Annotated in this window: 55 protein-coding genes, 2 tRNA genes, 2 rRNA genes, 1 pseudogene and 2 riboswitches (1 of these 62 running past the window's edge); of the genes and pseudogenes, 49 read left to right on the forward strand and 11 right to left on the reverse strand. The window is 36.1% G+C overall.

Features of this window, described 5'->3' with window-relative positions; all coding sequences use genetic code 11:
• The first annotated feature begins 128 nt into the window (after positions 1-128).
• Together rrf (C794_RS03540) and C794_RS03545 are read left to right on the forward strand one after the other, a co-directional pair.
• Positions 129-244 (forward strand): 5S ribosomal RNA (rrf, locus tag C794_RS03540).
• A 580-nt stretch (positions 245-824) separates the two neighbouring features.
• The gene (locus tag C794_RS03545) at positions 825-1,193 is read left to right on the forward strand and encodes a thiol-disulfide oxidoreductase DCC family protein (RefSeq protein WP_017795758.1); all 369 of its coding nucleotides are present in this window, start codon (positions 825-827) and stop codon (positions 1,191-1,193) included.
• A gap of 428 nt (positions 1,194-1,621) precedes the next feature.
• Here the strand turns inward: C794_RS03545 and tenA are convergent, their stop codons facing one another.
• From tenA to thiM, 3 genes are read right to left on the reverse strand one after another with little or no spacing between them, the layout of a single operon-like run.
• Positions 1,622-2,311, reverse strand: coding sequence for a thiaminase II (gene tenA / locus C794_RS03550; protein ID WP_017795759.1), 690 nt, complete (start codon positions 2,309-2,311; stop codon positions 1,622-1,624).
• 23 nt (positions 2,312-2,334) lie between these two features.
• Positions 2,335-2,694 carry a Lin0512 family protein gene (locus tag C794_RS03555; protein ID WP_017795760.1) on the reverse strand — a complete coding sequence of 120 codons (360 nt, stop codon included), beginning with the start codon at positions 2,692-2,694 and terminating at the stop codon, positions 2,335-2,337.
• Between the two features lie 33 nt (positions 2,695-2,727).
• Positions 2,728-3,507, reverse strand: a complete 780-nt coding sequence (gene thiM, locus C794_RS03560) for a hydroxyethylthiazole kinase (RefSeq protein WP_017795761.1) — start codon at positions 3,505-3,507, stop codon at positions 2,728-2,730.
• Between the two features lie 90 nt (positions 3,508-3,597).
• A riboswitch (TPP riboswitch) is annotated at positions 3,598-3,700 on the reverse strand.
• A 333-nt stretch (positions 3,701-4,033) separates the two neighbouring features.
• On the opposite strand from thiM, the gene rrf (C794_RS03565) reads away from it, so the two are divergent.
• The 9 genes from rrf (C794_RS03565) (at position 4,034) to C794_RS03605 (ending at position 9,592) form a co-directional block, all read left to right on the forward strand.
• Positions 4,034-4,149, forward strand: a 5S ribosomal RNA gene (gene rrf / locus C794_RS03565).
• An 87-nt stretch (positions 4,150-4,236) separates the two neighbouring features.
• A tRNA-Met gene (locus tag C794_RS03570) sits at positions 4,237-4,313 on the forward strand.
• Between the two features lie 71 nt (positions 4,314-4,384).
• Positions 4,385-4,461 (forward strand) — tRNA-Asp (locus C794_RS03575).
• 153 nt (positions 4,462-4,614) lie between these two features.
• Positions 4,615-5,577 carry a thiamine-phosphate kinase gene (gene thiL, locus C794_RS03580; RefSeq protein ID WP_017795762.1) on the forward strand — a complete coding sequence of 321 codons (963 nt, stop codon included), beginning with the start codon at positions 4,615-4,617 and terminating at the stop codon, positions 5,575-5,577.
• A gap of 9 nt (positions 5,578-5,586) precedes the next feature.
• Entirely contained in the window at positions 5,587-6,036 is a 450-nt protein-coding gene (tsaE, locus tag C794_RS03585) for a tRNA (adenosine(37)-N6)-threonylcarbamoyltransferase complex ATPase subunit type 1 TsaE (RefSeq protein ID WP_017795763.1), read from the forward strand.
• Between the two features lie 10 nt (positions 6,037-6,046).
• Positions 6,047-6,754, forward strand: a complete 708-nt coding sequence (gene tsaB / locus C794_RS03590; protein ID WP_017795764.1) for a tRNA (adenosine(37)-N6)-threonylcarbamoyltransferase complex dimerization subunit type 1 TsaB — start codon at positions 6,047-6,049, stop codon at positions 6,752-6,754.
• Entirely contained in the window at positions 6,747-7,196 is a 450-nt protein-coding gene (rimI, locus tag C794_RS03595) for a ribosomal protein S18-alanine N-acetyltransferase (protein ID WP_017795765.1), read from the forward strand. Before tsaB ends, rimI begins: the two co-directional genes overlap by 8 nt.
• Positions 7,193-8,203, forward strand: coding sequence for a tRNA (adenosine(37)-N6)-threonylcarbamoyltransferase complex transferase subunit TsaD (tsaD, locus tag C794_RS03600; RefSeq protein ID WP_017795766.1), 1,011 nt, complete (start codon positions 7,193-7,195; stop codon positions 8,201-8,203). Before rimI ends, tsaD begins: the two co-directional genes overlap by 4 nt.
• A gap of 219 nt (positions 8,204-8,422) precedes the next feature.
• Positions 8,423-9,592: an FtsW/RodA/SpoVE family cell cycle protein gene (locus tag C794_RS03605; RefSeq protein WP_017795767.1), complete on the forward strand. Its 1,170-nt coding sequence runs from the start codon at positions 8,423-8,425 to the stop codon at positions 9,590-9,592.
• 58 nt (positions 9,593-9,650) lie between these two features.
• On the opposite strand, the gene C794_RS03610 is transcribed toward C794_RS03605, so the two are convergent.
• A complete protein-coding gene (locus C794_RS03610) occupies positions 9,651-10,526 on the reverse strand; it encodes a transporter associated domain-containing protein (protein ID WP_017795768.1) in 876 nt (291 codons plus the stop codon).
• A 135-nt stretch (positions 10,527-10,661) separates the two neighbouring features.
• Positions 10,662-12,593, reverse strand: a complete 1,932-nt coding sequence (locus tag C794_RS03615; RefSeq protein WP_017795769.1) for an ABC-F family ATP-binding cassette domain-containing protein — start codon at positions 12,591-12,593, stop codon at positions 10,662-10,664.
• 146 nt (positions 12,594-12,739) lie between these two features.
• Here C794_RS03615 and C794_RS03620 point away from each other — a divergent pair, with 146 nt between their 5' ends.
• Complete coding sequence (locus C794_RS03620) at positions 12,740-13,369, forward strand: redox-sensing transcriptional repressor Rex (RefSeq protein WP_017795770.1); 630 nt, start codon at positions 12,740-12,742, stop codon at positions 13,367-13,369.
• A gap of 79 nt (positions 13,370-13,448) precedes the next feature.
• On the opposite strand, the gene C794_RS21150 is transcribed toward C794_RS03620, so the two are convergent.
• Together C794_RS21150 and C794_RS03630 are read right to left on the reverse strand one after the other, a co-directional pair.
• Complete coding sequence (locus C794_RS21150; protein ID WP_017795771.1) at positions 13,449-13,643, reverse strand: YdiK family protein; 195 nt, start codon at positions 13,641-13,643, stop codon at positions 13,449-13,451.
• Positions 13,644-13,646: 3 nt separating this feature from the next.
• Positions 13,647-14,345, reverse strand: coding sequence for a CPBP family intramembrane glutamic endopeptidase (locus C794_RS03630; protein WP_017795772.1), 699 nt, complete (start codon positions 14,343-14,345; stop codon positions 13,647-13,649).
• Positions 14,346-14,622: 277 nt separating this feature from the next.
• Between C794_RS03630 and groES the strand changes: the two genes are divergently transcribed.
• The 5 genes from groES to C794_RS03655 all read left to right on the forward strand — a co-directional run bounded on the left by groES (position 14,623) and on the right by C794_RS03655 (position 20,959).
• The gene (groES, locus tag C794_RS03635; protein WP_011065061.1) at positions 14,623-14,904 is read left to right on the forward strand and encodes a co-chaperone GroES; all 282 of its coding nucleotides are present in this window, start codon (positions 14,623-14,625) and stop codon (positions 14,902-14,904) included.
• 63 nt (positions 14,905-14,967) lie between these two features.
• Positions 14,968-16,608: a chaperonin GroEL gene (gene groL / locus C794_RS03640; RefSeq protein ID WP_017795773.1), complete on the forward strand. Its 1,641-nt coding sequence runs from the start codon at positions 14,968-14,970 to the stop codon at positions 16,606-16,608.
• A gap of 451 nt (positions 16,609-17,059) precedes the next feature.
• The gene (locus C794_RS03645; protein WP_017795774.1) at positions 17,060-17,713 is read left to right on the forward strand and encodes an Ltp family lipoprotein; all 654 of its coding nucleotides are present in this window, start codon (positions 17,060-17,062) and stop codon (positions 17,711-17,713) included.
• Positions 17,714-18,027: 314 nt separating this feature from the next.
• A complete protein-coding gene (locus C794_RS03650) occupies positions 18,028-19,578 on the forward strand; it encodes a BCCT family transporter (RefSeq protein ID WP_017795775.1) in 1,551 nt (516 codons plus the stop codon).
• A gap of 319 nt (positions 19,579-19,897) precedes the next feature.
• Positions 19,898-20,959, forward strand: coding sequence for a tartrate dehydrogenase (locus C794_RS03655; protein ID WP_017795776.1), 1,062 nt, complete (start codon positions 19,898-19,900; stop codon positions 20,957-20,959).
• Between the two features lie 157 nt (positions 20,960-21,116).
• Here C794_RS03655 and C794_RS20950 read toward each other — a convergent pair whose 3' ends face one another.
• Positions 21,117-21,467: a cell wall hydrolase gene (locus C794_RS20950; RefSeq protein WP_017795777.1), complete on the reverse strand. Its 351-nt coding sequence runs from the start codon at positions 21,465-21,467 to the stop codon at positions 21,117-21,119.
• Entirely contained in the window at positions 21,430-21,666 is a 237-nt protein-coding gene (locus tag C794_RS20955) for a hypothetical protein (RefSeq protein ID WP_017795778.1), read from the reverse strand. Before C794_RS20955 ends, C794_RS20950 begins: the two co-directional genes overlap by 38 nt.
• A gap of 620 nt (positions 21,667-22,286) precedes the next feature.
• Between C794_RS20955 and C794_RS03665 the strand changes: the two genes are divergently transcribed.
• Positions 22,287-23,684: a sodium:solute symporter family protein gene (locus tag C794_RS03665; RefSeq protein WP_017795779.1), complete on the forward strand. Its 1,398-nt coding sequence runs from the start codon at positions 22,287-22,289 to the stop codon at positions 23,682-23,684.
• Positions 23,685-23,977: 293 nt separating this feature from the next.
• Here C794_RS03665 and C794_RS21335 read toward each other — a convergent pair whose 3' ends face one another.
• Positions 23,978-24,199, reverse strand: coding sequence for a UPF0715 family protein (locus C794_RS21335; protein WP_420872751.1), 222 nt, complete (start codon positions 24,197-24,199; stop codon positions 23,978-23,980).
• A gap of 480 nt (positions 24,200-24,679) precedes the next feature.
• On the opposite strand from C794_RS21335, the gene C794_RS03670 reads away from it, so the two are divergent.
• The 27 genes and pseudogenes from C794_RS03670 (at position 24,680) to C794_RS03800 (ending at position 53,532) form a co-directional block, all read left to right on the forward strand.
• Positions 24,680-25,270 carry a CalY family protein gene (locus C794_RS03670; RefSeq protein WP_017795780.1) on the forward strand — a complete coding sequence of 197 codons (591 nt, stop codon included), beginning with the start codon at positions 24,680-24,682 and terminating at the stop codon, positions 25,268-25,270.
• Positions 25,271-25,295: 25 nt separating this feature from the next.
• Positions 25,296-26,876 carry a M4 family metallopeptidase gene (locus tag C794_RS03675; RefSeq protein WP_026133709.1) on the forward strand — a complete coding sequence of 527 codons (1,581 nt, stop codon included), beginning with the start codon at positions 25,296-25,298 and terminating at the stop codon, positions 26,874-26,876.
• A gap of 57 nt (positions 26,877-26,933) precedes the next feature.
• Positions 26,934-28,418: a serine hydrolase domain-containing protein gene (locus tag C794_RS03680; protein WP_026133710.1), complete on the forward strand. Its 1,485-nt coding sequence runs from the start codon at positions 26,934-26,936 to the stop codon at positions 28,416-28,418.
• Positions 28,419-28,466: 48 nt separating this feature from the next.
• On the forward strand, positions 28,467-30,002 hold the full coding sequence (locus C794_RS03685) for a M14 family zinc carboxypeptidase (RefSeq protein WP_017795783.1): 1,536 nt from the start codon (positions 28,467-28,469) through the stop codon (positions 30,000-30,002).
• Between the two features lie 185 nt (positions 30,003-30,187).
• Positions 30,188-30,872: pseudogene (gene araD, locus C794_RS19655) on the forward strand (L-ribulose-5-phosphate 4-epimerase).
• Between the two features lie 23 nt (positions 30,873-30,895).
• On the forward strand, positions 30,896-32,575 hold the full coding sequence (locus C794_RS03695; protein ID WP_017795785.1) for a ribulokinase: 1,680 nt from the start codon (positions 30,896-30,898) through the stop codon (positions 32,573-32,575).
• 17 nt (positions 32,576-32,592) lie between these two features.
• A complete protein-coding gene (gene araA, locus C794_RS03700) occupies positions 32,593-34,074 on the forward strand; it encodes an L-arabinose isomerase (RefSeq protein WP_017795786.1) in 1,482 nt (493 codons plus the stop codon).
• 237 nt (positions 34,075-34,311) lie between these two features.
• Positions 34,312-35,895, forward strand: coding sequence for a long-chain-fatty-acid--CoA ligase (locus C794_RS03705; protein ID WP_017795787.1), 1,584 nt, complete (start codon positions 34,312-34,314; stop codon positions 35,893-35,895).
• Positions 35,896-36,236: 341 nt separating this feature from the next.
• Positions 36,237-37,415, forward strand: a complete 1,179-nt coding sequence (locus C794_RS03710) for an acyl-CoA dehydrogenase family protein (protein WP_017795788.1) — start codon at positions 36,237-36,239, stop codon at positions 37,413-37,415.
• A gap of 12 nt (positions 37,416-37,427) precedes the next feature.
• On the forward strand, positions 37,428-38,192 hold the full coding sequence (gene fabG / locus C794_RS03715; protein ID WP_017795789.1) for a 3-oxoacyl-ACP reductase FabG: 765 nt from the start codon (positions 37,428-37,430) through the stop codon (positions 38,190-38,192).
• A 27-nt stretch (positions 38,193-38,219) separates the two neighbouring features.
• Positions 38,220-38,669 (forward strand): MaoC family dehydratase N-terminal domain-containing protein, encoded by a 450-nt coding sequence (locus tag C794_RS03720; protein ID WP_017795790.1) that lies wholly within the window; start codon positions 38,220-38,222, stop codon positions 38,667-38,669.
• Complete coding sequence (locus C794_RS03725; protein WP_017795791.1) at positions 38,666-39,076, forward strand: MaoC family dehydratase; 411 nt, start codon at positions 38,666-38,668, stop codon at positions 39,074-39,076. The genes C794_RS03720 and C794_RS03725 overlap by 4 nt, the downstream gene beginning before the upstream one ends.
• 20 nt (positions 39,077-39,096) lie before the next feature.
• Positions 39,097-40,302 (forward strand): acyl-CoA dehydrogenase, encoded by a 1,206-nt coding sequence (locus C794_RS03730; protein ID WP_017795792.1) that lies wholly within the window; start codon positions 39,097-39,099, stop codon positions 40,300-40,302.
• Between the two features lie 15 nt (positions 40,303-40,317).
• The gene (locus C794_RS03735) at positions 40,318-41,091 is read left to right on the forward strand and encodes an SDR family oxidoreductase (protein WP_017795793.1); all 774 of its coding nucleotides are present in this window, start codon (positions 40,318-40,320) and stop codon (positions 41,089-41,091) included.
• Between the two features lie 34 nt (positions 41,092-41,125).
• On the forward strand, positions 41,126-42,295 hold the full coding sequence (locus C794_RS03740; RefSeq protein WP_017795794.1) for a thiolase family protein: 1,170 nt from the start codon (positions 41,126-41,128) through the stop codon (positions 42,293-42,295).
• Positions 42,296-42,382: 87 nt separating this feature from the next.
• A complete protein-coding gene (locus tag C794_RS03745; protein WP_017795795.1) occupies positions 42,383-42,949 on the forward strand; it encodes a TetR/AcrR family transcriptional regulator in 567 nt (188 codons plus the stop codon).
• A 34-nt stretch (positions 42,950-42,983) separates the two neighbouring features.
• The gene (locus tag C794_RS03750; RefSeq protein ID WP_017795796.1) at positions 42,984-43,388 is read left to right on the forward strand and encodes an acyl-CoA thioesterase; all 405 of its coding nucleotides are present in this window, start codon (positions 42,984-42,986) and stop codon (positions 43,386-43,388) included.
• A 25-nt stretch (positions 43,389-43,413) separates the two neighbouring features.
• Complete coding sequence (locus tag C794_RS03755) at positions 43,414-44,475, forward strand: phosphotransferase family protein (protein WP_017795797.1); 1,062 nt, start codon at positions 43,414-43,416, stop codon at positions 44,473-44,475.
• Positions 44,476-44,497: 22 nt separating this feature from the next.
• Positions 44,498-45,244 (forward strand): 2-phosphosulfolactate phosphatase, encoded by a 747-nt coding sequence (locus tag C794_RS03760; protein WP_017795798.1) that lies wholly within the window; start codon positions 44,498-44,500, stop codon positions 45,242-45,244.
• A gap of 5 nt (positions 45,245-45,249) precedes the next feature.
• A complete protein-coding gene (locus C794_RS03765; protein WP_017795799.1) occupies positions 45,250-46,059 on the forward strand; it encodes an enoyl-CoA hydratase/isomerase family protein in 810 nt (269 codons plus the stop codon).
• Between the two features lie 291 nt (positions 46,060-46,350).
• A complete protein-coding gene (locus tag C794_RS03770) occupies positions 46,351-47,214 on the forward strand; it encodes a branched-chain amino acid ABC transporter permease (protein WP_017795800.1) in 864 nt (287 codons plus the stop codon).
• Complete coding sequence (locus tag C794_RS03775; protein ID WP_017795801.1) at positions 47,215-48,201, forward strand: branched-chain amino acid ABC transporter permease; 987 nt, start codon at positions 47,215-47,217, stop codon at positions 48,199-48,201.
• A gap of 15 nt (positions 48,202-48,216) precedes the next feature.
• Positions 48,217-48,981 carry an ABC transporter ATP-binding protein gene (locus tag C794_RS03780; protein WP_017795802.1) on the forward strand — a complete coding sequence of 255 codons (765 nt, stop codon included), beginning with the start codon at positions 48,217-48,219 and terminating at the stop codon, positions 48,979-48,981.
• Entirely contained in the window at positions 48,974-49,681 is a 708-nt protein-coding gene (locus C794_RS03785; protein WP_017795803.1) for an ABC transporter ATP-binding protein, read from the forward strand. The genes C794_RS03780 and C794_RS03785 overlap by 8 nt, the downstream gene beginning before the upstream one ends.
• A gap of 33 nt (positions 49,682-49,714) precedes the next feature.
• On the forward strand, positions 49,715-50,917 hold the full coding sequence (locus C794_RS03790; RefSeq protein ID WP_017795804.1) for an ABC transporter substrate-binding protein: 1,203 nt from the start codon (positions 49,715-49,717) through the stop codon (positions 50,915-50,917).
• Between the two features lie 256 nt (positions 50,918-51,173).
• Complete coding sequence (locus C794_RS03795) at positions 51,174-52,322, forward strand: acyl-CoA dehydrogenase family protein (RefSeq protein WP_017795805.1); 1,149 nt, start codon at positions 51,174-51,176, stop codon at positions 52,320-52,322.
• Positions 52,323-52,347: 25 nt separating this feature from the next.
• On the forward strand, positions 52,348-53,532 hold the full coding sequence (locus C794_RS03800) for a thiolase family protein (protein ID WP_017795806.1): 1,185 nt from the start codon (positions 52,348-52,350) through the stop codon (positions 53,530-53,532).
• A 1-nt stretch (position 53,533) separates the two neighbouring features.
• Here C794_RS03800 and C794_RS03805 read toward each other — a convergent pair whose 3' ends face one another.
• On the reverse strand, positions 53,534-53,962 hold the full coding sequence (locus C794_RS03805; RefSeq protein ID WP_017795807.1) for a DUF1801 domain-containing protein: 429 nt from the start codon (positions 53,960-53,962) through the stop codon (positions 53,534-53,536).
• Between the two features lie 220 nt (positions 53,963-54,182).
• Positions 54,183-54,287, forward strand: a riboswitch (SAM riboswitch).
• 79 nt (positions 54,288-54,366) lie between these two features.
• Between C794_RS03805 and C794_RS03810 the strand changes: the two genes are divergently transcribed.
• The 4 genes from C794_RS03810 to C794_RS03825 form a co-directional block, all read left to right on the forward strand.
• Positions 54,367-55,416, forward strand: coding sequence for a homocysteine S-methyltransferase family protein (locus C794_RS03810; protein ID WP_017795808.1), 1,050 nt, complete (start codon positions 54,367-54,369; stop codon positions 55,414-55,416).
• A gap of 121 nt (positions 55,417-55,537) precedes the next feature.
• Entirely contained in the window at positions 55,538-56,521 is a 984-nt protein-coding gene (locus C794_RS03815; protein ID WP_017795809.1) for an aliphatic sulfonate ABC transporter substrate-binding protein, read from the forward strand.
• Positions 56,522-56,536: 15 nt separating this feature from the next.
• Entirely contained in the window at positions 56,537-57,367 is an 831-nt protein-coding gene (locus C794_RS03820; protein ID WP_017795810.1) for an ABC transporter permease, read from the forward strand.
• 19 nt (positions 57,368-57,386) lie between these two features.
• Positions 57,387-57,671, forward strand: the beginning of a protein-coding gene (locus C794_RS03825; RefSeq protein WP_017795811.1) for an ABC transporter ATP-binding protein. It continues 480 nt past the right edge of the window; the window shows 285 of its 765 coding nt (coding positions 1-285); the start codon lies at positions 57,387-57,389; the stop codon falls past the right edge of the window.

Raw genomic sequence — 57,671 nt, forward strand, 5'->3', positions numbered from 1 at the left:
AGAATGAATGATGTCACGTTACTCTTATTAGTTTTCAGGGTACAATCCTAAAAAAGTGTTGCATTTTGTCTAAGATATGCATATAATATAACCTGTCCTTATTTTTTGGACTACATATTGCACGAAAGTCTGGTAGCGATAGCGAAGAGGCCACACCTGTTCCCATGCCGAACACAGAAGTTAAGCTCTTCAGCGCCGATGGTAGTTGGGGCTTTGCCCCTGCAAGAGTAGGACGCCGCCAGGCAACGAACGAAAAGACGGATTAGATTTAAGTATCTAATCCGTCTTTTTTGTTAGGATTGAAAATAAGGCTCTAAAATAATTGTTGGTTGTTGGGGTAAGGGAAAAATTTAATCAATAAAAAACACGCAATCTCCTATTTTTGTTATCATTGTTTAAGCCACTAAACAAACCAAAACCCTTTGAAATTTCTTCTAGCATTCGTTGAAATTTGGTCTTGTACCTAAAACAGAGCCATACAGGATAATATGTTTTATGTACATGGTTCTAAAGTCGAGTTCTGTCTTTTGACCACCAGCAAAATCAGATGTACAAAACTTCCCGCCTTTTTTCAATACTTAAAGGGAAGTGAAGAACAATACATCGCCCACTACATCTAAAATAGAATCAATAGAACCAACATTGACTTCCATTATTTACTCAGTAAGATGATCTGATTTATAAAACAGTACATGGTTTACTCAGAAGAAGTAAAAGGAAATGTATTTATATTGAAGTTATTAAGGGAATATATACAAATCAACAAATGATGGAAAACAATTTAAACTAGAAAAGACATCTGAAACAGAAGGGAGAAAAATCGTTTGAATAAACATATTGTATTTTTCGATGCTGAATGCCCTTTATGTAGGACAGTGAAGGCAGTACTGAAAAGTCTGGACTGGAATAACACCATTTTCTGGTACCCTGTTCAGGAATTAAGTGATTCAATAAAAGAGAGAGCCAATAACTATAAAAATATGTATGACGAAATCTATATGTATACCAAAGATAAACGAATTCTGACAGGATTTAATACCGTCCGCAAGATTCTTTCTTTACTACCAGCCACTATCCCTTTAGCTTTATTGCTTTATTTACCGTTCGCACAAAAAATTGGTGATCCTGCATACCGTTTTATTTCAACTCGCCGTTATAAATGGTTTGGAAGAGTGCCTTATAATAAGCTGTGACTGGCAAAAAAGAAAGGTAGTGACAGAACATGTAAAAAAAGATCCTGGTTATTTTATATATCTTTCTCGCTTCCACAGCCTTCTCTTTATCATCCGCTCTACAAGTTTCTTCACCTATTTTTTTCGGTCTGAAAAACGTGCTTTATGAAGCATACGGCATGGGCTCTTTGTTAGTCAACTAAACTGGCTCTAAAATAATTGTTGGGGTAAGGGGAAAATGTAATCAATAAAAAACAAGCTACCTCCTTATTGCTTTATTTACATCACTAAATAAAGCAATAAGAGGATGCATTTAGATCATAAACGTAAGATACCAGCCTTCCAATGAATTGTTTGTCTGGTAACTTACATTTTACACGAAGCTGTTATGGGTTGATTATATTAACCACAAGTTATAAGTAGTTCACTTATTATTAAAAATCCTCTATTTAAAAGGATGCTAGATTTGTTGCTTTTTTCGAAAGCCATGTTTCAAACGTATAGGACATTTCCCAGAATGCAAGCTCATATTCTTTCGCGATAATAAATTGTGTTTTGATTTTTTCCTTCTCTGTTTCTCCTGCTTGTTCAGCTAATGTATCGAGCAGGTCAATCATTTCCTGTGTGGATTCCTGGAACCAATCACTCCCATAGGTGTTCAACCAGTTTTGATAAATTTTCTCTTTTGGTTTCGCATCCCTGTAGGTCAAACCAATATCCGCATATAACCAGTAGCATGGCAGCATTGCGGCTACAATTTGAGCTAAACTTCCGGACAACGACGCACGGTACAAATGTGATGTATACGCGTAGGCAGTTGGTGCTGGTTTAAAATTCTCGATTTCCGCATCTGTAATCTGTAAAATTTCTGCATGCTCCTTATGCACCGTTAACTCTGCTTCAGCTGTCTTCTTTGCTTTTTCAGCCAGTTTAGCAGCAACATGAAAGTCATCTGAATGGGCAGCCGCAAAAGCATGCACCTTGCCGTAATGCTTCAAATAATAGATATCCTGCAGAATATAATTTTTGAATGTTTCTAGTGGCAAATCACCACTTACAATACCCTGTACAAATGGATGATTTAAACTTAACTCCCAACTCTCTTTCGTTGCCTCTCGCAATGACTCTGAAAAACGCATAGAGAATCCTCCTTAATTTTTGTTTAATAGCCTACTTCTACAACAGCATTAACAATATACATTAAATCGTTTTTATCCTGCTGATCTTCCAGAAAAATCCCACTAGTTGTTGCCATGCCTCCAGGCAAGACCTCAACAGTGACTGTGCCATAAGGAATTAATTGTTTTATTCTGTAGTGATCCAATTTTTCCTGATCCAATGGGATGCCCAGTTTTACATGTACCTTCATCTTATCTAAATCACCATCTGGTAGAATTTTCTTCATTCCTGGCATAGAATTGGTATGGATTGCATGCATTACTGCTCGTTCTGATGCAATATTCACATCTTGTCCATGTACATCTACTCCTGTCCCTGTCTCGATAAATAGAAGATTTTCCATTTGCTTTCCCTCTTTCCATAATGAAATATATCCTTATAGTTCTTGAACTTGTTTGTATTTTTCTACTTTTTCATCCGATAGAAAATACAACTCGTCGAGTAAGGCTGGAATAAATGTTCCAGGCCCCGCTGCTTTTGCCATTGCTAATTCAGCTGCAATGCCATAACTTGTTACAGCATATATACCTGCTTTATAAAAATCATCAACTACGCTCACAAAAGGTCCAACAAAAGATGAAAGTAAACATCCACTAGCCGTAATGTTTTGTAGCATTGCATGCCCGTTTTTACATAACGCAGTTCGCTCACCATCGGTCACAACGTCAACTTTTCCAGTTGAAATGACAACCGTATCATATTTTTTAGCGACTGTTTTTGCTATTTCTGGATCGTTTTCTTGAATAATGGAATCTGGCCCTTTTGCTTTTTCTAGCTTACTAGCCAACACAGCTATTTCCCCTGCATTAGCACGTATTACGGCTAGCTTTACCGTTGTAAGTATGTCATCAATGATTTCCGTCCGAAAATCTGTGCCTCCAACTGCAATGGGATCAAGAATAACTGGAACCCCATTTTCGTTTGCTGCTATTCCAGCCTTTAACATTGCTTCTCCACGTTCTTCCGTTAATGTCCCAAGATTCAGCACTACTGCGTCGGCAATTTCTCCATAGTTTTTTGCCTCTCTTGGAGTATGGGACATCGCAGGTGACGCTCCGATTGCGATTAAACCATTAGCAGCAAAATTAATCGCAACTTCATTGGTAATATTAAAAATAAACGGCTTATCTTCTTTAATTTTTGTAATAGTATCCATCAAAAAATCTCCTCTCTAAAAATTAGAATGAAGAACAAAAAAACCACCCCGAAAATGGAGTGGTTGTGTATACAGCTAAAGAATAGGTATAACTTGCCAACTCCACTTTCCTACGCTGGTATTAACCAGTTCAGGTTCAAAGGGATTAAGAAATGAATCTTATCTCAGCCAAATGGCACCCCTAGTGGATTTTTATTTATTCTACCTATATCTTATTTCATTTTTTCTTAAAAGTAAAATTATTCATATGAGTCAATTTCCGTAATTACTAAGTTTAATACAACGAATATTTTAGTGACAGTTTTATAGCAATGACTTGGCTTTGGAAGTAGTCGACTATTATAATTAAAAGTAATCTAGAAGAAGTAATTTGTTTTGCGATACTAGAGCTTCACTTCAACGTTTACAAGCTGTTTTTTCATAAAAACAAACGATGAAATAAAAAAATATAAAAAAATTATAAAAAGGTATTGCTTTTTTATAGTTATATGGATATAATATTACTTGTCCTTGTTTTTAAGGATTGTCTGGTAGCGATAGCGAGAAGGTCACACCTGTTCCCATGCCGAACACAGAAGTTAAGCTTTTCAGCGCCAATGGTAGTTGGGGTTTTACCCCTGCAAGAGTAGGACGCCGCCAGGCAAGGATAATTTATCCTTAGATTGGATATAATATGTGAGTATAACACATAGAAGTGTATGACCATATTTTCCATATCATAAGTCATATCGCGGGGTGGAGCAGTCTGGTAGCTCGTTGGGCTCATAACCCAAAGGTCGCAGGTTCAAATCCTGCCCCCGCAACCAAATTATTTAATATTACTATAGTAAGATCCAGATTCACTGAAATACTGGATGCCATACATAAGTAAAAAGTTGGTCCGGTAGTTCAGTTGGTTAGAATGCCTGCCTGTCACGCAGGAGGTCGCGGGTTCGAGTCCCGTCCGGACCGCCATGAAAATTATATTAGAAGTTGTAGAACACATGGTTTTAATTGAAACCTGTGTTTTTTTAGTTTGTAGACATAATTTAGTCGTCCAATTTTTTTCTTTTTTCTTTTGTTTTTGCTATGATAGTTGGTAGTGAATACAAAGAATGGTGATTTTAAATGGATGAGTTTTCTTTTATAAATTCGATTAAGCCGAAGTTTTATCAACAGTCTTCTCTGTTAAAAGGAATTGGAGATGACGCCGCGGTTTTTCGAAGTTCGATGGATATTGTTACTGCAGTAGATACCTTTGTAGAGGATGTACATTTTTCTCGTTCTACAATGGAACCATATCATATAGGTTATCGTGCATTAGGAGCCAATATAAGTGACTTAGCAGCAATGGGAGCTTCACCTAGTTTCTATTTAGTTTCTATCGTTATACCAAAGAATTGGATTCAAGAGGAACTGTCCCAGATATATTTAGGTATGGATGATTTAGCGTCGAAATATCATATGGATATTATTGGTGGAGACACCGTTTCAGGTAAACAATTAACAATCTCTATTACAGTAATTGGATATACCAACACAAATAAAGCTCGATGTCGTCAGCATGCTAAAGAAGGAGACATTGTTTTTGTTACGGGCACGTTAGGGGACTCTCAGGCAGGGTTTCATATCCTGACCAATGAAAACAACAGATATATTGATCAAGATTTTTATATAGGTCGACATCGAAAACCAGAACCGAGAGTGGCTTTTGCGCAAGCTCTAGAAAGTCTGGAAAGAGTATCTTTAAATGATGTTAGTGATGGGATTGCTAATGAGGCAAGTGAAATTGCAGAAGCCTCTAATGTGTCTATAGTTCTAAGTGAAAATGACATACCAGTTTCACGTTCTTTTAATCAATTTACGTATGAGCAACAGTATCAGTGGAAATTATCTGGTGGCGAAGATTTTGAACTTCTCGGCACAGTCGCTAAGTACGATTGGGATGTAGTAAAAAAAGCTGCTGAGCAGACAAACACCCAATTAACGATAATTGGTAATGTTATAGAAGAAAACAAGCATCCTGTTTATATAGAAGATAATGATGTGCGTAAAGTGCTTAAAAAAAGCGGATATACGCATTTGAAGTAGGTGAATTAAATGAAAATACAGCTTCGTTCTCCCGAAGAGACTAAAACTCTCGGCCAGAGAATAGCAAAGTTGTTGCATCCTGGTGATGTTATTACGTTAGAAGGTCAGCTAGGTGCTGGTAAAACAACGTTTACGAAAGGAATTGCTTCTGGACTAGAAGTGAAGCGTCATATTACGAGTCCTACGTTTACAATCGTGAAAGAATATCGTGGGAAAATGCCTTTATATCATATGGATGTCTATCGTTTGGAGGATTCACTTGAAGATATTGGCTTTGATGAATATTTTCATGGGAATGGAGTCTCTGTAGTTGAGTGGGCAGGGTTTATTGAGCCATTCTTACCCGAGAATCGTTTAGATATATCTATTCAGTACACGGATAATGAAGATATTCGTGAAATTGATTTGTATCCTCGAGGATCTCATTTTGAACAAGTAGTAAGCGAATTACACGGTTAGGAGTTTATGTATGAATATACTTGCAATCGATACTTCCAATCAAGTATTAGGTGTGGCATTATTAAAGAATGGAGAGATAATCGCAGAACTTACAACTAATCTCACGAAGAATCATTCCGTTCGTTTAATGCCTGCTGTTGAAAGTCTTATGCATCAAGTATCTATACAACCAGAAGATCTTGATCGAATTATAGTAGCAAAAGGTCCCGGGTCATACACTGGAGTAAGAATAGGCCTATCTACTGCAAAGACGATGGCTTGGGCATTACAAATACCAGTAGTAGGTGTCTCCAGTTTAGAGGTACTCGCATATCAAGGAAAGTTCTTTAACGGAATTATATGTCCTTTCTTTGATGCGAGAAGAGGATTAGTGTTTACTGGTGGATATCAATTTAATGATAATAAAATTGAAAAAGTAATCGAAGAAGAAAATTTACTTATGACTTCCATGCTTGATAAATTAAAAAAGCAGGGCGAAAAGGTAGTATTCTTGAGTCCAGATATTCATGAATTTAAAGAATTAATTAAAGAGGAATTAGGGGAATTAGCAATTATCCCTGAATCTGTCTATCATCTTCCAAAAGCTTCGCATTTAGGTCTTGCAGGGATGAATATAGAATCGGAATCCATTCATGAGCTCGTCCCTAATTATTTACGTTTAGCGGAAGCAGAAGCAAATTGGCAAAAAAGTCAGAAGGAACATCAAGCGAATGAATAATATTACGATACGTCCAATGGAACTTACTGATATTCCTGAAGTTTTACATGTAGAAAATGCATGTTTTCAAACACCTTGGACAACGGATATTTTTTATCAAGAATTAATAGAAAATGCTCATGCGTATTATTATGTCGTTGAAATAGAGCATACAATAGTTGGTTATATTGGTTCGTGGATTGTTTTAGATGATGCGCAAATAACAAATTTTGCTATTTTACCAAGTTATCGTAGAAATAAACTAGGTGAAAAGTTATTTCGTTATGTGATGCAGCTTGCCATATCAAAAGGAGTAGAACGTCTTTCACTAGAAGTGCGTGCATCAAACATAGCAGCACAGTCCTTATATAGAAAATTTGGTTTAGTTCCTGGTGGTATTCGTAAAAGGTATTACACGGATAATCATGAGGATGCCATAGTGATGTGGGTGAATGTAAAATGAAAAAAGATACAATTATATTAGGTATAGAGACAAGTTGTGATGAGACTGCAGCCTCTGTAGTAAAAAATGGTAGAGAGATTATGTCCAATGTAGTTGCATCTCAAATCGAAAGCCATAAACGCTTCGGGGGAGTTGTGCCTGAAATTGCATCTAGACATCACGTTGAACAAATTACAATTGTGCTTGAAAAGGCAATTACTGAAGCTGGTGTTACTTGGAAAGATATAGATGCCATTGCAGTTACAGAGGGGCCTGGATTAGTGGGAGCTTTATTAGTAGGTGTGAATGCAGCGAAAGCATTAGCGTTTGCTAAAAAGAAACCATTAGTTGGGGTGCATCATATTGCTGGTCATATCTATGCAAATCGTTTAGCGCATGAATTTGAGTTTCCAATGTTAGCCCTTATTGTTTCTGGGGGACATACAGAATTAGTTCTAATGAAGGAACATGGTGATTATGAATTAATAGGGGAAACAAGAGACGATGCCGCAGGAGAAGCGTATGATAAGGTAGCTCGTATGTTGAAATTACCGTATCCCGGTGGTCCGCAAATTGATCGCTTAGCTGCTGAAGGTGAAGAGTCGATTAATTTTCCGCGTGCTTGGCTAGAAGCAGATAGTTATGATTTTAGTTTTAGTGGATTGAAGTCTGCCGTAATAAATAAAATTCATAATGCTAAGCAACGTGAGTTGACGTTGAATGCAGAAGATATTGCTGCAAGTTTTCAAGCTAGTGTTGTGGAAGTACTGACAGAAAAAACATATCGTGCAGCGAAAGAATATAACGTAAATCAAGTTATTGTAGCAGGTGGAGTAGCTGCTAATACAGGGTTAAGAAAAAGTCTAGAGAAACGTTTTTCAGACGAGGATTTTCCATTATATATTCCACCAATTCAACTATGTACAGACAATGCAGCAATGATTGCTGCTGCAGGCACCATATTGTTTGAAAAGGGTCATCGTTCCACACTCGATTTAAATGCAAATCCTTCACTTTTGCTTGATTAATCACAGGTTATTCACAAGGGTGTGGATATATTATGTAGATAAGCTACGTAATCATCTTTTGAATGTGGATGAAAAAAGTGGATAACTGTTCATTTAGTTGTGGATTATGTGTATAAATTTTATTAGTTCGAGTTTTTTAGACATTTTCCGGGCTTTTTATTGTGGATAAGTGTTGTATTAAATAAGGATATTAACAGGAAGAAATTTGGTGGAAATCCGATGAATAAAAAACAAAATTATTATTTTCAAACTGATTTAATCCTACTCTTTTTAGGATTTGTAATCATTAGTTTATTGGCTATTTATAATGCGCAGCAAATTGATCAAACTAATACAAATTTTGTCATAAGACAAATTGCTTTTTTTGGTATTGGTGTTTGTTTTGTGGCAGCAATACAATTTATCGACCTCGAACAGTTATATAGAGGTAGTATATATATCTATTTAGGTGGAGTTTTCTTATTGGGACTCTTGCTTATTAGTCCTGATGCAATTGCAAGGGAAATTAATGGAGCAAATAGTTGGTTCACCTTACCTGGGTTGTCCATTCAACCTGCCGAATTTGCGAAAATGTCGACGATTTTATTTCTAGCAGCAACGATAACTGGCCATAAAGAAAAGACAGAAGTTCAAACTATGAAAACGGATATTATGTTACTACTTAAACTGATTGTTTATACATTGATACCAGTTGGGTTAATTATGCTACAGCCTGATTTTGGTACGTCGATGGTGTATTTGTTTATTGCAGGAATGATGACTATTTTATCAGGTATTAATTGGAAGATTATTGTTTCATTAATTGTCGGTTTGATATCTATAGCAGCAGCTGCTATTCTAGCAATTATTCGATTTCCGCAATTTGCCATTGATGTTCTTGGAGTTGCACCATATCAAGTTGATCGAATTATGACTTGGTTTGATCCATCACAACAATCAGCAGATGCGACATTCCAGTTCGAACGCTCACATATGTCATTAGGTTCTGGGCAATTGTTTGGTAAAGGAATGAGTGGTTTAGAAGTACAATATCCAGAAGCGCATACAGACTTTATCTTTTCTGTAATTGGTGAAAGCTTTGGATTTATTGGAAGCGCAATTGTAATTTTTCTTTACTTTATGCTTTTATACCGTTTAGTAACTTTAGGTTTAAGCATTTATAAACATTCACCATTTGGCACATATTTCTGCTTTGGATTTTTAAGTTTGATGCTTATCCATGTGTTTCAAAATATCGGGATGACAATTGGGATCATGCCTATTACAGGAATTCCGTTACTACTTATAAGCTATGGAGGTAGTTCTGTCATGTCCACTATGTTAGGATTGGCAATAGTTTACCGAGTAGCGGTGGAACATACGATACAAAATGACTATCTATTTAAATAAAAGCTATAAAAAAACTCTCTGAGTCCATCATTGTGGATAAAGAGAGTTTTTTATCTTATTAACTAGGTTGCTTATGAAACTGATCGATAAATGTTACTCCTTCTTCATAAATGGTTGCTATAACAGAATGTATTTGTTGTGAAGATATTTCAGTTACTTCGAATTGTACATTTTTATAGAGAAGGTTCGGCTTCTCATGATTGGCAGGGATATAGCCTAATTGATCGATTAAGAAATCACTTAAAGTATTAAAATTCTCTTCAGGAAAAGTGATGCCCAGTATACCTTCTAATTCGTACAATGGTGAATGAGCATGAATTCGGTATCTATTTCCAGCCAGTTGTTGGATAAAAGATGGTTTATTCAATACATAACTATCATCTTCTTGAAGGACATCAGTAACCATTTCTTTAACCATATCTTCAGTTGTAATGAGACCTTCTGTGCCACCATATTCATCTAAAACAATCGCAAGTGCAATCTGTTCTTTTTGCATATCCTTAAATGCAAGGTCTACACGTTGTGATTCTAAGATAAAGAAGGGATTATGCATGATATTTCGAAGTTGAAACTTGGTGGTATCATTATGTTTATGTAAGTAAGAAAGTACGTCTTTTACGTGAATAATTCCTACTATTTGGTCGATATCTTCTTCGAATACAGGATATCTGTTATATGGATTATTTATAATAACATCCATTACTTCCTCATAGGGTGTATCAACTTCAAGCACACACATATCTAAACGATGAACAACGATATCCGAAATATGTTTATCATTAAATTCATAGATGTTTGTTTCAGGTTCAGGTGATGCGTGCTCTTTTGTTTTTTTAAGCGCACTTGTATTGATTACCAGCAGCCCCTTTTTCCAAGTCATAAAACATGCTATGCCTACAATTAGACTAAGTAAACCTATCAGCGCTATCGTCAAAAGCTAACAACCTCCATGGTTTTTTATTAAATTTTTATCCGGAAATATGCCATCACTTAGACAGTCCGCATATATAAAAAAACAGGCAAGTTTAAACTTACCTGTTGATAATTATAAACGAAAATAAATATTTTTTCAATTATCTAACTCTTCCAAACTTGTCCATTGCTCTAATAAGTCATCAAGTTTTTGTTTGGACGTGTTTGTTTCTTCTGTTAGCTCTAATGCTTTTTCGTGATCTTCATACACTTCTGGTAACGTCATTTGTTCTTCTAAATGTGCAATATGCTCTTCTGTGGATTCAATTTGTTTTTCAAGTTCAGCAATCTGTCTTTTTCGCTTTCTTTCTTCACTTTGTTTCTGTTTTTCTTCTTTAAAGTTTCTTTTTTTATCAGAAACAGTTACTGATTGAACAGCGTTTTCCATCTGAAGACGAGCAAGTTCTGCTTCTTCTGCTTTTTTCTCTAAATAATAATCATAGTCACCAAGATACATTTTAATTCCTTGTGGACTCATTTCAGCTACTTGGTCTGCGATTCGATTAATAAAATAACGATCATGCGAAACAAATATAATCGTGCCAGGAAAATCAGCTAATGCACCTTCTAACACTTCTTTACTATCAATGTCTAAGTGGTTCGTTGGTTCATCTAGAATAAGCAAATTTGCTTTTTGCATTTTTAATTTAGATAATGCTAAACGTGATTTTTCTCCACCACTTAATGCAGATACTGGCTTTAACACGTCATCGCCAGAGAATAAGAAATTACCTAGAATCGTACGAATATCTTTTTCGTTCACTAGAGGATACTCATCCCACAATTCTTGAAGCACAGTTTTATTCGAGTGAAGTTCGGTTTGTTCCTGATCATAGTAGCCAACTTGTACATTCGTCCCTAATTGAATATCTCCTTCGAAAGGAAACTCTTTTTCCACAATAGTCTTTAATAACGTTGTTTTTCCAATTCCATTCGGGCCAACTAATGCGATACGGTCTCCGCGATTTGCATGGAGATGAACATGGCGAAATGTAGGGTCTTGTTGTTCTTCATATCGAAAACCCAAATCAGAGATTTTCAACACATCATTTCCACTACGACGATTAATCTGAAATGACATCGAAGCGGATGATTCATCCCCCATTGGACGATCCATTCTTTCCATTTTTTCTAATTGCTTTCGTCTACTTTGTGCTCGTTTTGTCGTGGAAGCACGAACGATATTTTTTTGAATAAATTCTTCCATTCGTTTAATATCCGTTTGTTGTTTTTCATATTCTTTCATTTCTTGTTCGAAATTGAGTGCTTTTTGTTCTAAGTATTTACTGTAGGTACCGTGATATTTTTTAGAATGATGTCTAGAAATTTCATAAACTATAGAAACCGTTCTATCAAGAAAATAACGGTCGTGGGAAACAATCACAATAGCACCAGGGTAATTAACGAGATAACCTTCTAACCATGTAAGTGTATCAATGTCCAGATGGTTTGTAGGCTCATCGAGGATGAGTAATTGAGGTTTTTGTAGCAATAATTTACCGAGAGCAAGTCTTGTTTTTTGCCCACCACTTAATTCGTTAATCGGTGCTCGATAATCGTAATCTCCAAATGAGAGTCCAGTAAGTACCGATTTTATATCCGATTCATACGTATAACCACCATCTGATTGATAGCGAACTTGTAAGTCATCATATTCCTTTAAAATTAGTTGGTAACTAGCATCATCCACTGCAGTAGGATCTGCCATTTTTGTTTCTAATTCACGTAACTTTTTCTCCATTTGTTTTAAATGGGAAAACACATCTTCCATTTCATTCCAAATGGTTTTTCCTGATTCCAATTTCATATGTTGCGACAGGTAACCATAGGTAAGGTCTTTCGGTTTGAAAAACTCTCCTTCATCATAAGGGATTTCATTTGCCATTATTTTTAGCAATGTCGATTTTCCTGCACCATTTCTCCCGACGATGGCAATTCGATCTTGGTCTTTTATTTCTACTTTTATATTAGACAAAATCTCTTCTGTGCCAAAAGATTTTGATATTCCGTTTAATTGCATCAGTATCATTTTATTGTCACCTCATATTACTAGTTTAGCTTATCGCCATAGAAGGGACAATATTATTGTGAAAAATGTCACGACTTCTAAGGATAAATCTGTTAAAATAAATATAGTATGATAATTATTCTAAGCATTGAAAAGAGGAAGGTCGTATGGAACAAAACAAGATTCCGCAAGCAACTGCAAAACGCTTGCCATTATATTATCGTTTCATTAACAACTTAAATCAACAAGGAAAAAAGCGTGTATCATCAAAAGAATTAAGTGAAGCGGTTAAAGTAGATTCCGCAACCATTCGCAGAGATTTCTCTTACTTCGGTGCACTAGGTAAAAAAGGATACGGATACAATGTCGAATATTTATTAGGATTTTTTAAACGTACGTTAGATCAACATGAAATAACAGAAGTAGCATTAATAGGTGTTGGAAATTTAGGTACAGCTTTCTTACATTATAATTTTATGAAAAATAATAATATCCGTATTACCATTGCATTTGATGCTGATGAGAATAAGGTAGGCACCGATATCGGAGGAGTTCCAGTCTATCATATTGACGAACTAGGGGAAAGATTAAAGGACACAGAGGTTGCGATTTTAACGATACCTGCAGATGAAGCAGATGCGATTGCCAATCAACTGGTCGATCATGGTGTTAATGGTATATTAAACTTTACCCCAGCAAGAATTACAGTACCAAGTCATATTCGTGTGCATCATATTGATTTAGCGATTGAACTTCAATCACTTGTGTATTTTCTTAAACATTATTCATTACAGTAATTATTTCATTATTTTAAATCGATTATTATGTAAGCGTTTGTTGAAATTTGCTTAAAGAAAAAGTAGACTGCATCTCAGTCTACTTTTTCTTTTTTATTTTATTGTGATAACCAAACATCTTAAAAGAACAAAAGAAGCATAAAGCAGAGACTGCTGAAAAAATCAATGTAACGGAATTCCAAACGGTGCTCTCCTTACTTTGAACCCCAAAGTATATAAAAGCTATTCCAACCAGAAAGTATAGAATTGCTCTTATTAAATAAGGATGTTTCATGGATTAACCTCCAAAGAATATCATTTGCATCTCATCTAACATTCGCTGCAGTTCCTCAGGATCAATATTATATTGCATTAACACAACAAAGGAGTTCATTGCTGCGTGAACGATGATAGGCACAATGATACGTTTTGTTTTTACATAAAGGAAAGCAAAAACAAATCCCATGGATGCATAAATAAGAATATGCGTAGGGTCTAAGTGAATAAAGCCAAATATGACTGCTGATAGTAACCCTGCGAAAAAGAAATTCATCCGTTTATATAGCTCTCCAAAGATAATTTTTCGGAATATGATTTCTTCCAAAATCGGAGCTAAAATAGCCGGGACGATCATAAATATCGGTGCTGCTCGAGTAATATCCATAATTTGTTGTGTGTTCTCTGAACCAGGATCAATCCCTAAAGCTATTTCGATTTGGGCAGCAATACCTTGCGCGAATAAAGCCATAAAGAAACCAGCGATGGACCAAAGTATTATGCTTTCAATGCCTGCTGCATTATCATTTCGCATTTGCATATCTGGTTTTAGAAGATATAGCGTAATGAGTACCGCTAATCCAAAGGAAAATATTGACCAATAAATCGTTGCATCCATTAAAGATAAGTCTAAAACGACCGCTAAAATTGGGGCGAAGAGAGCCCCTGAAAGCTGCATAATAATATATGTAAGAATGACATACCAATATCTGCGACTCAAATAAAACGCTCCTTTATCATGTACTGTATTAATTACTATAGTTTAACATATGCATATATAGTTATTATAATCAGAACACGCTATTAAATGAAAAGAAAATGAAGTATTATTTTTCTATAACTGAGTACTACATATGTTGAATAAAAAATATAATTTCTTCACTCTTTTTTGCTTGCATTTTTTTATAGAATTAATTATTATAATAATTGTGATTAGCACTCAACTGTGAAGAGTGCTAATAAAATAAAATGATATCGAATTAAGGAGGCATTTCTACATGATTAAACCATTAGGAGATCGTGTTGTTATCGAACTTGTTGAACAAGAAGAAACAACTGCAAGCGGAATCGTACTTCCAGACTCTGCAAAGGAAAAACCGCAGGAAGGGAAAGTAGTAGCAGTTGGTTCTGGACGTGTAGAAAATGGAGAAAAGATCGCTCTTGAAGTTTCAGAAGGAGATCGTATCATTTTTTCTAAATTTGCTGGTACAGAAGTGAAATATGAAGGTACAGAATACTTAATTCTTCGTGAAAATGATATTTTAGCTATTATAGGCTAAACTCTTATGAGAAATTTAGACTGAATAATAAAATACGTAACTACATTCAAGGAGGAATAAAGAATGGCTAAAGACTTAAAATTTAGTGAAGACGCTCGTCGCGCAATGCTACGTGGTGTAGATACATTGGCAGATGCAGTAAAAGTTACGCTTGGACCAAAAGGACGTAATGTTGTATTAGATAAAAAATTTGGCTCACCTCTAATTACTAATGATGGTGTTACAATTGCAAAAGAAATTGAATTAGAAGATGCATTTGAAAATATGGGTGCACAATTAGTATCTGAAGTTGCATCAAAAACAAATGATGTTGCTGGTGATGGTACTACAACTGCAACTGTACTTGCTCAAGCAATGATTCGTGAAGGATTGAAAAACGTAACCTCTGGTGCGAACCCAGTGGGAATCCGTCGCGGTATTGAAAAAGCTGTGGCAGAAGCAGTAACTGAATTAAAATCTATCTCAAAACCAGTTGAATCTAAAGAATCCATTGCGCAAGTAGCTGCTATCTCTGCTGCTGATGATGAAGTAGGTCAATTGATCGCTGAAGCAATGGAACGCGTAGGTAACGATGGTGTTATTACAATTGAAGAATCTAAAGGATTCAACACAGAACTTGAAGTAGTAGAAGGTATGCAATTTGATCGTGGATATGCTTCTCCATACATGGTTACTGACCAAGATAAAATGGAAGCAGTTCTAGAAGATCCATATATCTTAATTACAGATAAGAAAATTGCAAATATCCAAGAAGTGCTACCAGTATTAGAACAAGTAGTTCAACAAGGTAAACCGCTTCTAATGATCGCTGAAGATGTAGAAGGCGAAGCACTTGCTACATTAGTAGTGAACAAACTTCGCGGTACATTTAACGCAGTAGCTGTAAAAGCTCCTGGATTTGGTGACCGTCGTAAAGCAATGCTAGAAGATATCGCAGTACTAACTGGTGCAGAAGTAATCACTGAAGATCTTGGATTAGATCTTAAATCTGCTGGTATCGAACAATTAGGTCGCGCTTCTAAAGTTGTTGTAACAAAAGAAAACACAACAGTAGTAGAAGGTTCTGGTGACCCAGAAGCAATTTCTAGCCGTGTAGCACAAATCCGTGCACAAGCAGAAGAATCTACTTCTGATTTCGATAAAGAAAAATTACAAGAACGCCTAGCGAAATTAGCTGGTGGTGTAGCAGTAATCAAAGTTGGTGCAGCTACTGAAACAGAATTGAAAGAACGTAAGCTTCGTATTGAAGATGCACTTAACTCTACTCGTGCAGCAGTAGAAGAAGGTATCGTAGCTGGTGGTGGTACAGCATTACTTAACGTATACAGTAAAATCGCTGAATTATCATTAGTAGGTGACGAAGCAACTGGTGCAAGCATTGTACTACGTGCAATCGAAGAGCCAGTACGTCAAATCGTACACAATGCTGGACTAGAAGGTTCTATCATTGTAGAACGTCTAAAAGGCGAAAAAGTTGGTATTGGTTACAATGCAGCAACTGACGAGTGGGTAAACATGGTAGACGCTGGTATCGTTGACCCTACTAAAGTTACTCGTTCTGCATTACAAAACGCAGCATCTGTAGCAGCAATGTTCCTAACTACTGAAGCAGTAGTCGCTGACAAGCCTGAAGAAGACGGCGGTGCAGCAGGCGGCGGAATGCCTGACATGGGCGGCATGGGTGGAATGGGCGGCATGATGTAAGAGATTTTTTACACGCCTTTCCTAGTTTTTGTGAAGCTGTTTAATGTATAAATAGTTAGTTAGAAGAAGCCTACTTCCCGAGTAGAAGGAAGTAGGCTTTTTTGTGTTTTAAAATTTGTTTATCAGGATTTTATGTAGGACTGTAAATTTATAAATGCTATTAAGATTTATATGCAGTATTACTAAGTGATTTTATATTGTAATGAGAATGAAATTTAACAAGTGTGAGTTTCTTAAAACTTACATAAGACTGAAGGATTGACTTGCGATAATAGTAAATCTAAATGAAATAAAAGATTAGTGCGGGTGAGTTTCAGATAACATCTACTTCTCATACAAATGATAACTTTGAATGGGATTTTTAAAAGGATTTATTTACTTGATGGAAAAATTTAGGTATAATGATACAGGCAATTATATCTACATTATATGCAAAAGGGAGAGTAATTACATGGTAGGTTTTTTAGGCTTTATCGCACTAGTCTTATTAATTATGGGGATTGTACAATTTTTTAAAAAGGAAAAACGTAAGAAGGGTATAATCAAGTTGGGGATTGGATTTGCACTATTCACCGTAGCAGGAATCATTTCCACGCCAGTTGAAGAAGAGAAAGCTGCAGCAACAGAAGAAGTAACTGAGGATGAAAATAAGGCCTCTGAGGAAGAGAAAGCCGAAAAAGAAGTTGAAGCACAGAAGGAAGTTGAGGAAGAAAAAGCGAAGGAAGAAGCCGAAAAAGAAGCTGAAGCACAGAAGAAAGCTGAAGAGGAAAAAGCGAGAGAAGAAGCCGAAAAAGAAGCTGAAAAAGAGCCAGAAATGTCGGTTTCTCAAGAAAACGCAATTCGTCAGGCTGATAGTTATTTAGATTTTAGTGCATTCTCGGAGTCTGGTTTGATTGACCAATTAGAGTATGAAGGATTCTCTACAGAAGATGCAACATTTGCTATTGAAAATATTGAAGTTGATTGGAGAGAGCAAGCAGTATTACATGCAGAAAGTTATCTTGACTTCTCAGCCTTTTCAAGAAGCGGATTGATTGAACAATTATTATATGAAGGTCACAGTGAAGCAGACGCGAATTATGCAGCAGATCAAGTAGGACTATAGTATCGAGAAAGAGAAGAGGAAAAATTCCTTCTCTTTTTTTGCATTCAAGGATAACTGGGTAAGTAAGAATATAAATGATTCTTATTCGCACAGTTTTATTTATATGGATTACCTTCCTCTTTATCTTACAAGAGGACCATCATATTAAATAATAAGTACTACATCTTGACAAATACTCACACGAAATGTATTATTTAACGCTGTAGTTTAATTTAAAATATTAATTTAATCTCACATACAACTGACTAAATAGGAAAAATTAAAGTCAGTGATGATTATGTGAGTTTTTTTGTGTTGATTGAAAGGAGCAGATTTTGAAGAATATAAAGAAACAAAATCAAACTATAGATAAACCAGTACTTTTTCTAAGTGGAGGGGCATTACTTGCCTTTGTGATCTTAGCATTGATAAATAAGAACATGGTTACTGATGCGGTTAATACAATGTTTAATTGGTCGGTAACTTACTTTGGTTCCATCTATCAAGTTCTAATGGTTGGAACCTTATTTATTGCATTAATACTTGGGTATTCCAAGTTTGGTAAGATCCGTTTAGGGAAATTAGAAAAACCAGAGATTGGAACCTTTAAATGGATCTCCATTATTATGTGTACGTTACTCGCAGCTGGTGGTGTTTTCTGGGCAGCAGCTGAGCCATTAAGTCACTTTTTAACTGTACCTCCTCATTTTTCAGGGATTGAGGCAGGAACACCTGAAGCAATAGTACCAGCACTTGCAACTAGTTTTGTCGATTGGGGCTTTGTTTCCTGGGCCATCTTAGGAACATTAGGTACGATTGTATTGATGTATTCCCATTATCATCGAAATGCACCATTAAAACCAAGGTCATTACTTTACCCGATATTTGGGGATAAAATTATGGAAAAAAGTGCATTAGGAACGTTTGTTGATGCCTTTTCGATTGTATCTGTGGCAGCAGGAACAATTGGTCCGATTGGTTTTCTCGGTTTACAGGCTGGGTATGGATTAAATGCATTGTTTGGTTTACCAAATAATTTACTCATGCAGTGTCTTATTGTTGCAGTAATTGTTATTGCAGCTGGGATTTCTGCCGCAACAGGTATTCATAAAGGAATACAAATTTTAAGTAGTTATAATATTATTCTTGCTGTTGGATTAATGATCGGTGTCCTTATTTTAGGACCAGCATTATTTATATTCGATTCGTATGTGCAATCATTTGGATTGTATGTACAAGACTTTTTAACGTTGAACACTTTCCGAAGTGATGGTGCTTGGCTTGGATTATGGACGATTTTTTTCTTTGCTTGGTTTATCGGTTATGGCCCAATGATGGCTATGTTTGTTAGTCGTATATCGCGTGGCCGTACGATTCGTGAATTAGTAACTGCTGTTGTAGTCATTGCACCTGTTGTTACAACATTTTGGTTTACGGTTGTTGGGGGAACAGGAATCTTTTCGGAAATGAATAATCCTGGTTCTGTCTCTGATGCTTTAAATAGTGCTGGACCTCCAGCAGCTATGATTGCAATTGCAGAGCAGCTGCCATTCGGTACAATTTTTGGTTTCTTATTCCTACTAGCAACTATTATATTTGTACTAACAACAACTGATTCCATGTCATTAACTATTTCGATGGCGATTACTGGTCACGGAGATCCGGCTAAGTATTTACGTGTGATTTGGGCGATTCTTATGGGACTTGTAGCAACAGTATTAATTACTATAGGTGAGGATAGTGTCGGATCTCTGCAATCATTCATTGTAGTTACGGCTGTTCCGGTTTCCTTACTCATGTTAACCACATTTTGGACAGCACCACGTGTAAGCCGTGAACTAGCTAAAGAACAAAAAATTGATGAAAAACAACCTGACAGAAAGTAATACAAAGGGGCTGACGTTTAAGTCAGCTCCTTTTTTATTTGTAAAAAAGTCTACAGTCGTATAAAGAATTGATCGAATGTAAAAAAATAAGATGTCAAACTTTTCCTCTGCCTATACAGGTAATATTATTTTAACAATATATGAATGGCGGGAAAAATCCAACCATTCATAATGCTTATCAAACTGAATAATAGTCTTCTTTCACAAATAAGCTTAAAAAATTTCAATATTTCATTGATTGGAAAAATACATTCAATTATACTTTAACCATAATGAGGTCGAGTAAGTATAGGAAACTAAAGATATAAGGGGAGTAAAGATGAAAAAGTATATGATTGCTAATATTCCGGGAGATGGAATTGGAAAAGAAGTCGTACCTGCAGCAACAAAAGTTTTAGAAGCTATATCCGATATCCATGGAGGAATAAGGTTTGATTTCAATGAATTTCCTTGGAGCTGTGAATATTATATGGAACACGGTAAAATGATGCCAGAGGATGGATTGGAGATATTAAAGAACTATCATGCCATCTTTTTAGGAGCAGTTGGTAATATCCAACTTGTGCCAGATCATATTTCGCTATGGGGTCTTCTAATTAAATTTCGCAGAGAATTCGAACAAGTTATTAACTATAGACCAGCAAAAGTTCTTCCTGGAGTGAAATCAAAAATAGTTAATCCAAAAGACTTTGATCTTATTGTGGTTCGAGAAAATAGCGAAGGGGAGTACAGTGAAGTTGGTGGCAGAATCTTTCGAGGAGAAGATGAAATTGCCATTCAAAATAGCATCTTTTCAAGAAGAGGAACCGAACGAGTTATGCGTTTTGCTTTTGAATTGGCTGATAAACGTAAAAAACATGTAACTAGTGCAACGAAATCCAATGGTATTTTTCATTCTATGCCATTTTGGGACGAAGTGTTCAAAGATGTTTCAAGAGATTATTCAGGAATTGAAACAGATTCTCAGCATATTGACGCCTTAGCAGCTTTCTTTGTAACGAATCCGGAGAGATTTGATGTTATTGTAGCTAGTAATTTATTCGGCGATGTATTAAGTGATTTGGGTGCGGCCATAATGGGAAGCGTGGGAGTTGCACCAGCAGCAAATATTAATGTTAACGGAGAGTATCCTTCAATGTTTGAACCAGTTCATGGTTCAGCACCTGATATTATTGGGAAAAATATCGCGAATCCAATTGGACAAATTTGGACTGCTAAATTAATGTTAGATCATTTTGGGGAAGAGGAATTAGGAAGTTTGTTACTAGATGTAATTGAAAAGACAACAAATAAAGGAATATTAACACCGGACATAGGTGGAAAACATACAACTTCAGAGGTAACTGAAGAGATTATTCAAGGATTAAAAGTGCGTTCCTAATCGAATTATCGTTTGTATAGATACTATATTTGAGAATGTATTTAGAAATCATTATACCTATAAGCGTCGAGTAATTTAATACAAAAAAGACTGGAATAAGCTTGGTAAAAGAACCATCGTTATTCCAGTCAACAGACTTTTAAATTAACTTGTAGTACTAATCTTTAAATACATGTTTTCCAATTACTTCAGTCGTGACTTTATCATCTAACCACCTACTTGTTGCTGTTTTTGGATTATAGAAATATAAACTCTCAGTAACGAGACTTCTGTCTGTATGCAAGGCTTCTTCTACTGCTTCCTTACTGGAATCACCAGCAGGTTTATTAATTTTACCGTTACTAACAGGGGTAAATTGCTTGTCTTGATGAATTACTTCTGAAACAGTGTCAGGAAACTGATTACTATCTACTCTATTTAGTACTACAACAGCAACAGCTACCTTACCTTCGTACGGCTCTCCTTTTGCTTCAGCGTGTACTAATCTTTCTAGTAAAATCTCTTTCATTATTTGTCATATCTACTGTCTCTTCATCTATATAAATCATTTCTAATTCCTCAACATTTGATTTATGATTACTGAGCTGATGCATGCTCAATTTATTGTCTTTCTCTATTTCTTCTTCTGTCTCTGCTGCGCTAGCATCAACAGGAGTTAGAATGATTAGTAAAAAACTAGTTACTAATAGCGTTATAACTTTTCGCATAGGTAAATCCTCCTATTATACAAATAAATAAGAAGCAGGAAATATCCTGCACAAGATATGAATCTAACATGTATTGCTTAACTTTTAAAGGGTTTTGCTCAAGCAATAATTTCCTTTGTAGTGAATCTTTGCAACTTATGTAACAAATTCGTGATTAAAAGGTATTACTTTTTCGGTTTTAAGTTATTGTGGAATTTATCACATAATGGAGTAATCTTAAAAAATGGAGTAAATGAAAGGAATTGTAACTACACAATCAATAACTTCGTTTATACCAGGATTGAGGGGCGAAACGATTGGTAGACATTCAGAAATCAAGTTGAGAAATAATCTTGCTTTGTTATAATAAAAAAATCGTTAATTTTTGAGATTTTTGTCATTTAATTTTTCTGTTATTCTCGTATTTTAATAGAAAGGTGATTTATGTGTAGAATCTTAAACATCTCTATTTTTCTAACAACAGATAAAATTTCTCATAAGCTATATTCAATTAATAATTAATAATTAATAAGATTTTTAGTCTTATCAAATGACTTATCAAAGTATGGTTTATTATTTGTATGGTAGGGAGCAGAACTTAAAAGTTAATGATTTACATAACTTCAGGAGGTAATCACAGCATGGAATTAACAAATAATCCAGCATTATTATGGTTTGTGGCTGGGTATGGAGTATTTATGATTATTCTTGGTATCTATTTTTCCAAGAAGATCTCAAACAGTGAAGATTTTATTCTTGCCGGAAAAGGGCTAGGAAGCTTTGTGTTGGCAGGTACATTATTAGCAACGTGGATGGGAAGTGGAAGCATAACCGGTGGGGAAACATCAATGGCGTACTCATATGGTATTATTCCTGCTCTCATGATGACAATCCCAACGCTATTAGGTATTGGAATTTTATATTTTATAGCTCCGAAAATTCGTGAGTTTGGCAAATTTACAGTTTCAGGTATTTTAGAAGCGAAATATGGTAAAACAGCTCAATTAATCGCAAGTATCATTATCATTTTAGCTTTTGTCGGTATAGTCTCTTATGCCATGACAGGATTAGGTTTTGTATTAAATGTGACGACAGGTATGTCTGTACAAATCGGAACACTAATCGGTGCCGTTCTAATAATCTTCCTAGCAACGATTGGTGGGCTTCGTTCAGTAGCACCAACGGATGCGATTAGTGCTTTTCTAGCATTGATTGGTTTATTCCTTGCTCTTCCGATTATGTTCTCAATCGCAGGTGGATGGGGAGAAATTACAGCGAATGTACCAGAGCAGCATTTAACTGCAACAAGCACTCTGAGCACCGTACAATTATTAGGATTCTTATTACCTTCATTCTTTTTATTGCTTGGCGATCAAAATATGTATCAGCGTCTTGCTGCGTCAAAAGGTGTAAAAACAAGTAAGAAAGCACAAATCTTTTGGCTATTGGCTATACTTTTGATTACACCAACTATTTCTCTGATTGCGTTTACTTCTCGTTCGCTTTTTGATGATATAGATCCAGGTATGGCACTTATTGGAGCTACAACAGTCTTACCAACAGCTGTTGGGGGAATTTTACTTGCAGCTGCAGCGGCATTTATTGTAACAACAGGAAATTCTTATTTACTATCTGCAGCAACTAACGTTACATATGATATCGTTGGGAAATACTTTAAGAAGGATGCTTCAGATAAACAATTGGTATTGTATACGAAAATATTTATTGTCATTTTAGGTGCTTTTTCATTTATCTTAGGGAACTATTTCCCAACGGTACTCGAGGTACAAATGTATGCTTATACTGTTTATGGAGCCGGATTAACACCAGCATTACTAGCAGTATTTTTCTGGAAAAGAGTGAATGCTAAAGGTGGTATCTCTTCTATGATTGCAGGGGTAGGTACAACTTTGCTTTGGGAACTGATTTTAGGTAAACCATTTGATTTAAATAGTGTGATCGTTGCTATTCCAGTAGCGGTTATCGTGTTAATTGTTGTGACATTGATGACAACAGAAAAACCTGTATCAAAAAAGTAAATAGATTTGTAAAATAGACCGGGCATTCTTGTCCGGTTTTGCATTTGTTCAAGAAGTAATGTATTTTCGGGAATTTTAGATTAAAAAACAAGGATTTTATTAATGCCCCCTCAAATAATTCCCTATATTATAAAATCGAATAAATTCACGTATAGTACTTTTAATTTGTATACGGTCTTCCCTAATGACCAACGAATCAATGATCCAAAAAATAATAGCATTTAAGGTTGATAGCCATAATAATTCTTTAGAAATATGTATGGTAAAACTTAATTCTAGCACCGTCGGAAGTATTATAATTGTTCCAAAAAAGATACCAACAAGTATATTATTAAATATTTAACCGAGTAAACTTTTGGCTTTCTTCGAAGATATATTTGTGTTGGGAAGGCGATGAATAGATAGCAGAAAAAGTAAATAATAGATACAAAAATAAAGCCTAAAAAGTCAAAATATGGAAAGTACACCATGAAATAAATCAAACTTGCCATGAAAGATGATAATAAAAGACAAATGACATTATCTTAATTATAGCAGACAAAATTATGCTAGTTTTCCATAAATAGGTCCTTTCTTATGTATTTGTGCTGATCATAATCAAGAAGTCGAATTTTGTAAGGGTAGGATAATTATCCTGTTATAGTCGTCCATGTAATAAAAACTCCATTTTTACTTGCATATTTACCTCTAAATCCCTAAAAATCCTCTGAAAAATAGTGGACATTTTTACCATTTTATGTAATACGACAATAAAAGTAGTTAATATTCATTATTTTTCAATTATTCAATTAATTCGACATGTACTGACACCTTTTCTGTAATGATTTTGTTATATTTATCTTTAACAACTTGGTCCATTCACTTATTCTTTGAATTTTAGGAGGTGTGGTATATATCGTTTTATCCTAACAATATTCTTCAAATAAGAAGAAAAGATGTCAATGTGTTGATGATGGCTGGAAAAATGTAAAAGTATGAATTCTGGAGGAGATGGAATGAATTTAAAGAAAAAATTAAGTGCTGGAATTTTATCAGCTACATTAGGTTTAACACTAATTGGAGGAGGAACCTACGCTTATTTCAGTGATCAGGAAGTAACGAATAATTCATTTGCCGCTGGAACATTAGATCTTTCGGTAGACCCTACAGCAATTATTCAAATTGATAATTTTAAACCAGGAGATACGATGTTACGTGAATTTTCGTTATCAAATGCAGGTAGCCTTAAAATTGAAAATGTGTTTTTAGATACGAATTATTCTGTCATAGATAGCAATAGTGACAATACGGATGATTTTGGCAAACATGTTAAAGTTAATTTTTTATGGAACTGGGAGCAAGAAAGTGAACCGGTGTTTGAAACTACTTTATATGAATTAAAAGAAATGGATCCAGATGTTGTGAAACGAGATATTTGGGATCCTTTATGGGAACAACATGGTGGGCTAGAAGCGGAAGACACACATGATTTTTGGGTAGAGTTTGAATTTGTTGATGATGGTGAAGATCAGAACGAATATCAAGGGGACAGTTTAGAATTAGAATGGATTTTTAATGCAACACAATCATCTGGTGAGGATATTTAAAAATAGGAGGGTGAACGATTTGAAAATGAATAAACGTGTGGTTTCTTCAGCACTGGCAATAGCTGTATCCATCGGGATTGGTAGTTCAGTAGTTTTTGCTGAGGATATTAACATGCAGATGAATGAAACCTATGATACTCCTTCATATATTATTGAAAAATGGAAGGCTCCTAGCGGTTTATCAAAGAAAGAGGTAGTTTTAACGTATATCGAAAGCAAAGGAGAGGAATTTCAGTTAAACAGTAATTCGGAAGTTGGTTTTGAAATAAATAATGTTACAGCAGATAGTGAAACGGACACTTCTCATTATAGAGTGAAGCAAACGTATAAGGGGGTTCCAATATATGGAGCCGACCAAACAATTAGTTTAGATGAAAATAACCATGTTACATCTTACTTTGGCCAAGTTGTTACTGGAATTGATGAAAGTATTGCAGTAGATAATACAAAATCGATAGCAGAAATCATCGATATTTTTAAAGCGAATCTAGAAAAAAATATTGGGGATATTGAACAATTCGATGGAGAGATTGAAGCAGAGCCATATATTTACGAGTATGATGATGAATTTCATTTTACCTATCTAGTTACTGCTTCTACAACTTATCCAGAAGTTGGCTTTTGGCATTATTTTATAGATGCGGAGAGTGGAGAAATCATTGATAATTTTAATGCATCACATGATGTAACTGCATTCGGTACAGGTGTGTTTGGCGAAAGACAAAAGTTTGAGGCACAACAGTACGAAGATATGTTTCGACTATTCGATGTAACACGTGGGGATGGCGTTGTTACTTATGACAATACAACAGGAACCAACGTAGATGTATTAAGTTTTAACAAAATGTTTACCGACGGAGCTGCCGTAGATGCCCATGCAAATGCGCAGAAAACATATGATTATTTTCTAGATACGTTTGGCCGTAACTCAGTGGATGATAATGGTCAGATTCTGATTTCGGCGGTACATGTAGGAGATAATTGGAATAATGCATCATGGAATGGGAGACAAATGTCTTACGGTGATGGAGATGGTATTCGATTCCACCCGCTAGCTGGTGGACTTGATGTAGCTGCCCATGAAATGTCACATGGTGTAATCCAACATACGGCAAATTTAATTTATCGGAATGAATCTGGAGCGTTAAACGAATCATTTGCAGACATTTTTGGAGCGATGGTAGATCGTGAGAATTGGTTGATGGGTGAGGATATCATGGCGGATGGTACGCTTGCGTTACGTTCATTAGAGGACCCAGCAGTATTGATTGAACGAAGAACGCAAGAGCCATATCCTGACCATTGGGATAGAAGATATGTTGGTCCATTAGACAATGGTGGAGTTCATATTAATAGTAGTATTAACAATAAAGCAGCTTATTTAGTTGCAGAGGGTGGAGAACATTATGATGTGGTTGTTGAAGGAGTTGGGCGTGATGCAACAGAACAGATTTATTACCGTGCACTTGATCTATATTTGACGAGTACTTCAGATTTTAGCATGATGCGACAGGCAGCAATTCAAGCAGCAACTGATTTATATGGCAGTAATTCATCTCATGTAGAAGCAGTAGAACAGGCTTACAATGCAGTTGGAGTCTATTAATCTAATTTTATACACAGCTAACGAAATAAGTGCTTTTTTCTAAAAAGGGAGTAGATAATGATGAAGAAAGTATTGCCCTTGCTATTTATGTTTATCCTATTATTTTCCATTTTTATATCAGGGGCTGCTAGTATTTACGCTTCAGAGAGCGGTTTAAATACAAGTGATGCCCATGATGTTGAAATGTTGCAACAGCCTTTAGATGATATAGATCTATTGATTGAGAATGCAATATCTGAACAGGTGATGCCAGGTGCAGTTGTTCTAGTCGCTCGAGATGAACAAATTGTTAAACATGAAGCATATGGTTATGCTGCCCGCTATACGGATGGCGATTTTACAGAAATGGAAAATCCAATTGAAATGCAGGAAAATACCATCTTTGATACAGCGTCTATTTCAAAGCTTTTTACAGCAACAGCAATCATGACGCTATGGGATGAAGGATTGTTTGAATTAGATGATCCGGTAGCATTATATATTCCAGAGTTTGCAACTAATGGTAAAGAGGATGTAACAATCAAGCAATTATTAACCCATACATCAGGTTTTCGTGCATCTACCACGGTACCTGTTCATGAAATCGAAGGGGATCGTGAAGATCGTCTGGATTTTGTCTTAAATGAAACATTAGAAGTGCCGCCTGGTACTCGGTATCTCTATAGTGATGTTGATTTTATTACACTTGGAGTTTTAATCGAACGGCTAAGCGGGCAACGTCAAGATGAATATATAGCAGCGAATATAACAGAACCTCTACAAATGAATGATACGATGTATAATCCTGAAGCTTCACTAAAAGAGAGAATTGCTGCAACAGAGTATCAATCCAATGTAAATCGTGGACTTGTATGGGGGAGTGTTCATGATGAAAAAGCGTGGGCACTGGATGGCGTTGCTGGACATGCAGGAGTTTTTAGTTCGGCAGAAGATTTAGCTGTGTTTGGGCAGATGATGTTAAATGAAGGAAGTTACCAAGGTGAACAGATTCTATCCGAGGAAGCCTTTGAACTTATCACCACAAATTGGAATGGTGCCTTCCCTGGGCAGGACCAAGGGTTGGGATGGGAATTAAATCAAAGTTGGTACATGGATGATTTAGCAGAACAAAATACGATAGGGCATACAGGGTATACAGGTACTTCCATCGTGGTCAGTCCTAACAACCAATCTATTACTATATTGTTAACAAATAGGGTACATCCAACTAGAAATACAGTATCAACGAATCCGACTCGACGATTGGTATCGGAAAAAACAGCCTCCGCAATCGATGCTTGGAATGCGGAAAGTATGATGTCTCTTGTTGAACGCTTGGTTGATCGAGGTGAAATTACAGATACACCAGCAACGCAATTACTTCTTACGCACTTAAGTGCAATCTCTCATTTTGAGTCACTTGATCAAGCACAAAAAGTTCGGAAACACTTACAAAGTTTCCAAACATTAGTTGATTTTTATAAAGAAAACAATTCGATAACAGATAATGCATATGAAACACTAAGAACAGATATCGAGTATCTAACAGGAAAATGGCAATAAAGCTAGTACTCTATAATTTGATAATGTATAGCTGAAAGGGAGGATACAATGAATCATTTTACTTGGAAGAAACGTTTGTCCCAACTAGTCATTGTTATGGTAATGTTAACGCTTTTCCCTTTAACAGGTTTTGCGGAAGAGAATGATATCAATATGGACCCGCCTTTAACCGGGTTTGAACAACGAGATGGAGAAACTTGGACAACACATGAGGAAGAAATTGAGTTTCTAGAAGAAGTAGCTACATTATCGGATCGTGTTAGCTATAGTCAAATTGGTACTACAGTAGAAGGAAGACCACTGCATTTAGTACGTGTAGGATTTCCAGAACCTCCATCAGACGAAGATATTGCAAATGGAAATAATATGCTAGTCATTGGTACGCAACATGGAAATGAAGGAGCTCCAAGAGAGATGGCATTAAAATTATTAAGAGATTTAGCTTTTACAGATGATGAAGAACGATTAGAGCTTCTTCAAGATGCGACAATTTTATTTATACCAACTGCTAATCCAGATGGTAGAGAAGCAGATACGAGAAGTAATGCTGAAGGGATTGATATTAATCGTGAACATTTAAGCTTACGCACGTTAGAGGTACAGGCAATAGCTAGTGTTTTAGATGAGTTTAATCCAGATATTACGGTAGACGGTCATGAACGTCCGAGAGCTAGTGGTAACCCAGATATTGAGATGCTATGGCCACGGAATTTAAATGTAGATGAGCAACTACGCTCTCTAAATCAAGAAATGGTAGAAGATCATCTTTTACCTGAGGTGGAAGGATATGGGTTTTCTACAGGTTTATACGGTACGCCAGGAGGTGCTGGTGGCGGAGACGAACGTATAATGCGTAATATGCTCGGATTACGGAATGGGCTTGGACTTTTAACGGAAACGGCAGGATTGCAAGAACCTAACTATCGAGTAGACGCGCAGATGCGAACAGTAGAAGGCGTACTTTCATTTTACTATGACCGATTTGAGGAAATTACTTCAGCAGTATCTGAAGCTCCAGAGAGACAAGCTTCATTAGGTAATGAACAAAATCAGCCTTTTTATCTAGATGGAGCGGATAATTGGGAACCAACAAATGTCATCGAAAAGAAACCAACTGGTTATTTACTTACAAATGTACAAGTGGACGCAATGGAGAAGCATATGAATTTTTTCTCACTAGAGAAAGAAAATGTTTATAGTGCAGGTGAGTATGTAACAATGAGTCAACCAAAAATGGGGGTTATTCCATTTTTATTTGATAAGCGTGCAACCTATAATGAAGTAGAAGGGATAGCCTTATATAATAGTCAAAATGTAGGTACGGCAACCAATATGAGTTTATTAGTGGATCATTTTGCAAATGAGAATGCATTTACAAATACAAGTGATGTACGAACATTAAAGATGCAATTGACAGCTGTGGATCGCTTTGAAAAGAAGGAGGATACCTCAAAAGTCAATAAACACCTTAATGGTTTAATCGATCTATTAAACTACCAATCTGATAATGACTTAGTATCTGAGGATGCAGCAGAAGATCTTATGAAGTACGCATTATTTTTAAAAGAAAAGTGGTTAGACTAGCGTTAATTTAATGCAAGTAAGAAGACCGTATGGGCATCGTTTCCTGTACGGTTTTTCTATTTTAAAAATAATATTTTAAAAATTTAATCAAAAAACATTGAATGTACGTACAATTTATAATATTATAGAAATTAATAACAAACGTACGTACAAGTAAGTGCGTTATTTGAAAAGGTGCTGTGATGATGTTAGAAAGGTTGAAAGAAGAGGTTTTACAAGCGAATAAGGCTCTACCTAAACACCATCTTGTTACTTTTACGTGGGGGAAATGTAAGCGGATACGATAGTGAATCTAAACTAGTTGTAATTAAGCCAAGTGGTATAGCTTATGAGAATTTAACACTAAATGATTTAGTAGTCGTAGATTTAGATGGAAAGGTTGTTGAAGGGGATAAGAAGCCATCTTCGGATACACCAACACATCTCGTACTGTACAAAAATTTTCTTGGAATAGGTGGAGTTGTTCATACACATTCTCCTTGGGCAACAAGTTGGGCGCAATCTGGTAAAGCAATTCCTGCACTTGGTACTACACAGGCAGATTATTTTTATGGGGAAATCCCTTGTACTAGACAAATGACGGATGATGAAATCAATGGTGCTTATGAATTGGAAACAGGCCATGTTATCGTAGAAACATTTAAAAATCTTGATCCCAAAGCAATTCCGAGTGTTTTGGTACATAGTCATGCTCCGTTTAATTGGGGAAAGAATCCATTAGATGCGGTTCATCAGGCAGTGGTACTAGAAGAAGTAGCGAGAATGGCTTTGCAAACATATCAAATTAATCCTGAAGTTACACCGATACAACAATCTTTACTAGATAAACATTATTTACGTAAAAATGGCAAACATGCTTATTATGGCTAATAGATAAGATAGGAGGTTTTGTAATGGAAGAAAAATATACGATTGGGATTGATTATGGAACAGAATCTGGGAGAGCAGTATTGGTATCATTACAAACTGGTGAGGAAATTTCGGATCATGTTACCCCTTATCATCATGGTGTAATAGATGACGTACTACCAGAAACAGGCGAGAAGTTAGGACATGAATGGGCCTTACAACATGCTTCTGATTATATCGAAGTTATTCAAAATTCTGTTCCAGCGGTATTAGAGCAATCTAAAGTGGATCCTGAAGACGTCATTGGAATTGGTATTGACTTTACGGCTTGTACGATTCTACCTGTTGATCAACACGGTGAACCATTAATGTTTAATGCTAAGTGGAAACAAAATCCGAATAGTTGGGTGAAGTTATGGAAGCATCATGCTGCACAAGATAAAGCAAATCGTATTAATGAAATTGCAGAACAAAGAAGAGAGAAATTCTTACCTCGTTATGGAGGGAAGATTTCATCGGAATGGATGATAGCGAAAGTCTGGCAAGTACTAGATGAAGCTCCAGAAATCTATGAAGCTACGGATAAATTTGTAGAGGCAACCGATTGGGTAATTTCTAAATTATCTGGGAATCTTATCCGTAATAGTTGTACAGCAGGATATAAAGCGATTTGGCATAAACAAGAAGGCTTTCCGAGTAAACATTATTTTAAATCGCTGGATCCTCGTTTGGAAGACTTAGTGGAGACGAAATTACGTGGAGAAATCGTACCTTTAGGGACCAATGCTGGTGGTTTAACGGAGGAAATGGCGCTTTTAACCGGGTTAAAACCAGGTATAGCTGTTGCAGTAGGGAATGTGGATGCACATGCTGCGGTACCTGCAATGGGCGTAACAGCTCCGGGAAAAATGGTTATGGTCATGGGAACTTCAATTTGCCATATGTTACTTGGTGAGGAAGAAAAACAAATAGAAGGTATGTGTGGTGTAGTTGAGGATGGCATAATACCAGGGTATTACGGTTATGAGGCAGGCCAATCTGCTGTTGGTGATATTTTTGCTTGGTTTGTGCAGCAAGGTGTAACAGCAGAAGTAAAAGAAGAGGCAAGGAACCATGATTTAGATATATATCAATTTTTAGAGTGGAAAGCATCTAATTATCAGCCTGGTGAGTCTGGCTTATTAGCTTTAGATTGGTGGAATGGAAATCGTTCAGTGCTTGTAGATACAGAATTGAGTGGGATGATTCTTGGAATGACACTACAAACCAAACCAGAAGAAATATATCGAGCATTACTAGAATCTACTGCATTTGGCACGAGAATGATTGTGGATGCATTTCATCAAAATGGTGTAGCGGTTGATGAGCTTTATGCATGTGGCGGATTATCCCACAAAAGTAAGCTTTTAATGCAAATATATGCCGATGTTACAAATCGAAACATTGTTATTGCTGACTCGAAGCATACACCTGCACTAGGAGCAGCGATGTTTGCTGCAATAGCAGCAGGATCAACTAATGGTGGATATGATACTGCAATAGAAGCAGCAAATAATATGGCGCGTGTAAAAGAGAAAGTTATTAAACCAATTTCTGAAAACGTATACATTTATGAAAAGATTTTCCAAGAATACAAACGTCTACATGACTATTTTGGGCGTGGTGAAAATGATGTGATGAAACGTTTAAAAGATTTACGCATTCAAGAAGAAGTAAACATATAATTAATGGAGGTATGCAAATGTTAGCAATTAAACCGTACACATTTTGGTTTGTAACAGGAAGCCAATCCTTATATGGAGAAGAAACGTTACAAGAGGTAAAGGAAAACTCGAAGCAAATTGTCAAGGCAATTAATGGAAACTTACCGTTTAATATTGAATTTAAAGCAGTGGTCACTACTGCCACTGAGATTCAACAAGTAGTAAGAGAAGCAAACACTAATGGGAACTGCGGGGGACTAATAACCTGGATGCATACGTTCTCCCCTGCGAAATCATGGATTGCTGGTTTAAAAGAGTTACAAACGCCTTTACTGCACCTTCATACGCAATACCATAAAGAAATTCCTTGGGATTCCATAGATATGGACTTTATGAATACAAACCAAGCTGCACATGGGGATCGTGAATTCGGTTTTATGGTATCTCGATTAGCGATTCCTAGAAAAGTTGTAGTTGGTCATTGGGAAAACAAACAGGTTAGTCAAAAGATTTCTAATTGGATGTACAGTGCAGTAGCAGTATCAGAGGGTACATCAATTCGAGTGGCTAGATTTGGAGATAACATGCGTAATGTTGCCGTGACGGATGGTGATAAGATTGAAGCTCATATCAAATTTGGTTGGACGGTAGATTATTATGGTATTGGTGACTTAGTAGCTGAAATAGAGTCGATCACAGAAGATCAAATTGATGATTTATATGAAGAATATAAGCAGCTATATGAATTTCCATCTGACATTGATACAAATATCTCTGCTCAAGAATCCATACTATATCAAGCAAAAATCGAGCTTGGGTTGAAATCATTTCTAGAAAAAGGAAACTATACTGCATTCACTACGAATTTTGAGGATCTGCATGGAATGAAACAACTTCCTGGTCTTGCAGCTCAACGTTTAATGGCAGAAGGATATGGATTTGCTGGAGAAGGTGATTGGAGAACAGCGGCATTACTACGTTTGATGAAGATTATCTCAAGCAATAAGAATACTTCGTTTATGGAGGACTATACTTATCATTTAGAAGAAGGAAATGAAATGATATTAGGCTCCCATATGTTGGAGGTTTGTCCTACAGTAGCAGCTAATAAGCCCAAAATTGTAGTAAATCCACTATCCATGGGAGATAGAGAAGATCCAGCACGATTAGTATTTGATGGGAAATCAGGAGATGCAGTGAATGTATCTTTGGTTGAGATGGGAGGGCGTTATCGATTAATTATTAATGAAATTAAAGCCGAACGTCCTGAACATCATACACCACATTTACCTGTAGCAAAAGTGTTATGGAAACCAGAACCTTCATTTAGTGAAGCAACTGAAGCTTGGATCTATGCAGGCGGTGCGCATCATACAGTATTGTCATTCGAAGTTACGACTGAACAATTGTATGATTTTGCAGAGATGACGAATATAGAGTGCATTGTTATTGATAAGGATACGAAACTGAGAGATTTAAGAAATGAATTGAAATGGAATGAAGCAACATATCGTTCTTAAATAATTAAAAGAGGGGGGAGAGTGATTCCCCTCTCTTTTAATGTAAATGGTTTATGTAATGAGAAATATTCGAGTAACTTTCTTGTCCTAGTTCTTTATTTTATATAATAAAAGAGAAATTTGCTTCCAAAATTAATAAATTTCCAATTGATTTTTTAATAATCTCTGTTATAATTTTATTATAATATTCTGAACATACCATATGGTTAGTATGTTTGTGATGAAGGAGGAGAATAGATGGATAGACCATGGGTAAAACATATTCCAGAAGGAAATCCAACCAATGTCCAAATACCAGAAATCTCACTTCAAGAGCTACTCTTGAAATCTGTGGAAACTTACTCAGACAAGGTAGCAATGACTTTTTTTGATCAGACGTATACGTATCAGCAACTTGAAAAAATGATTTATACTGTAGCAAGTTCCCTCTATAATTTAGGCATCGAAAAAGGGGATCGGATAGCTTTAATGTTACCGAATTGTCCGCAATATCCGATTAGTTATTTTGCTACATTGCTCTGTGGTGGAATTATTGTTCAAATTAATCCGATGTATAAGTCTAATGAACTTTTACATGTATTAAATGACTCAGGAGCAAAAGTTATTATTTGTTTGGATAGTTTATTACCTATAGTAGACGAAGTTAAGGATCAAACCGATTTATTAAGTATTATCCCAGTTTCTTTTGAAAACGATTCCAAATTTAATGAATTGCTAATAGATAAGGGATATAAATTACCAGAGATCTCGATTGATCCGATCGATGATATTGCTGTCTTGCAATATACTGGAGGAACTACTGGGCGATCAAAAGGAGTTATGCTAACTCATTATAATTTGGTTGCTAATACGATACAAAGTTACGGTACTTCGCAAATTAACATAAAGACAGGAGAAGAAAAGGTTCTCACAATATCACCTTTATTTCATGTTTATGGAATGACTAGTTGTATGAATTTTACCTTTTTTATTGGGGGAAATTTAATTCTAGTTCCAAGGTTTGAGGTTGAACAAACGGTGGAGATTATTGAGAAAGTGAAGCCTAGCTTATTTATGGGTGTACCGACGATGTTTATTGCTCTATTAAATTATTATCATGAAGAGAAGCAATTTGATTTAAGTTGTTTAAGAACATGTTCAAGTGGATCTGCCCCGCTACCAGTTGAAATTATAAATCAATTTAATAATGTAAGTGGATCTAATGTTGCTGAAGGATTTGGCTTGTCTGAAGCATCTCCAGTCACACATCGCAATCCTGTTGAGGGATTACAGAAACCAGGGAGTATTGGCATACCTATACCAAATACAGATTCTAAAATAGTCGATTTAGCAACTGGAGAAGAGACATTATCGAATGGGGAAGTGGGAGAGCTAGTAATTAAAGGGCCTCAAGTAATGAAAGGTTATTGGAGAATGGAAGATGAAACGAATCAAGTGCTTAGAAATGGATGGTTATATACTGGAGATTTAGCAAAGATGGATGATGATGGGTTCTTCTATATAACTGGAAGGAAGAAAGAGCTAATAATTGCAAGCGGTTACAATATATATCCTGTTGAAATTGAGGATGTGATCTATCAACATCCAAGTGTACTGGAAGTTGCTATTATTGGGGTGCCTGATAAATATCGAGGAGAAACAGTAAAAGCATTTGTCGTATTAAAAAGTAACGCAACACTAACAGAGGATGATCTAATACAGTATTGTCGAGATAGATTAGCTTCATTTAAAGTACCTCGATCGGTTGAATTTTTGCAAGAGCTACCAAAGACAGCTGTCGGAAAAATTCTAAAAAGAAAGCTAAAAGAACAATTTAGTTAAGTTAATTTTATAATGGTTAGTTACTATATAAATATGCAGTGATAGTTATATACAAATTGACGAAATACTTGGCTTTGATTGGAATGGAAGACGGCGACTCCTGCTCAGATCAACAGAGCTGAAGATCCACTTGAAAAGTGGTCTTCTTTTCAAGTTAGCTGAGGCCGTGCCTGCTAAAAAGCGTCCGGCTGCAATAGAAATCAAACAGCGCAACATTCGGATTTTATACCAAATATATTAACTTCAATCAATTACTTAAAATTTTTTAATACAAACATACCAACCGGTTAGTATTTTAGGCAAGCTTTAAACATATAGATGGAGAAAAGGAGAGAGAAATTATGCATTTAAGATTAACGGATGAACAAAAAATGGTACAGCAAACGATTCGCAAATTTGTAGAGAAGGAGCTTATTCCTTTAGAGAATGATGTGCTACGAAATGAACGAGAAGGAAAGCCAAGTCTTTCAAAAGAAAAACAAGAAGAATTGGTGTTGAAAGCAAAGAATGCTGGTTTTTGGGGGATAAATACTCCGGAAGAATATGGTGGAGCAGATCTAGGACAAATGATGCAAGCAATTGTTGCAATGGAGGTATCGAAAACATTCGTTCCATTTCAATTTGGAGGATCAGCAGATAATATTTTATATTACGGGAATGAAGAGCAAAAAAAGAAATATTTAATTCCAACGATAAATGGGGATAAAAAATCATGCTTTGCGATGACGGAACCAGGTGCAGGATCTGACACACAGAATATTAAAATGACTGCAGTAAAGGATGGTTCTGAATGGGTGCTTAACGGAGAAAAAACATTTATTACCGGTGGAAATGAAGCGGATTTTGTTATGGTAATTGCAATTACCGATAAGGAAATACATCAAAAGACAAAAGGTAGAGAAGGAGTTACATGTTTTATTGCTGACCGGGATATGGGATGGGATTCTGAATATATTCATACGATGGGAGAATGGGGACCGGCTAGCTTGTTTTTTGAAAATGTTCGAATCCCAGAAGAGAATATTTTAGGAGAATTGCATAAAGGTTATAATTTAGGACTCGAGTGGATTGGTTTCGCGAGATGGATTGTCGGTGCTCGCGCTGTCGGAACTGCAGAACGATTATTACAAATGGCGATTAACTATTCGAAAGAGCGAGAAACCTTTGGTAAACCTATTTCAGAAAGGCAAGCAATCCAATGGCAAATTGCGGATTCTGCAGTAGAAATAGAAGCTGCAAGATGGCTTGTGCTTAATGCAGCGTTCACTCTTGATCAAGGAGAAGATAATCGACACTTAGCATCAATTGCTAAATTGTATGGAGCAAATATGGGTACGAGAGTCGTTGATCGTGTCATGCAAATTCATGGCGGAATGGGCTATACGCGTGAACTACCTATTGAGCGCTGGTATCGAGAGGCAAGATTGTGGAGGATTTATGATGGAACCGATGAAATTCAACGTGTGATTATATCTAGGAATTTACTAAAAGGACATGTCAAATTAGGGCAATACGTATAGGAGGAAAAAATGATGACAAACAGGTTTTCTGGAAAAGTAGCATTAATTACAGGTGGCAGTAGAGGAATAGGAAAAGGTGTCGCTTCATTATTAGCGGAAGAAGGGGCGAAGGTTGCAATTATTGATGTAAACGAAGAAGCTTTAATACATGCAACGAAAGAATTTACAGAAAAAGGTTATACAGTTTATTCAAAGGTTGCAGATGTTGTAAATGCAAGTGATGTAGAGTTGGCGGTAAAGGAAATCAATGATGCATTTGGTTCAATAGATATTCTTGTGAATAATGCCGGGGTAATTAGAGACAATTTGTTATTTAAAATGACGGATAATGATTGGCAACAAGTGATGGATGTGCATTTAAAAGGAGCTTTTAATGCAACACGAGCAGTTCAACAGTATATGGTAGAGCAAAAGTATGGACGCATTATTAATATTTCATCGACATCAGCTCTCGGCAATAGAGGTCAGGCGAACTATGCTACGGCAAAAGCTGGTTTACAAGGGCTGACTAAAACATTAGCGATTGAACTAGGGAAATTTGGTATAACTGCAAATGCAGTTGCGCCTGGATTTATTGAAACGGATATGACTAAAGAAACTGCTGCTAGAGTTGGTATACCATTTGATGATTTCGTAAAAGGAAGTGTGAGTCAAATCCCGGTTGGAAGAAGTGGAAAACCAGAAGATATTGCCAATGCAGTGGCATTCTTTGCGGATGAGAAATCATCATTTGTCAGTGGTCAGGTTATTTATGTCGCGGGTGGTCCAAAAGCATAATATTCAATTTAGGAATGAGGTGAATCTATGTTTCGTCATGTGATCGGAGAAGAGTCAAATAAGATTAAAAATGTTGTAGAAAAAGGTATTGTTAAGCGTTTTGCAGAATCAATTGGTGATTTGCATCCAATTTATGTGAACGAAGAGACCGGGCGACAATCAAGGTATGGAAGAAATATTGCGCCGCCGACGTTTCCAAGAGTATTTGACTATGGGGAGATCAAAGGACTTCAACTTCCAAATAAGGGACTCATACATGGTGAACAAATTTATCACTATGAACGACCTTTATTGGTAGGAGAAGAATTGTATTGTTACACAAAAATAAAAGATTACTATGAAAAAGAAGGTAAAAATGGTTTGATGGGCTTTTTAGTTACAAAAAGATACGGTGAAGATTCACAAGGAAATGTTATTTTTACCGAAGAAGCTACCATCATAATTACAGAAAAAGTAAGGAAGGCGATGGGAGTATGAGTAATCTAGTAAAACTTCAGACTGGTGATAGATTAGAACAAATCACATTACATCCTGTATCGAGAATGGATTTAATTAAATATGCTGGTTCCTCTCTTGATTTTAATCCAATTCATACAATCGATGAAGAAGCAGAAAAAGCTGGCCTTCCGGGAATTATTGCTCATGGCATGTGGACCATGGGAAATCTAACAAAGTTATTTACACCATATTATGAAGAAGGATTTATTCAAGACTATAAGATTCGTTTTGCTGGAATGGTATTTTTAAATGATACGGTAACGTTACAGGCAGAAGTATCCGATAAGGCGAGTGACAACTTACTATTTGATGTCAAAGCTGTTAATCAACATGATAAATCGGTTATTAAAGGGTCGATTAAATTTAAATTATTTGAAGATGAATAGATGAATTTGGGGTGAAATAGATGGAGTTTGAGTACTCAGATAAAGTGAAGTCTTATCAAGAAAAATTGACATCGTTTATGGAATCGTATATTTATCCGAATGAAAAATTATATCAAGAACAACTTGACCCCATGGATCGTTTTTCGACCATCCCACCAATTCTAGAAGAATTGAAACAGAAAGCAAAAGATGAAAAACTATGGAACTTGTTTTTACCAGATAGTGACTACGGAGTGGGATTAACAAACTTGGAATATGCTCCATTGTGTGAAATTATGGGGCGTTCGGGTCTTGCTCCAGAAGTATTTAACTGTGCTGCTCCTGATACAGGTAATATGGAAACAATAGAAAGATATGGCTCTAAGGAGCAAAAAAAAGCATGGTTGGAACCTTTATTAAATGGAGAGATTCGTTCTTGTTTTTCGATGACAGAACCGGATGTTGCTTCATCGGATGCAACAAATATAAAAGCAAGTATTGTCCGGGATGGTGACGAGTATGTTATCAACGGAACAAAATGGTGGTCCTCTGGAGCTGGCGATCCTCGATGTAAAATCGCGATTGTAATGGGAAAGAGTAATCCAACTGCTAAAAAGCATAAACAACAGTCAATGATTCTAGTACCAATGAATACGCCTGGTGTGACGATTAAACGCACATTACCTGTTTTTGGTTACGATCATGCACCACACGGACATGCAGAAATTGAGTATACCAATGTGAGAGTACCCGCATCGAATATGTTGCTAGGAGAAGGTAGAGGATTTGAAATTGCTCAAGGGAGATTAGGGCCGGGGAGAATTCATCATTGTATGAGAACGATAGGGGCAGCGGAACGTGCATTAGAACTTTTATGTAAGCGTGTACTAAGTCGAGAGACATTCGGTAAAAAATTGGCAGAACAAGGTGTTATTCAAGAGTGGATTGCAAATGCAAGGATGAATATAGAACAGGCTCGGTTATTAACTTTAAAAGCTGCTTATATGATGGACACCGTTGGCAATAAGGAAGCAAAATCTGAAATTGCAATGATTAAAGTAGTTGCTCCAAACATGGCACTTGATGTAATTGATAAAGCAATTCAAGTGATGGGAGCAGCAGGAGTTAGTGAAGATTATCCAATTGCTGCAAGTTGGGCTAATATACGAACGTTACGACTTGCTGATGGTCCTGATGAAGTTCATCGCAGGTCTATAGCAAAATGGGAATTGAACAAGTATCAATAATTGGGAGATGAGTGTATGCATGTTAAAGAGTTATTTAATCTCACTGGAAAAACAGCTCTGGTTACAGGCGGAGGACGAGGACTGGGTGAACAAATAGCTGCAGGTTTTGCTGAAGCTGGTGCAAATGTAGTGGTTTGTTCCAGAAAGGAAGAAAATTGTAAGGAAGTAAGTGAAAAGCTAGAGAAAATTGGAGCACAGTCACTAGCATTAAAGTGTGATATTACCAACCCTGAAGATATTAACCAAGTTGTTGAAAAAACCATTGAAAAATTTGGAGCCATTGATATTTTGGTAAATAATAGTGGTGCAACTTGGGGAGCTCCAGTTGATGAAATGCCATTAGAAGCCTTTCAAAAAGTGATAAATGTCAATGTTATCGGGACCTTTTTGATGTCACAAGCGGTAGGTAAAGTCATGAAAGATCAAAAATATGGAAAAATAATCAATATTGCTTCGGTAGCTGGATTAAAAGGTTCTGATCCTGAATTAATGGATGCCATTGGTTATAACACAAGTAAAGGTGGAGTAATTACATTTACAAAAGATCTCGCAGTGAAATGGGGACCAAGTGGAATCTATGTAAATGCCATTGCGCCCGGATTTTTCCCGACTAAAATGTCGAAGGTTTTAATCGAAAGGAGCAAGGATAAGTTTTTAAGCCGAACTCCGCTACGAAAGTTCGGCACAGATACAGACTTAAAAGGAGTGGCATTATTTTTAGCTTCATCTGCTTCTGACTTTGTCACAGGAGAAACTATAGTAGTAGATGGAGGATCTGCGGCAATGTAGCATCATAATTTTCGAAAGGTGAGGTGAATAAGTGATGAATAGAGATGCCGTAATCGTTTCTGCTGTTCGAACAGCAATTGCCAGGCAGGGAGGAGCTTTAGCGACCGTACCTGCACATGTATTTGGAGCAGAAGTAATCAAAGAATCAGTAAAGCGAGCAAAGGTAGATCCAGCGCTAATCGATGATGTAATCATGGGTAATGTACTAAGTGGTGGGGGGAATATTGCTCGATTAGCAGCTTTACAAGCAGATTTATCGATTCATTTACCAGGACTAACCGTTGATCGTCAGTGTGGTTCGGGAATAAATGCAATTGTTCTGGCACAGCAAGCTATTCAGTCGGGGATGGGAGACATTTATGTTGCTGGAGGTATTGAAAGTATGAGTCGTGCTCCATATTTGATGGATCGACCAGAGCAAGCATATAGTCCCGTGCCGCCAACGATTCGAAAATCCAAACTCTCTCCAGATCGTATAGGTGACCCGCCAATGGGAATAACAGCGGAGAACCTCGTAAATAAGTATAACATCTCAAGAGAAGAGCAAGATGAATATGCTCTTTCAAGTCAACAACGAATGGGAGAAGCAATGCGTGAAGGACGGTTTAAAGAACAAATTGTACCAATTTCAGTTCCTAAACGGAAAGAAAGTGCAATTGTATTCGATATTGATGAGCATCCACGTCCGAATTCGACTATTGAAGGATTAGAAAAATTACCACCTGCTTTTGTTAAGGAGGGGACAGTGACTGCAGGCAGTAGTTCTGGACTAAATGACGCAGCATCTGCACTTGTCATTATGGCTAGAGAAAAGGCAGAAGAATTAGGTTTAAGCCCATTGGCGATTATTAGAAATTCTGCAGTAGCCGGGGTGGATCCAAATGTAATGGGTATCGGTCCAGTACCAGCTACACAAAAACTACTCAGAAGAGAAAATATAAATTTAAGAGATATCGATCTTATTGAGTTAAATGAAGCATTTGCAGCTCAAGTTATTGCCTGCGATCGAGTGCTAGAATTTGACAGAAAAAAATTAAATGTAAATGGTGGAGCGATTGCTCATGGACACCCTCTTGGAGCAACAGGAGCTATTCTAATGACAAAAATGGTTTATGAGTTACAACGAAGTGGTGGCAAATATGGTCTTGTAACAGCGTGTATCGGTGGGGGACAAGGAATTTCCGCATTGATTGAAAGTGTGTAGTAGTGAGGTTAATTCTGGGACTTATAACCATTTGTGTGGATTATGTATGCTATAATATAACCCACAAAAATGAGAGGAACATAGATTATGAGAGATAAAATAATTCAAGTGAGTATACCATTGTTTGATACACATGGTTACAGTGAAACATCAATTCAAGATATTGTCGATGCAATTGGAGTTACAAAAGGTACTTTTTACTATTACTACAAGAGCAAACAAGAGTTATTAAAGGATATCAATTTAACCTATATTCAAAATCTTCTGCTTGCGCAAGAAGAAATATTGAATAATAATACACAGACCTATAAAGAAAAGCTATACAATAATGTGTTATTAATCATCCGTAATATTCGAAAACAGCGACAAAGTGCAAGAATCTTTGCAAGAGAAATTCGTCATTTGCAAGGTGAAAACTTAGAAATCGTTAGACATATACGAAATAAATTTAGAAACAACACTCAAAGTATTATTACTAAGGGAATAGAAGCAGGGGAATTTAATAAAAATATACGTCCTGATATTTTAACGTTAGGAATTCTCGGAATTACAAACTGGAGTTACTATTGGTTTAATCCAGATGGAGAAGTATCTGAAAAACAACTTACCGATTATTATATGGAGTTAATTTTAAACGGAATTAATCAGGAATAAAAAGATAGAAAGCTATATGGAAAGGAGGATGTATATGAATGATGAAATTGAAGTATATGTAAGGTTTAGTGAAACGGATATGCTTGGACACGTAAACAATACGAGTTATTTCTTATATTTCGAAGAGGCTCGTACTAAATTCTTTAAGAAAATCCATCCTAATCGAGATTCCTCCTTTGGATTTATATTAGCATCTATTAAATGTGATTTTTTAAAGCAGGCTTATGGTGATGAAACATTAAAAGTAATTACAACTATATCAAAAATTGGTGATAAGAGTTTTCATATGCAACACATGTTAGTTAATAAACAGCATGAAAAAATTGCCCAAGCGACAGCTGTAATTGTTTGTTTTAATTATGAGAAGCAACAATCGGTAGCTATCCCAGTACAATTAAGAGAAAATCTTGAAGCATGGTTAACAACAACTGTGAAATGAATTTTTCTAAGTAAGGAGGGTAAAGATGGCAGCAGAGACAATTCCAGTTCGTCGTGGAGAAGAAATTAATCAAAGAGCTTTGGAAGATTTCTTAAGGGAAAAGCTAACAGATTTACCAAATGGAACTTTAACGATGAAGCAATTTAGTGCAGGACGTTCGAATCTGACTTACCTATTGAAGGTTGGGAATTGGGAAGCGGTTTTGAGAAGGCCTCCATTAGGTCCAGTTGCTCCCAAAGCTCATGATATGGGTAGAGAATTTAGTATTTTAAAGGAAATACAAGCCCATTTTTCTCCTGCTCCTAGAGCATATATATACGGGGATGAAAATGTCATTGGAAGTCCCTTTTTTGTAATGGAAAGAAAAAAAGGAATTGTATTAGATACGGATTTTCCTGAAGAGACACAGGTTACAGATGATTTATGCAGAAAAGTATCAGAGAATATGGTTGATACACTAGTAGAGCTTCATCAGATAGATTATTCCCAAACGAATTTAGTGAATTTCACAAAACCCCAGGGCTTTTTAGAAAGACAGGTTCATGGGTGGATAAAGAGGTATGATCGAGCAAAAACAGATGATATTAACGGAGTGGAACAACTGAAATCGTGGTTGATGAAACATATTCCAAATTCTTCGGAAACCACCATTATTCATTATGATTATAAATTAAATAATTTAATGTTTAATGAGGACTTTAGTGAAATTGTCGGATTATTTGATTGGGAAATGACCACAGTCGGCGATCCTTTAGCAGATTTAGGAGTTGCGATGAGTTATTGGACAGAAGCAATTGATTCTCCATTATTGAAAAAAGGATTAGATGATAAAGAGGTAACGACAAAATATTCAGGATTTTTGACTAGAAATGACTGGATAGAATCATATTCCAAAAAAAGTGGAAGAGATGTTTCCAATATCCATTTTTATTTAACATTTGCTTATTTTAAACTGGCAGTAATCTGTCAACAAATTTATTATCGTTGGTTTCAAGGTCAAACAAACGATGAACGATTTAAGGATTTAAATGGTTATGTAAGAAACCTCATCACGTTTGCACTGGAAAATACCCATAAAAAAATATAATCCATTTGAATGAGGTGTTTAATTGGGGAAAATTCATGTTTTGCTCAAGAAAGAGGATTTAAATCGTAAAAAGTTAGATGGTAAGGTAGTTGTTGTTTTTGATATATTATTAGCTACTTCTACTATTACTGCCGTATTAGAGCATGGTGCAAATGAAGTTATTCCAGTACTTAATGGAGAGGAAGCGAAACGTGAAGCATGTAAAACAGGGAAGGAAAACTGTATATTGGTCGGAGAATATCAAGGATTAACTTTAGAGGGTTTTCTTTCTCCTAGTCCAAGTAATCTCATTGAACAAGTGAAAGAAAAAACGGTCATACTCTCTACAACGAATGGAACTGTTGCAATGAAGAACGCTCATGCGGCAAACGAAGTATATGCTGCTTCATTATTAAATTCAGTTTCTGTAGCAAATGAAATTTTGCAATATTACGAAAATGAAACGATTATATTAGCATGTTCTGGTTCATCTGGTGAATTTAATATAGAAGATTTCTATGGAGCTGGTTATTTCATTGAATGTCTCAAAAAATATTCTAAAGAGGGTTTGGAGTGGGATTTGACAGATACAGCCATGACAGCACATCAATTTTATCTTGGGAAAGTTAATCAAGCAGAAGAAGTATTACAAAACTCTCGGGTAGGCAGAAAGTTAGTTGAGATGGGGATTCATCATGATATTGGCTATGTAGCTAAAAAAGATGTTTGTTTTGTAGTTCCATATTTAAAAGATGGTACGTATGTGATTCATAAAAAATTTAAGAGGTGAAGAAAATGTCTGATTTTAAATATGAAGATGTAATTGTAGATATAAAAGAGAACGTAATGTATCTAACGTTAAATCGACCAGATAGTTTAAACGCGTTTAGTCCAGAGATGATACTAGGTTTAAAAGAATCTCTAACCGAAGCGAACACGAATGATCGGGTAAAAGCTATTGTTATCAAAGGATCAGGAAGATCTTTTAGTGCCGGTGGGGATGTAAAAACAATGGGGAAGAAGGATCCTATTCACACTTACGATCATATCGGTAAACTAAATGAGTTAATCATTCAAATGAATAATTTAGAAAAGCCAATAATTGCTGCAGTACATGGGTATGCTGCTGGTGCTGGTTTCAACTTGGCGTTGGCAAGTGATTTAATTGTAGCGACAGAAGGAAGTAATTTTATCCTTAGTTTTTCTAAAGTCGGTTTAATTTCTGATGGTGGTGGATTATATTTTCTTCCAAGGATAGTTGGTCCATACCTAGCAAAAGAGTTATTTTTTAATGCAGAGCCAATCTCTGTTGAGAAGGCGCACTCTTTAGGTATTGTTAATCAAATCTATACAGTAGATCAATTTGATGATGAAGTCGAAAAGTTTGCGTCTAAGATTGCTTCTGGTCCTAGTTATGCGTATGGATTTATTAAAAAACTTACCAATCTCTCACTTACTTCTAGTTTGTCAGAAATTCTTGAGCAAGAGAGAATTACTCAGGCGACGATGGTGACAACCGAGGATCACGCAGAAGGAGTGCAAGCGTTTAAGGAAAAGAGAAATCCGCAATTTGGTAAAAACGAGAGCAAAGAAAGTAGAAGATAATCAATTGGAAAAGTATTTTTGCTGGACAAAATGTAAACGCTTTAATTTAGTTCGGATTATAGCGATAACTTGGCTTTGTTTGAAATGGAAGACGGTTACTCCTACAGGAACAGCTCGAGCTGAAGATCCGCTTTAAAAATTTCTTCTTTTCAAGTTAGCTAAAAACTTTGCCTGCTAAAAAGCGTCCGTCTGCAATGAAAATCAAAACGTCGACATTCAGATTTGACATGAAATATCTATTATGAAATTGACTCACTTTATGTAAATTTATACAAAGAAGGGGGAGAATGCATGGAGATATTAATACAGCAGTTATTCAATGGGTTAACGATAGGGAGTGTATATAGTTTAGTAGCGTTAGGGCTCACACTAGTTTATGGGATTTTGCATGTACCAAATTTTGCTCATGGAGCTATTTATATGATTGGTGGTTATGTAACGTTAACCATGATGGTCTATGCGGGATTATCCTATTGGCTAGCTATGATTATCTCTGTACTGGTGGTTGGAACTCTAGCATTATTAATGGAACGTCTCATATTTCATCCTCTAAGAAATTCTATATCCATTAATAGTATGATTGCTGCAATTGGGATGTTGTTATTTTTAGAAGCGTTTGCTCAGTTGTTCTGGGGACCGGATTATCGCGAAATGCCAACACCATATAATGAGGTCGTAAACGTATTTGGATTAACATTTACTGTCCAAAGAATTTTAATTGTTGTGGCAGCAATTGTTGTCATGATACTACTTTATGTTTTTCTTAAAAAAACGTTTATAGGTCGAACAATCATTGCATTGTCACAAAATCGAGAAGGAGCGTTTTTGGTTGGAATCAATGCGAATAAAGTTGCCATGTTGACGTTTTTTATAGCTGGTGCTCTAGCGGCAATTGCAGCATCGCTTACATCACCGATTAATCTAGTATTTCCGGGCATGGGGCATCTCGTTATTTTAAAGGCATTTGTCATTATTATTATCGGTGGTATGGGGAGTATACCTGGTGCCATTGTAGGTGGTTACATTTTAGGATTTAGTGAAAGTATTGGGGCAACCTATATTTCGAGTGATTATAAAGATATCATTGCTTTCGTTCTTCTGATCATTATTCTCTCTATCAAACCTAATGGCATATTTGCAAAGGGGGAACATTAATTGATCAAAAATAATACACAAAAATACATTGTTTTAGGATTGCTTTTAGTTGCCCTTCTTTTCCCTCTATTCACACAAAATAATTACTATATTCATGTAATGACTTTATCGTTTATATGGATGATAGCCGTGTATGGCTTAAATATTCTGGCAGGATATACTGGTTATTTATCACTTGCTCATGCTGGATTTTTTGCAATAGGGGCATATGCATTAGGGTTATTAACGGTGAAAGCAGAAGTAGGTTTTTGGCTAGCTCTATTTTTAGCACCAATTATAACAACAATCATTGGGTTTGGTATTGGATTAATTGCATTGCGCACCAAGGAACACTTCTTTGCTATATATACGCTTTGTGTAGGGTATGTCATCTATTTATTAATTGATAAGTGGGATAGTTTGACAGAAGGTGTTCGAGGTTTAATGGGAATACCGTTACCATCTGATATTGGACCGATCTCTTTTGAAAGTAACATCGCACAATATTATTTCATTTTAGTCATATTGCTTTTCTCTATTTTCGTTATTTATAGAATTGTAAATTCCATAGTCGGAAGAAAGCTAGTTGCAATTCGAAATAGTGAACAACTTGCACTATCATTAGGTATTTCAACGAAAAAAAATAAACTACTTGCCTTTGTTTTATCTACCTTTTTTGCTGGGTTAGCCGGTGCGTTATATGCAAGTTTTATACGTTTTTTAGGTCCAGATATCGGTTCTACAAATATAACATTTGATCTACTGATGTATTTAATTGTTGGAGGTATTGGTACATTATCTGGTCCGATTATAGGAACACTTCTAGTAGTATGGCTTTCTCAGAACTTACAATTCTTACAAGATTATCGAATGTTAATCTTTGGTCCATTACTAGCATTATTAATCATCTTCTCACCTCGAGGTATAGTAGGTATGTTTTCTAGTATGAAGCAAAACTTACAGCAAAAAAGAACTTTACGGCAAAAAGAACAAAAAAAAGAAGCGTAGAAAGGGGTGTCATACATGTATATTGAAACAAAGGAATTATCCAAGCAGTTTGGAGGTTTAAGAGCCGTAAATAATGTTGATTTTTCAATAGATAAAGGGAAAATAAACGCAATTATTGGCCCAAACGGTGCTGGAAAAACAACATTTTTTAACCTAATCAGTGGTGTTTACAAACCTACCTCAGGGCAAGTGATGTTTAAAGGCAAAGATATTTCTACATTGCCAGCAAATAAGATAGCTGAATTAGGGGTTGCACGAACTTTCCAAACTACACATCTATTTGAAAAATCAAATGTTTTTGAAAATGTTGTCGTTGGTCATAGTTTACGAACCCAATCAAATTTGTGGGATGCGATCTTTCGAACAAAACGGTTAAAGCAAGAACAAGAGCGTTCAAATCAGAAAGCACTAGAAGTCATATCCTTTGTTGGCTTATCCAGTGTAGCCGATGTACCTGTTGCAAATTTATCGCAAGAAGAGAAAAAGAGAGTAGCATTTGCACTTGCATTAGCAACAGATCCTGAAATTATATTTCTAGATGAACCGACAGCTGGAGTTAATCCGGATGAAACCGAAGAATTATCCGCTTTAATTAAAAAAATGGCGCAACAAGGAATAACTATTTGTTTAATTGAACACAAGATGAAAATGATTATGGAATTAGCTGACAAGATCATGGTATTAAATTATGGTGAAAAGATTGCTGAAGGCACACCAAATGAAATAAATCAGAATGAAGAAGTGATTCGTGCTTATTTAGGAGGGAGTGCAAGTGCTTAAGCTAAATAAAGTTACGGTCAAATATGGAAATTATGCTGCTGTAAACAATATCAATATTCAAGTTAAACAGGGAGAAATTGTTGTATTACTAGGGGCGAACGGGGCTGGGAAGAGTACAGTATTCCATTCGATAAGTGGATTGAAAAAAACAGCTTCTGGAGAAATTGAGTTTGAAGGGGTGGCGTTGAAGGGAAAATCACCAGATAAAATTGTGCAAGCAGGTATTGTACAATGTGCGGAAGACAGGAAGTTATTCCCCCGAATGACGGTATATGACAACTTGATAATGGGAGCTTATATTCATCGGAAAACAAAAAGTAGAATTAAACAGACTATAAAGGAAGTATATGAGTTATTTCCAATATTATATGAGAAACGCCATGATATGGCTGGTTCACTGAGTGGAGGACAACAACAGATGGTAGCTATTGGCAGAGCACTTATGGCGAAGCCTAAGTTAATGTTGTTAGATGAACCATCTATAGGGTTAGCACCTTTAATTGTGGAGCAAATGTTTGATAGTATTCAACAGATTAATCAGGAAGGAACTACTATTCTACTAGCCGAACAAAATGCAAATGCCGCTTTGAATATTGCTGATAAGGGATATGTCTTTGAAAACGGGGGGGTTGTAGTAGAAGGTTCAAAAGAAGAATTACTTTCAAACGAAGAAGTTAGAAAGGCTTATATAGGGGCTTAAATCCTTTGTATTTAAAAAATAGGAGGAATTATAATGAGAATAAACAAAATTTTCTTAAGTTTGATTTCCTTATTAGTTATTGTCGTTTTAGCGGGGTGCATTGATGGTAGTTCAACAACAAATAATAATAGTACGGACTCTAGTACGAATGCGGAGACAAAGGAGAAGGTTGTTAACATTGGATATACCGGTCCTTTAAGTGGTTCTGCTGCTTTATATGGAGAAAATACTTTAAATGGTTTAGAGATGGCTGCAGAAGAAATTAATGAAGAAGGATTTGAGGTTAATGGTGAAACATATAAGTTAAATATTGTTTCTCTTGATGATAAGTATTTACCAAATGAATCAGCTTCTAATGCAAAACGATTAGTGCAAGAAAATGCTACACCAATTATTTATGCTCCACATAGTGGGGGGATTGCAGCGCTACAAGTGTTTAATGAACAAGAAAACTTTATTATTGGGGCTTACTCTAGTGAACCTGCAATTACGGAACAAGGCAATGAATTAACCGTAAGAATTCCGCCTAGTTATCATGGATATGTCGAGCCTTTTACAAAATATTCGATGGATCGGTTTGGGAATAAATTAGCGGCGATTCCTCCAGTAACACAGTATGGTCAAGATTGGGCTGATGAATTACTTCCGTATTGGGAGGAACAAGGAGGAGAGGTAGTACATGAGGCATCGGTAGATTTTGCAAAAGAAACGGATTTTTATACATTATTGACAAATGCCTTAGAGTCAGACCCTGATGTAATTTTCCTAGGAGGACCATCTGAACCAACAGCGAATGTTGTTAATCAAGCGAGACAACTTGGATTTGAAGGTGGATTTATTATTATGGACCAAGCAAAATTAGATGAAATGAAGCGAATTACAGAAACGTATGAAGTTCTAGAAGGTGCAATTGGGACCATGCCATTGGTAGAAGCGGATTATCCTGGAGTTCCAGCATTTGTAGAGAAATATACAGAAGAGCACGGAATTGAACCAGGATCAGAAGCTGGTTTCCATTATGTGAGTTTGCATATTTTTGTAGAAGCAATGAAAGCAGCAGGAAATGTAGAGGATGCCACTGTAATTCGAGAGCATATACAGGCTGGATTAGATGCGTTACCAGAAGAAAAACAAGTATATGTCATTCCAAATATAGATGAAAATGGAGGATTCGAAATTCTTACGAGAGTTAGTGCAGTTGAAGATGGAGAAATAATAGGAATTCCAATTGATTAAAGTATCTACGAAGAATTAATCATCTAGTAGAGGTTGAGATTTTGTTCAAAGAACGAACGATAACTAGAAGAAGCAGAAGAAATATTAAGGTTTGGGGGAGAAGGACTGTGCAGACATCCTATGCATGAGCAACCGGAGTATATTTCTTTTCTGATAGTTTTCTTTATATATCATTCGTTTAAGTAAATACCTGTCTCAGCCTCTTTGCTTTTTTCTATAGTACATTGAAACTTGCAACAATAGGAGGTCATACAGTTTGAACTTTGAATTAGATAAAAACATTCAATCTTTAAAAGAAAACGTTCGAAACTTTATTCAAACAGAGGTAGAGCAGGTCGCTGATGATATTGAACAAAAAAATAGAATCCCCGAACGAATAATTGAATTATCAAAAGAAATGGGGTTATTTGGTTTAAGTATCCCTGAACACTACGGTGGAATAGGGATTGGAATGATAGGAAAGTGTGCATTATATGAAGAAATTGGAGCAACGCATAATGGATATACGACTCTAATCGGAGCTCATACTGGAATTGGTACTGTTGGAATAGTGGAAATGGGGAATGAAGAACAAAAGCAAAAATACTTGCCTTCCATGGCAAGTGGAGAAAAATTAGGTGCATTTGCGCTAACTGAACCTGAAGCTGGATCGAACGCAAGTGCATTAAAAACTTCTGCCGTTAAAAAGGGAGATAAATATATATTAAATGGAATAAAACATTACATTACCAATGCCACAGAAGCAGAAGTGTTTACTGTGATGGCAGTTACAGATCCAACGAAAGGAGCAAAAGGCATCTCTTCTTTTATTGTAGAAAAGAGAGCTCCGGGATTTCATATAGGAGCGATTGAAGAAAAAATGGGTCTGAGAGGTTCTCACTCAGCGGAAATAATTTTAGAGAATTGTGAAGTGCCTGCGGAAAATTTACTAGGTGAAGAAGGTCAGGGGTATGTAAATGCCTTAAAAATTTTAACCAATGGTCGTGCTGGTTTGGCAGCTCGGAATTTAGGTTCAAGCCAAAAGTTATTAGATATGTCGACTACTTATGCAATTGAAAGAAAACAATTCGGTAAGTCGATTATTGAACACCAAGCAGTTGCACACATGTTAGCTGAAATGGCTGTAGAGATAGAGGCATTACGGGCTTTGACTTATAAAGTGGCATGGATGGTTGACAATGGAGAAAATGTAATTAAGGAAGCAGCGATGTTAAAACTGTATGGTTCGGAAGTATACAACCGAGTAGCAGATAAAGCAGTTCAAGTTCATGGAGGGATTGGATATATTTCAGATTTTCCTGTGGAACGATTTTATAGAGATGCGCGAATTACACGAATTTATGAAGGAACATCGGAAATTCAGAAGAATATTATTGCTGGACAATTAAAGAAACATTATAGCTAAGGGCAAGTTGTAGGGAGGTATAGGTATGGACGATCCGATAGTTATTGTCAGTGCAACTAGAACACCAATTGGAGCATATGGTAAATCATTGAAAAATGTATCTTCTGGTCATCTAGCAAGTCATGTGATTAAAGAAGTGCTACAAAGAGTTTATATGCCAGCTGATCACGTAGATGAGGTTATTTTAGGAGAAGTAAGACAAACGACGGAATCATCGAATATTGCTAGAGTAGCAGCGCTAAGAGCGGGTATCCCTGAACAAGTGACTGCTTTTACAGTAAATAGATTATGTGCATCTGGAATCCAGGCAGTGACATCTGGAGTACAACAAATTCTTAGTAATCAAGCTGATATTGTCATAGCGGGTGGGACAGAGAGTATGAGCCGTTCTCCAATATACTTACGAAATACTAGATTTGGAGGAGATCGAACAACCATTGTCGATTCTAATTTAGAAGCAGGACAACAACCTCAAGAAATCTATGGTAAGAATCTATCTATGGGTATTACAGCTGAGAATGTTGCTAGAAAATATAATATATCAAGAGAAGATCAAGATGCATTTGCGATAGAAAGTCAGCGCAGAGCAAAAAAAGCTATAGAAAGTGGACGGTTTAAAGATGAAATAGCTCCTATTGAGGTTGTGGAAAAGAAACAGATATCTATATTTGAAGTAGATGAATATCCTCGATTTGATACATCTCTAGAGAAACTAGCAAATCTTAATCCAGTATTTGAAGCAGGTGGGACGGTGACTGCTGGTAATGCTTGCGGCAGAAATGATGGTGCCTCAGCTTTGGTTATTATGAAAGAATCACATGCCAAACATCTTGGCTTGCAACCACTCGCAAGAATCGTAGATTGGAGTACAGCGGGTGTTTCCCCTGAAATAATGGGAATTGGCCCAGTACCGGCAGTCAAACAACTACTTAAACGAAATCAAAAAACAATCCAAGACATAGATTTACTAGAATTGAATGAAGCTTTCGCTTCTCAATCCGTTGCTGTTATTCGTGAACTAGGTTTGGATCATGAAAAAGTAAATGTTAATGGAGGGGCGATTGCGTTAGGTCATCCGGTCGGTGCTACGGGCACCCGGATAATTACGACATTAATCTATGAACTAATAAAAAGAAAACAGCAATATGGTATAGCAACTTTATGCGCTGGTGGCGGCCAAGGAATGGCAATATTGATCGAACAGTGCTAAGTTATTTTGCAGTATCAGGATAAGTTGATTTGATATGGAAAAGTGATTGTTTAATTAAACGACGTAAGATATCAAGATTAATATCACTGAGTTTGTTAATATAAACACACGATTTTCCGGTAGTGTATTTACCTAAAGCTGTCATTAATTCACTATCTTGAACAATATCTGTTGCGAGATAGAGACTAATTTTTGATTTTCTGGGAGAGTATCCTACTATTAAAAATTCTCCGGAGTGGCCAGAAGCGTATTTATAATTGTATTTTCCAAAGCCAATAATACTTGTTCCCCACATTTTTGCTGGATACTCAGTAGATTCGGTAAATATATCTAATAGTTTATAAGCATCTTCTTTCTTTTGAAGATGATCAACACTTTCGATGAATTGAATAACACTGTTTTCTGTTTCTTTTGTTTTTAGTTCATACATTTTCATCACTCCTAATCCTATGATTGATAATAGTATAACAAATATTTACAATATATTTTTGATTTAGATTGCAACTGGCAGTTTTTTATCAGGCACGGCATCACTCACTAGGAAATCATTTAAAAAATAATAAATGAATAATTTAAATTTCCTATTGATTATTTTATGGTTATCATATAAGATATTAAAAAGTTAATTTTTAAAAAATTAAATATAGTTAGACTTATCAAGAGAGACGGAGGGATTGGCCCGATGAAGTCTCAGCAACCAGCCTTATAAGGTATGGTGCTAATTCCAATAGGCTTATATGCCTTAAAGATAAGAAGAACAATGTAGGTTAACCCTTCTTCTTACTTTTAGAAGAAGGGTTTTTGTTTGTAAAAATAATGAAGGAGGAGATTATGATGAAGCGTAGTTTAAAAAGACGTTTGCAAGAAGGTACGGTAATAGTAGGAGAAGGATATTTATTTGAATTAGAGAGGAGAGGGTATTTACAGGCAGGTTCGTTTGTACCAGAAGTAGCACTTGCGAACCCGGATGCTTTAAAACAAACGTATCGTGATTTTATGAATGCTGGTTCGGATGTTGTATTAGCATTTACATACAATGCACATCGAGAAAAAATGCGCATTATTGGCAAGGAAAAATTATTAGAACCATTGAATAGAAGTGCTATTCGTTTAGCAAAGGAAGTAGCGAAAGAGCATCCATTGGAAGAAGCATTAGTTGCAGGAAATATATCTAATACAAATATCTTTGACCCTTATGATGAATCAAGCAAATCTAAAGTTAGAGAGATGTTCGCTGAAATGGCTCAGTGGAGTAAAGAAGAAGATGTTGATTTTATTAATGGTGAAACATTTTATTATCATGAAGAAGCAGAAATTGCTTTGGAAGAAATATTGAAAAAAGACTTGCCAGCTGTCATTACACTAGGGTTAATGGGAGAAAACATTTTAAGGGATGGCTATACGGTAGAGGAATCTTGTAAAATATTATCGGAAAAGGGAGCACTTGTAGTTGGAATGAATTGTTTCCGAGGTCCAGATACGATGCAACCTTATATTGCAAAAATTAGAAAGCATGTAGACGGTTATGTAGGAGCATTACCCATTCCATATCGTACATCAGATGAGCATCCGACATTTTTTAATTTACCTGATGGTGGTTGTAGTTGCCATTTGCCTACTGAAACAACTTTTCCAACTGCTTTAGATCCACTGTACCATAACCGTTATGAATTAGCAGAGTGGGCAAAAGAAGCAAAGGGGATTGGTGTTAATTATATTGGGTTATGTTGTGGAGCATCTCCAGCAATGCTTAGAGCTGTTGCAGAGGCAGTCGGTAAGGAGACCATTAATTCTCCCTATTCTCCTAATATGGAGAAGCATTTCTTGTTTGGGAAAGATAAAACATTAAAAGAACATAATGTAGGCTATCGATTTAAGGCATAACAAATCTTATATTGATGTTAAATCTCCTATACTATTCATTTAGATACAGTTGGAGAAGTACGAACCTCATTGTTATAAAACCAAGTAATCTTATTTGAATAATTATAAGGAGGAGAATTTAATGAGAAGTAAGTTAATGAGTATAGCTTTAGTGATAATAATAAGTAGTTTAATAGCAGCATGTGGATCTGATTCAAGTGCAGCAGATGGAAAGCCTGATAAGATTCGGTTAGATTATGCGTATTATTCACCAACAAGCCTTGTATTAAAAGAACAAGGATGGTTAGAAGAAGCCTTAGAAGATGAAGGAATAGGTGTGGAGTGGGTACTAAGTCAAGGTAGTAATAAGGCTTTAGAATTTTTAACAAGTGATAGTATTGATTTTGGTTCTTCTGCAGGATCTGCAGCGCTTGTTTCTAAAGCCAAGGGTTCTCCAATTCAAAATGTATATATTTATTCTCAACCAGAGTGGACAGCTTTAGTTGCTGATTCTGAGTCAGGAATCCAATCGGTAGAAGAATTAAAAGGAAAAAAAGTGGCTGCCACGTTAGGTACGGATCCATATATTTTTCTACTACGGGCTTTAAATGAAGCTGGATTAACAGCGGCTGACTTAGAAATTGTCAATTTACAACATGGTGATGGAGCGGTTGCTTTGTCTAAAGGTTCCGTAGATGCATGGGCGGGGCTAGATCCACATATGGCTCGAGCCGAATTAGAATCTGATGCAACCTTGTTTTATCGAAATAAAGAATTTAACACATATGGTTTTTTAAACGTGCGAGAAGATTTTGCAGAAGAATATCCAGATTATGTTCATGTTGTGATTGAAGCGTATGAAAAAGCAAGAGAGTGGACAATAGATAATCCAGAAGCAGCTGCACAGATTTTATCTGAAGAAGCAGAGATGTCACTAGATGTAGCGAAACAGACTTTAGAGAGGAATGATTTTTCCAATTCCATTCCTGGAGATGAGCATCGAGATACGTTAAGAAATTCAGCAGAGGTTCTTCTAGAGGGAGAAGTTATTGAAGCTGATACGGACATTGAGAAGGTTGTAAATGAACTTGTCCAACCATCATTTATAGAAGAGCTAAATAAATAATTAGAGGTGGCTGTCTTGTCTAAGGTGTCTGAAGAAGTTATTAATTGGGATAAAAATAAGTTTAAGAGAAACAAATCATTTTTGTCATATGAAGTAATTTGGATGGGAAGTATTATTCCTATTTTGCTATTAATTGTCTGGGAAGTGTTAAGTAGATTTGGTTACTTTCCTACGTATTTATTACCTGCACCAACGACAGTTGTTGGTACGATCATCAATCTTGCTGAAGATGGATCTTTATGGGGGCATGTAGGTATTACCTTATATAGAGTATTTGCTGGATTTTTTCTAGGTACTGCTGCCGCTCTTATGCTCGGTGGACTCGTAGGTTTGTATAGAAAAGCAGAATTGTTATTTGATCCATTAATACAAGCTTTTCGGGCTATTCCTTCTTTAGCTTGGGTTCCGTTATTTATTCTGTGGATGGGAATTGGTGAAGTTTCTAAAATTACCATGATTAGTGTCGGCGTCTTCTTTCCAGTGTATTTAAATATCATAAGTGGTATCACAGGCGTTGATCGAAAGTTGATTGAAGTTGGTAAAATGAATCGATTGTCTACCTTTCAACTTGTCCGAAGAATTATATTACCCGCATCGTTACCTTCTTTTCTTACAGGTCTTCGAAGTGGGTTAGGACTTGGATGGATGTTTGTTGTAGCTGCTGAATTAATGGGCGCAAGTCAAGGTTTAGGATATTTATTGATTGCAGGTCAAAACACACTATCTCCTGAAACGATTTTAGCTAGTATATTGTTATTTGCATTCATTGGAAAAGGTACAGACTGGATTTTGAAAAAACTAGAAAGTCGAACATTACATTGGCAAGATCGAATCGTAAAGTCTTAAAAATAAAGGAGGATGGGTCGTGAGTTTGGAACTAAAAGAAGTAAGTCGAACTTTTAATGGTACCCCTGCAATAAATAATATATCGTTTCGAACAAAATCCGGAGAAATTGTAGGACTACTCGGAACAAGTGGCTGTGGAAAAAGTACCATTTTACGTTCAATTGCTGGGTTGGATACCAGGTACTATGGAGAAATTACCATTAACCAAAAACGAACAAAGGGAATACAAGCATCGATAGGTTATATATTTCAAGAGCCGAGGTTATTACCATGGTTAAATGTTATGGAAAATGTAACATTTGGA

It is taken from the genome of Oceanobacillus kimchii X50, assembly GCF_000340475.1.
GTDB lineage: Bacteria > Bacillota > Bacilli > Bacillales > Amphibacillaceae > Oceanobacillus > Oceanobacillus kimchii.

Coding starts and splice junctions, on each gene's coding strand:
- C794_RS03705 (WP_017795787.1), top strand. CDS start 34,312: ATGGATAGACCATGGGTAAAACATATTCCAGAAGGAAATCCAACCAAT.
- C794_RS03745 (WP_017795795.1), top strand. CDS start 42,383: ATGAGAGATAAAATAATTCAAGTGAGTATACCATTGTTTGATACACAT.
- C794_RS03720 (WP_017795790.1), top strand. CDS start 38,220: ATGTTTCGTCATGTGATCGGAGAAGAGTCAAATAAGATTAAAAATGTT.
- C794_RS03605 (WP_017795767.1), top strand. CDS start 8,423: ATGAATAAAAAACAAAATTATTATTTTCAAACTGATTTAATCCTACTC.
- tsaE (WP_017795763.1), top strand. CDS start 5,587: ATGAAAATACAGCTTCGTTCTCCCGAAGAGACTAAAACTCTCGGCCAG.
- C794_RS03555 (WP_017795760.1), bottom strand. CDS start 2,694: ATGGAAAATCTTCTATTTATCGAGACAGGGACAGGAGTAGATGTACAT.
- C794_RS03725 (WP_017795791.1), top strand. CDS start 38,666: ATGAGTAATCTAGTAAAACTTCAGACTGGTGATAGATTAGAACAAATC.
- groL (WP_017795773.1), top strand. CDS start 14,968: ATGGCTAAAGACTTAAAATTTAGTGAAGACGCTCGTCGCGCAATGCTA.
- C794_RS03665 (WP_017795779.1), top strand. CDS start 22,287: ATGGAATTAACAAATAATCCAGCATTATTATGGTTTGTGGCTGGGTAT.
- C794_RS03810 (WP_017795808.1), top strand. CDS start 54,367: ATGAAGCGTAGTTTAAAAAGACGTTTGCAAGAAGGTACGGTAATAGTA.
- C794_RS03735 (WP_017795793.1), top strand. CDS start 40,318: ATGCATGTTAAAGAGTTATTTAATCTCACTGGAAAAACAGCTCTGGTT.
- C794_RS03755 (WP_017795797.1), top strand. CDS start 43,414: ATGGCAGCAGAGACAATTCCAGTTCGTCGTGGAGAAGAAATTAATCAA.
- C794_RS03800 (WP_017795806.1), top strand. CDS start 52,348: ATGGACGATCCGATAGTTATTGTCAGTGCAACTAGAACACCAATTGGA.
- C794_RS03765 (WP_017795799.1), top strand. CDS start 45,250: ATGTCTGATTTTAAATATGAAGATGTAATTGTAGATATAAAAGAGAAC.
- C794_RS03730 (WP_017795792.1), top strand. CDS start 39,097: ATGGAGTTTGAGTACTCAGATAAAGTGAAGTCTTATCAAGAAAAATTG.
- thiM (WP_017795761.1), bottom strand. CDS start 3,507: ATGGATACTATTACAAAAATTAAAGAAGATAAGCCGTTTATTTTTAAT.
- tsaB (WP_017795764.1), top strand. CDS start 6,047: ATGAATATACTTGCAATCGATACTTCCAATCAAGTATTAGGTGTGGCA.
- C794_RS20950 (WP_017795777.1), bottom strand. CDS start 21,467: ATGAAAGAGATTTTACTAGAAAGATTAGTACACGCTGAAGCAAAAGGA.
- C794_RS03655 (WP_017795776.1), top strand. CDS start 19,898: ATGAAAAAGTATATGATTGCTAATATTCCGGGAGATGGAATTGGAAAA.
- C794_RS03805 (WP_017795807.1), bottom strand. CDS start 53,962: ATGTATGAACTAAAAACAAAAGAAACAGAAAACAGTGTTATTCAATTC.
- C794_RS03815 (WP_017795809.1), top strand. CDS start 55,538: ATGAGAAGTAAGTTAATGAGTATAGCTTTAGTGATAATAATAAGTAGT.
- C794_RS03790 (WP_017795804.1), top strand. CDS start 49,715: ATGAGAATAAACAAAATTTTCTTAAGTTTGATTTCCTTATTAGTTATT.
- tsaD (WP_017795766.1), top strand. CDS start 7,193: ATGAAAAAAGATACAATTATATTAGGTATAGAGACAAGTTGTGATGAG.
- rimI (WP_017795765.1), top strand. CDS start 6,747: ATGAATAATATTACGATACGTCCAATGGAACTTACTGATATTCCTGAA.
- tenA (WP_017795759.1), bottom strand. CDS start 2,311: ATGCGTTTTTCAGAGTCATTGCGAGAGGCAACGAAAGAGAGTTGGGAG.
- C794_RS03750 (WP_017795796.1), top strand. CDS start 42,984: ATGAATGATGAAATTGAAGTATATGTAAGGTTTAGTGAAACGGATATG.
- araA (WP_017795786.1), top strand. CDS start 32,593: ATGTTAGCAATTAAACCGTACACATTTTGGTTTGTAACAGGAAGCCAA.
- fabG (WP_017795789.1), top strand. CDS start 37,428: ATGACAAACAGGTTTTCTGGAAAAGTAGCATTAATTACAGGTGGCAGT.
- C794_RS03670 (WP_017795780.1), top strand. CDS start 24,680: ATGAATTTAAAGAAAAAATTAAGTGCTGGAATTTTATCAGCTACATTA.
- thiL (WP_017795762.1), top strand. CDS start 4,615: ATGGATGAGTTTTCTTTTATAAATTCGATTAAGCCGAAGTTTTATCAA.
- C794_RS03770 (WP_017795800.1), top strand. CDS start 46,351: ATGGAGATATTAATACAGCAGTTATTCAATGGGTTAACGATAGGGAGT.
- C794_RS03740 (WP_017795794.1), top strand. CDS start 41,126: ATGAATAGAGATGCCGTAATCGTTTCTGCTGTTCGAACAGCAATTGCC.
- C794_RS03645 (WP_017795774.1), top strand. CDS start 17,060: ATGGTAGGTTTTTTAGGCTTTATCGCACTAGTCTTATTAATTATGGGG.
- C794_RS03620 (WP_017795770.1), top strand. CDS start 12,740: ATGGAACAAAACAAGATTCCGCAAGCAACTGCAAAACGCTTGCCATTA.
- C794_RS03685 (WP_017795783.1), top strand. CDS start 28,467: ATGAATCATTTTACTTGGAAGAAACGTTTGTCCCAACTAGTCATTGTT.
- C794_RS03615 (WP_017795769.1), bottom strand. CDS start 12,593: ATGATACTGATGCAATTAAACGGAATATCAAAATCTTTTGGCACAGAA.
- C794_RS03695 (WP_017795785.1), top strand. CDS start 30,896: ATGGAAGAAAAATATACGATTGGGATTGATTATGGAACAGAATCTGGG.
- C794_RS03675 (WP_026133709.1), top strand. CDS start 25,296: ATGAATAAACGTGTGGTTTCTTCAGCACTGGCAATAGCTGTATCCATC.
- C794_RS20955 (WP_017795778.1), bottom strand. CDS start 21,666: ATGCGAAAAGTTATAACGCTATTAGTAACTAGTTTTTTACTAATCATT.
- C794_RS03780 (WP_017795802.1), top strand. CDS start 48,217: ATGTATATTGAAACAAAGGAATTATCCAAGCAGTTTGGAGGTTTAAGA.
- C794_RS21150 (WP_017795771.1), bottom strand. CDS start 13,643: ATGAAACATCCTTATTTAATAAGAGCAATTCTATACTTTCTGGTTGGA.
- C794_RS03710 (WP_017795788.1), top strand. CDS start 36,237: ATGCATTTAAGATTAACGGATGAACAAAAAATGGTACAGCAAACGATT.
- C794_RS03680 (WP_026133710.1), top strand. CDS start 26,934: ATGATGAAGAAAGTATTGCCCTTGCTATTTATGTTTATCCTATTATTT.
- groES (WP_011065061.1), top strand. CDS start 14,623: ATGATTAAACCATTAGGAGATCGTGTTGTTATCGAACTTGTTGAACAA.